Origin of the sequence: Brevundimonas sp. BAL450 (assembly GCF_015767455.1) — a bacterium.
In the GTDB taxonomy this organism is placed as follows: domain Bacteria; phylum Pseudomonadota; class Alphaproteobacteria; order Caulobacterales; family Caulobacteraceae; genus Brevundimonas; species Brevundimonas abyssalis.
In genome coordinates this window covers 53,768-98,619 of the sequence record NZ_JADWOW010000039.1, presented here as the reverse complement: position 1 = coordinate 98,619, position 44,852 = coordinate 53,768, and the positions used below count along the sequence as shown (strand labels likewise).

The 44,852-nt window shown below is 68.8% G+C and carries 41 protein-coding genes and 1 tRNA gene (1 of these 42 cut by a window edge); 27 read left to right on the top strand and 15 right to left on the bottom strand.

Going from position 1 to position 44,852, the window contains the following annotated elements; all coding sequences use genetic code 11:
• Positions 1–942: retroviral-like aspartic protease family protein (locus IWC96_RS03830; protein WP_231378835.1), on the top strand; the 942-nt coding region annotated here is incomplete at its 5' end.
• A gap of 7 nt (positions 943–949) precedes the next feature.
• On the top strand, positions 950–1,936 hold the full coding sequence (locus IWC96_RS03825; protein WP_196838369.1) for a retroviral-like aspartic protease family protein: 987 nt from the start codon (positions 950–952) through the stop codon (positions 1,934–1,936).
• On the opposite strand, the gene IWC96_RS03820 is transcribed toward IWC96_RS03825, so the two are convergent.
• From IWC96_RS03820 to IWC96_RS03805, 4 genes are read right to left on the bottom strand one after another with little or no spacing between them, the layout of a single operon-like run.
• Positions 1,914–3,041, bottom strand: coding sequence for an NAD(P)/FAD-dependent oxidoreductase (locus tag IWC96_RS03820; RefSeq protein ID WP_045318822.1), 1,128 nt, complete (start codon positions 3,039–3,041; stop codon positions 1,914–1,916). The genes IWC96_RS03825 and IWC96_RS03820 overlap by 23 nt on opposite strands.
• Positions 3,038–4,030 (bottom strand): SIS domain-containing protein, encoded by a 993-nt coding sequence (locus IWC96_RS03815; protein ID WP_045318823.1) that lies wholly within the window; start codon positions 4,028–4,030, stop codon positions 3,038–3,040. Before IWC96_RS03815 ends, IWC96_RS03820 begins: the two co-directional genes overlap by 4 nt.
• A gap of 28 nt (positions 4,031–4,058) precedes the next feature.
• The gene (locus IWC96_RS03810; protein WP_021696680.1) at positions 4,059–4,781 is read right to left on the bottom strand and encodes a 3-deoxy-manno-octulosonate cytidylyltransferase; all 723 of its coding nucleotides are present in this window, start codon (positions 4,779–4,781) and stop codon (positions 4,059–4,061) included.
• Between the two features lie 37 nt (positions 4,782–4,818).
• Positions 4,819–5,976: a serine hydrolase gene (locus IWC96_RS03805; protein ID WP_021696681.1), complete on the bottom strand. Its 1,158-nt coding sequence runs from the start codon at positions 5,974–5,976 to the stop codon at positions 4,819–4,821.
• 395 nt (positions 5,977–6,371) lie between these two features.
• On the opposite strand from IWC96_RS03805, the gene IWC96_RS03800 reads away from it, so the two are divergent.
• The 5 genes from IWC96_RS03800 to IWC96_RS03780 all read left to right on the top strand — a co-directional run bounded on the left by IWC96_RS03800 (position 6,372) and on the right by IWC96_RS03780 (position 12,416).
• A complete protein-coding gene (locus IWC96_RS03800; protein WP_021696683.1) occupies positions 6,372–6,692 on the top strand; it encodes a hypothetical protein in 321 nt (106 codons plus the stop codon).
• A gap of 63 nt (positions 6,693–6,755) precedes the next feature.
• Positions 6,756–8,834 (top strand): AsmA family protein, encoded by a 2,079-nt coding sequence (locus tag IWC96_RS03795; RefSeq protein WP_370541080.1) that lies wholly within the window; start codon positions 6,756–6,758, stop codon positions 8,832–8,834.
• A gap of 113 nt (positions 8,835–8,947) precedes the next feature.
• The gene (locus tag IWC96_RS03790) at positions 8,948–9,778 is read left to right on the top strand and encodes an alpha/beta hydrolase (protein ID WP_021696686.1); all 831 of its coding nucleotides are present in this window, start codon (positions 8,948–8,950) and stop codon (positions 9,776–9,778) included.
• A gap of 64 nt (positions 9,779–9,842) precedes the next feature.
• Positions 9,843–10,922, top strand: a complete 1,080-nt coding sequence (locus IWC96_RS03785) for a hypothetical protein (RefSeq protein ID WP_021696687.1) — start codon at positions 9,843–9,845, stop codon at positions 10,920–10,922.
• Positions 10,923–10,967: 45 nt separating this feature from the next.
• Positions 10,968–12,416: an AMP nucleosidase gene (locus IWC96_RS03780; protein WP_021696688.1), complete on the top strand. Its 1,449-nt coding sequence runs from the start codon at positions 10,968–10,970 to the stop codon at positions 12,414–12,416.
• 289 nt (positions 12,417–12,705) lie between these two features.
• Here the strand turns inward: IWC96_RS03780 and IWC96_RS03775 are convergent, their stop codons facing one another.
• The gene (locus IWC96_RS03775; protein WP_196838368.1) at positions 12,706–13,482 is read right to left on the bottom strand and encodes a cyclopropane-fatty-acyl-phospholipid synthase family protein; all 777 of its coding nucleotides are present in this window, start codon (positions 13,480–13,482) and stop codon (positions 12,706–12,708) included.
• A gap of 98 nt (positions 13,483–13,580) precedes the next feature.
• Between IWC96_RS03775 and IWC96_RS03770 the strand changes: the two genes are divergently transcribed.
• The 6 genes from IWC96_RS03770 (at position 13,581) to IWC96_RS03745 (ending at position 19,279) form a co-directional block, all read left to right on the top strand.
• On the top strand, positions 13,581–14,207 hold the full coding sequence (locus IWC96_RS03770) for a hypothetical protein (RefSeq protein ID WP_021696690.1): 627 nt from the start codon (positions 13,581–13,583) through the stop codon (positions 14,205–14,207).
• A gap of 3 nt (positions 14,208–14,210) precedes the next feature.
• Positions 14,211–14,513, top strand: a complete 303-nt coding sequence (locus tag IWC96_RS03765) for a transcriptional regulator (RefSeq protein WP_021696691.1) — start codon at positions 14,211–14,213, stop codon at positions 14,511–14,513.
• Positions 14,514–14,532: 19 nt separating this feature from the next.
• Positions 14,533–15,315 carry a tyrosine-protein phosphatase gene (locus tag IWC96_RS03760; RefSeq protein ID WP_021696692.1) on the top strand — a complete coding sequence of 261 codons (783 nt, stop codon included), beginning with the start codon at positions 14,533–14,535 and terminating at the stop codon, positions 15,313–15,315.
• A gap of 3 nt (positions 15,316–15,318) precedes the next feature.
• On the top strand, positions 15,319–16,674 hold the full coding sequence (locus IWC96_RS03755) for an anthranilate synthase component I family protein (protein ID WP_021696693.1): 1,356 nt from the start codon (positions 15,319–15,321) through the stop codon (positions 16,672–16,674).
• A gap of 31 nt (positions 16,675–16,705) precedes the next feature.
• Positions 16,706–17,092 (top strand): DUF6491 family protein, encoded by a 387-nt coding sequence (locus IWC96_RS03750; protein WP_052516733.1) that lies wholly within the window; start codon positions 16,706–16,708, stop codon positions 17,090–17,092.
• Between the two features lie 186 nt (positions 17,093–17,278).
• Positions 17,279–19,279: a PhoX family phosphatase gene (locus IWC96_RS03745; RefSeq protein ID WP_021696695.1), complete on the top strand. Its 2,001-nt coding sequence runs from the start codon at positions 17,279–17,281 to the stop codon at positions 19,277–19,279.
• Positions 19,280–19,497: 218 nt separating this feature from the next.
• Here the strand turns inward: IWC96_RS03745 and IWC96_RS03740 are convergent.
• Both IWC96_RS03740 and cpdR read right to left on the bottom strand, forming a co-directional pair.
• Positions 19,498–19,572 (bottom strand) — tRNA-Val (locus IWC96_RS03740).
• 183 nt (positions 19,573–19,755) lie between these two features.
• Entirely contained in the window at positions 19,756–20,112 is a 357-nt protein-coding gene (gene cpdR, locus IWC96_RS03735) for a cell cycle two-component system response regulator CpdR (RefSeq protein WP_021697511.1), read from the bottom strand.
• Positions 20,113–20,201: 89 nt separating this feature from the next.
• Here cpdR and IWC96_RS03730 point away from each other — a divergent pair, with 89 nt between their 5' ends.
• Entirely contained in the window at positions 20,202–21,095 is an 894-nt protein-coding gene (locus IWC96_RS03730) for an N-formylglutamate amidohydrolase (protein ID WP_196838367.1), read from the top strand.
• Positions 21,096–21,324: 229 nt separating this feature from the next.
• Here IWC96_RS03730 and IWC96_RS03725 read toward each other — a convergent pair whose 3' ends face one another.
• Positions 21,325–22,029, bottom strand: coding sequence for a DUF599 domain-containing protein (locus tag IWC96_RS03725; protein WP_021697514.1), 705 nt, complete (start codon positions 22,027–22,029; stop codon positions 21,325–21,327).
• 150 nt (positions 22,030–22,179) lie between these two features.
• Here IWC96_RS03725 and ppa point away from each other — a divergent pair, with 150 nt between their 5' ends.
• Both ppa and cobT read left to right on the top strand, forming a co-directional pair.
• Positions 22,180–22,719: an inorganic diphosphatase gene (gene ppa, locus IWC96_RS03720; protein WP_045319077.1), complete on the top strand. Its 540-nt coding sequence runs from the start codon at positions 22,180–22,182 to the stop codon at positions 22,717–22,719.
• A gap of 39 nt (positions 22,720–22,758) precedes the next feature.
• Positions 22,759–24,627, top strand: coding sequence for a cobaltochelatase subunit CobT (cobT, locus tag IWC96_RS03715; protein WP_196838366.1), 1,869 nt, complete (start codon positions 22,759–22,761; stop codon positions 24,625–24,627).
• A gap of 311 nt (positions 24,628–24,938) precedes the next feature.
• Here the strand turns inward: cobT and IWC96_RS03710 are convergent, their stop codons facing one another.
• Positions 24,939–26,735: a long-chain-acyl-CoA synthetase gene (locus IWC96_RS03710; protein ID WP_021697517.1), complete on the bottom strand. Its 1,797-nt coding sequence runs from the start codon at positions 26,733–26,735 to the stop codon at positions 24,939–24,941.
• 293 nt (positions 26,736–27,028) lie between these two features.
• On the opposite strand from IWC96_RS03710, the gene IWC96_RS03705 reads away from it, so the two are divergent.
• The 3 genes from IWC96_RS03705 (at position 27,029) to IWC96_RS03695 (ending at position 30,361) form a co-directional block, all read left to right on the top strand.
• The gene (locus IWC96_RS03705) at positions 27,029–27,613 is read left to right on the top strand and encodes a hypothetical protein (RefSeq protein ID WP_021697518.1); all 585 of its coding nucleotides are present in this window, start codon (positions 27,029–27,031) and stop codon (positions 27,611–27,613) included.
• Positions 27,614–27,755: 142 nt separating this feature from the next.
• Complete coding sequence (locus tag IWC96_RS03700; RefSeq protein ID WP_021697519.1) at positions 27,756–28,115, top strand: hypothetical protein; 360 nt, start codon at positions 27,756–27,758, stop codon at positions 28,113–28,115.
• 95 nt (positions 28,116–28,210) lie between these two features.
• Positions 28,211–30,361 carry a TonB-dependent receptor domain-containing protein gene (locus IWC96_RS03695; RefSeq protein ID WP_021697520.1) on the top strand — a complete coding sequence of 717 codons (2,151 nt, stop codon included), beginning with the start codon at positions 28,211–28,213 and terminating at the stop codon, positions 30,359–30,361.
• 16 nt (positions 30,362–30,377) lie between these two features.
• Here IWC96_RS03695 and IWC96_RS03690 read toward each other — a convergent pair whose 3' ends face one another.
• Positions 30,378–31,658, bottom strand: coding sequence for a dicarboxylate/amino acid:cation symporter (locus IWC96_RS03690; protein WP_021697521.1), 1,281 nt, complete (start codon positions 31,656–31,658; stop codon positions 30,378–30,380).
• Positions 31,659–31,755: 97 nt separating this feature from the next.
• Positions 31,756–32,481 (bottom strand): ribonuclease, encoded by a 726-nt coding sequence (locus IWC96_RS03685; protein WP_196838365.1) that lies wholly within the window; start codon positions 32,479–32,481, stop codon positions 31,756–31,758.
• A gap of 115 nt (positions 32,482–32,596) precedes the next feature.
• Between IWC96_RS03685 and IWC96_RS03680 the strand changes: the two genes are divergently transcribed.
• Positions 32,597–33,550: an ABC transporter ATP-binding protein gene (locus IWC96_RS03680; protein WP_196838364.1), complete on the top strand. Its 954-nt coding sequence runs from the start codon at positions 32,597–32,599 to the stop codon at positions 33,548–33,550.
• Positions 33,547–34,308, top strand: coding sequence for an ABC transporter permease (locus IWC96_RS03675; protein WP_196838363.1), 762 nt, complete (start codon positions 33,547–33,549; stop codon positions 34,306–34,308). The genes IWC96_RS03680 and IWC96_RS03675 overlap by 4 nt, the downstream gene beginning before the upstream one ends.
• A 3-nt stretch (positions 34,309–34,311) precedes the next feature.
• On the opposite strand, the gene IWC96_RS03670 is transcribed toward IWC96_RS03675, so the two are convergent.
• From IWC96_RS03670 to IWC96_RS03660, 3 genes are read right to left on the bottom strand one after another with little or no spacing between them, the layout of a single operon-like run.
• Entirely contained in the window at positions 34,312–34,860 is a 549-nt protein-coding gene (locus IWC96_RS03670) for a lipocalin family protein (protein ID WP_196838362.1), read from the bottom strand.
• Between the two features lie 46 nt (positions 34,861–34,906).
• Positions 34,907–36,433, bottom strand: coding sequence for a sodium/proline symporter PutP (gene putP / locus IWC96_RS03665; protein ID WP_370541078.1), 1,527 nt, complete (start codon positions 36,431–36,433; stop codon positions 34,907–34,909).
• 34 nt (positions 36,434–36,467) lie between these two features.
• Complete coding sequence (locus IWC96_RS03660) at positions 36,468–36,857, bottom strand: hypothetical protein (protein WP_196838361.1); 390 nt, start codon at positions 36,855–36,857, stop codon at positions 36,468–36,470.
• Between the two features lie 130 nt (positions 36,858–36,987).
• Between IWC96_RS03660 and IWC96_RS03655 the strand changes: the two genes are divergently transcribed.
• The 3 genes from IWC96_RS03655 to IWC96_RS03645 all read left to right on the top strand — a co-directional run bounded on the left by IWC96_RS03655 (position 36,988) and on the right by IWC96_RS03645 (position 40,581).
• Positions 36,988–37,479, top strand: a complete 492-nt coding sequence (locus IWC96_RS03655; RefSeq protein WP_196838360.1) for a MerR family DNA-binding transcriptional regulator — start codon at positions 36,988–36,990, stop codon at positions 37,477–37,479.
• Positions 37,480–37,482: 3 nt separating this feature from the next.
• Positions 37,483–39,261, top strand: a complete 1,779-nt coding sequence (locus tag IWC96_RS03650) for an acyl-CoA dehydrogenase C-terminal domain-containing protein (protein WP_196838359.1) — start codon at positions 37,483–37,485, stop codon at positions 39,259–39,261.
• Positions 39,262–39,417: 156 nt separating this feature from the next.
• Entirely contained in the window at positions 39,418–40,581 is a 1,164-nt protein-coding gene (locus tag IWC96_RS03645) for an acyl-CoA dehydrogenase family protein (RefSeq protein ID WP_196838358.1), read from the top strand.
• Here IWC96_RS03645 and IWC96_RS03640 read toward each other — a convergent pair.
• Complete coding sequence (locus tag IWC96_RS03640) at positions 40,550–41,104, bottom strand: DUF4334 domain-containing protein (RefSeq protein ID WP_196838357.1); 555 nt, start codon at positions 41,102–41,104, stop codon at positions 40,550–40,552. The two genes, IWC96_RS03645 and IWC96_RS03640, sit on opposite strands and share 32 nt — an antisense overlap.
• Before the next feature lie 52 nt (positions 41,105–41,156).
• Here IWC96_RS03640 and IWC96_RS03635 point away from each other — a divergent pair, with 52 nt between their 5' ends.
• From IWC96_RS03635 to IWC96_RS03625, 3 genes are all read left to right on the top strand, one after another.
• Positions 41,157–41,906, top strand: a complete 750-nt coding sequence (locus IWC96_RS03635) for a 16S rRNA (uracil(1498)-N(3))-methyltransferase (protein WP_196838356.1) — start codon at positions 41,157–41,159, stop codon at positions 41,904–41,906.
• Positions 41,907–41,971: 65 nt separating this feature from the next.
• A complete protein-coding gene (locus tag IWC96_RS03630) occupies positions 41,972–43,339 on the top strand; it encodes a glutamate--cysteine ligase (protein ID WP_196838355.1) in 1,368 nt (455 codons plus the stop codon).
• A gap of 63 nt (positions 43,340–43,402) precedes the next feature.
• Positions 43,403–44,852, top strand: the 5' portion of a protein-coding gene (locus tag IWC96_RS03625; protein ID WP_196838354.1) for an ATP-binding protein. It continues 164 nt past the right edge of the window; 1,450 of the gene's 1,614 nt are visible here — the first part of the coding sequence; it begins with the start codon at positions 43,403–43,405; its stop codon lies beyond the right edge, outside the window.

The following is a 44,852-nucleotide window of genomic DNA, read 5'->3' as shown; positions in this document are numbered from 1 at the left end:
GCCCTGGCGCCAGGGCCTGCCCTTGCGCGGGCTCAGGTGATTGAAGGGGCGGGTCCTGATGGGCCGCCGCCCATCGATCCGACTGCGCTCCAGACCCTGTCCAATCTGGTCACGCGCATGGCCGTGCCGGTGCAGATCGCCGGCCAGGGTCCGTTCCACTTCGTCATCGACACCGGCGCGACGCGCACCACCCTTTCACGGGAACTGGCCGAGAGTCTGAACCTGCCGCCGGGACCGGAGGTGGTGGTGCATGGGGTCGTCAACGCCGAGCGGGCGGCGACCGTCGTCGTGCCCCGGCTGGATTTCGCCAGCAGCCGGATGCCCGATCTTATCGCGCCGGTCTTCCCCCGCGCCCGGCTGGGTGTCGACGGCCTGCTGGGCGTGGATGTGCTGGGCGACTATCGGCTGGTTTTCGACATGGCGGGCGAACGGGTCTCGCTGCTGCGCTCGCCCCGGGTCGCCTATGTCCAGCGCATGGACGTGGACGTCAGCCGCCTGAACCGCGCCAACGAACTGCGCGGCCATCGGGAGTACGGACAGCTGACCGTGACTGACGTGGCCGCCGACGGGGTGACTGTGACCGCCTTCATCGACAGCGGCGCCCAGCATTCCATCGGCAACATGGCCCTGTTCAACTCTGTGGCCGTCCAGCGGCCGTCGCTTCACGATCAGGTGTGGGAGACGCCCATCATCGGGGTGACGGGCCAGACCACCACCGGTCGGCTGGCCTATCTGCGGTCGTTACGCCTGGGGTCGGCGCGCGTGCATGACCTTCCGGTGCTGTTCGCCGACCTGCACGCCTTCGACGTATGGCGTCTGACCGACACCCCGGCCCTGCTGATGGGGGCCGACATCCTGGGCATGTTCCGCAGCGTGACCATGGATTACGGCCAGATGCGCATGGTGTTCGGATCGAGACTCGCGCGGCGGGGGGATGGATAGCACCACCATGACTTTGACCAGACGAAAGGCGGCGGCGGGCCTGACGCTTCTCGGGGGCTTCACCGCTTTCGGGCGAACCGTCGCGGCGCAGGCCCCGCCTGTTGCCCAGGACGCCCCGGCCGAGCCCGCCCTGGTCCTGACGGTGGTTCCCAATCTGATCACCCGTATGGCCGTGCAGGTGATGATCGGCGATGCCGGTCCCTATCGGTTCGTGGTGGACACCGGAGCGGGCCGAACCTCCATATCCCGGGAGCTGGCCGCAGAGCTGGGCCTGGCCCCGGGTCCGCCCGTCATCGTGCACAGCATCCTGGACTCCGAGGTGACGTCGACGGCACGGGCGCCCAGCCTGTCGGTGGCCGACATCCGCGCGCGCGATCTGGTCATGCCCGTCTTCAGCCGCGCCCGTCTGGGCGTAGACGGACTGCTGGGCCTGGACGTGCTTGGCGGGCGGCGCCTGGTCTTCGATATCCTCGGCGAGGAGTTGCACATCACGCCCACCGGCTCCCGCCATCTACAGGCGCCGCGAAGCCGCCTGGGCGTGAGTGACGAGGCCGAGGTTCTGCGCGGACAACGGTGGTTCGGGGGGCTCACCATGGTCCAGGGCCGCGCCGATCGGGCGCCGGTTTCTGCGGTTCTGGACACCGGAGCCCAGTACTCCATCGGCAACCGGGCGCTCTACGATTCGATCGCGGTTCGCCGCCCGGCCACCATACAGCGCGCCATGCCGTTGACCCTGTACGGCGTGGCGGGTCAGCCCATGCAGGGGGATCTGGCCACGCTGAACGAGTTGCGGCTGGGCGGCGTCCGGATCACCAGCCTGCCGATCCTGTTCGCGGACCTGCACGTCTTTGACCTGTGGGAGGCTCAAGAGACGCCGACGTTGCTGATGGGTGCGGACATCATGGGGCTGTTCAGCCGGATCATCCTCGACTTCGGGAGCGACGAGGTGACCTTTCACACGGCCTCAAGGATCAGACCGCGGATTCCGCTGTAAGCGCGTCCGCCACCGCCTCGCCGATAGCCAGGGAGCTGGTCAGACCGGGGCTCTCGATGCCGAACAGGGCCATGAGGCCGGCGACCCCGTGCACCTGGGCGCCGTCCAGCCGGAAATCGCCCTGGGGCTCGCCCGGCCCGTGCAGCTTGGGCCGGATTCCGGCGTAGTCGGGCGACAGGGCGTTCTCGGGCAGGCCCGGCCAGAAACGCCGGATGACCGCCTCGAACGCCTCGGCCCGGGCGGGATCGACGGCGTAGTCCTCAGTCTCGACGAAGGCCAGATCGGGCCCGAACACGGCCTGTCCGCCCAGATCCTTTCGGTAGTGGGTGCCCAAGGCGCCGGGGATGGGCGGCGGATAGATCAGCCGGTCGAACGGCGCCTTGCCCATCAGGCGGAAATAGACCCCCTTGCCCAGATGCCGGGCGGGGATGGCGTCCGCTGGATAGCCCTCCACCCGCGCCGCCGCTTCCTGGGCGCCCAGTCCCGCCGACAGCACCAGCAGGCGCGTGGTCAGTTCGGCGCCGGCCTCGCCGCCTGCGCACACCCGAAAACCGCCGTCCGGCAGCGGTTCGGCGGCCTCGAAGGGAGTGGCGGCGACCACCGACCCGCCCGCGTCCTCGATCTCTCCCTTCAGGGCCAGCATGTAGCCGTGGCTGTCGAACACCCCGCTCTCGGGCGACAGCAGGGCGCCGTGGCACGCCAGTTCGGGCTCCAGCGCCCGGACCTGTTCGGCGGTCAGCCGCGCCATGCCCTCTACGTCATTGGAGCGGGCCTGCTCCAGAATGGCGTCCAGACGCTCGACTTCATCGGCCGCCGTGGCCACCACCAGCTTGCCGCACTTGCGGTGGTCGATCTTGCGGCTGTCCAGATAGGGCCACAAGGCCCGACGGCCTTGAACGCAGAACCGCGCCTTCAGGGAGCCGGTGGGATAGTAGAGCCCGCCGTGGACCACCTCGGAATTGCGCGAGGAGATTCCCTGGCCGATGTCGGGTTCGCGCTCCAGCACCAGCACGGTCTGGCCCCGCTTCGCCAGCGCCCGCCCGCAGGCCAGGCCGACGGCGCCCGCGCCCACCACCACCGCGTCGAAATCGAAGGGGGTGCTCAGCTGACGTATCCCGCCTGGATCAACTCGGCGATGTGGGCCACCGCCACGGGGCGGCGGTCGTCCACCACGAACAGGTTGGCGATCTTGTTGGCGGCCAGCAGATCGATGACCTCGCTCATGCGCGCGTCCGGCGTCACGGTGATGGGGTCACGACTCATGATGTCCGCGGCCTTCAGGCTGGTGATGTCGCGAAGGAAGGCCCGGCGCACGTCGCCGTCGGTGATCATGCCGATCAGGCGGCTGTCAGACTCCACGATGGCCACGCAGCCCTGACGCCCCTTGGTGATGGCCGAGACCACCTCGGCGAAGGCCGCGCCCTCGGGCAGGGTCACCGGCGGCTCGCGCTTGTCGCCCATCCACTCGCTGACCCGCTGCAGCCGCATGCCCAGCGATCCGCCGGGATGCCTCTGCCCGAAGTCCTCGGCGGTGAAGCCGCGCTGGTCCATCAGCACCATGGCCAGGGCGTCGCCCAGCGCCAGGGTCATCAGGGTCGAGGTGGTGGGCGCCAGATTGTTGGGGCAGGCCTCGGCCACCCTGGGCATCACCAGGGGCACGGTGGACATGCGGTGCAGGAAGCTGCCCTCGCGCTGGGTCACCCCGATCACCGGGATGCCATGGCGCTGGCAGAACAGCAGCGGATCGCGCAGCTCGCGGCTCTCTCCCGATGATGAGATGGCCAGCAGGGTGCAGTCGTCGCGCAGCATGCCCAGATCGCCGTGGCTCATCTCGGCCGGATGCACGAAGAAGGCGTTGGTGCCGGTGGACGCCAGGGTGGCGGCGATCTTGCCGCCGATGTGGCCCGACTTGCCCATGCCCGTGACCACCAGATAACCGGGGCGGCCCAGGATCACGCGGCAAGCCTCCACCAGCGGTTCGCCGAGGCTGTCGCTCAGGGCGGCCAGCGCCTCGATGTTCAGGGCCATCACCTCGCGGGCGCGAGCCAGCATGGCCTTGTCTTCCGCGTGGCCGTTTGGAGTGCTCGTGTTCATGAACCGGCCATAGCCTATCCGCCCCGGTTCAGGCCAGCTTTCGCGCCGCCTCCAGGTCCGCCGGATTGTCCACCGACAGGGGCGCTTCGTCGATCACGGCGGCCCAGAGGCTCAGCCCCATCTCCAGCGCCCGCAGCTGCTCCAGCTTCTCGCGGCGCTCCAGCGGCGAGGGCGGAGCGGCGCAGAAAGCCTCCAACGCGGCGCGCCGGTAGCCGTAGACCCCCACGTGCCGCCACACCGGCCCGTCGCCGTACAGGGTGGAGCGGGTGAAGTAGAGCGCCCGACCGCTGCGTCCGGTCCCGTCCAGCGCCAGCACCGCCTTGACTACGTCGGGATTGGCCCGGTCCTCCGGCCCCGCCTCGGGCGCCACCAGGGTGGCGATGTCGCACGACGGCTCGCGCGCCATCAGTTCGGCGCACAGGCGGCTGATGGAAGGGCCCGCGAAGGGCATGTCGCCCTGCAGGTTGATGACCACGTCGTGCGCCCCGTTGGGGTCGATGGCGTCCAGGGCCGCCCGGATGCGGTCCGAGCCCGACGGCAGGTCCGGATCGGTCAGAACCGCGCGGCCGCCCGCCGCCTCCACCGCCTGCACGATCTCGGGATCGCCTGCCGCCACCGCCACCGGCAGGCCCGAGGCGGCCGCGGCCTCCCAGGCGCGCACGATCATGGGCTTGCCGCCGATGTCGGCGAGCGGCTTGTTGGGCAGGCGGGTGGCCGCCATGCGGGCGGGGATCAGGACCAGCGGATTCATGCTCCGGCGCTAGCCCCGATCCGCTCCGCCTGCAAGATCACTCATCCAGCGCCGCCGCCACGCGCGCCAGGAAGGCGTTGCGGGCCGCCGAACGGGCATTGCCCGTCGCCACCGGCCAGGCCGACAGGATCACCACCACCGCGCGGCGCTCCGGATCGATGTGGATCATCTGCCCGAAGATGCCCCGCGCCGCGAAGGTCCCGTCATCGAAGGTCCACCACTGATAGCCATAGCCCATGCCGGGCACGCCGATATCGGCCTGCCTCGAGGTCGCCTCGTCAAACCACCCCTCCGGAAGGATGGACCGGCCGTCCACGACCCCGTCCTCCAGCACCAGTTGTCCGACCCGGCCCCAGTCGCTCAGGGACGCCATCAGACAGCAGCCGGCGGCTTCCTGCCCGGCCGCGTCCACCATCCAGGCCGCGTCCCGTTCCATGCCGTAGGACCGCCAGATTTTTTCCGACAGATAGTCCGCCAGGGTCCGCCCCGTGGCCCGGCTGACCAGCAGGCCGACCAGATTTGTCTCCCCCGAGCTGTAATGCCAGCGCGTCCCCGGCTCGGCGGCCCGCGCCAGCCCGCGCATGTAATACAGGGTCGGGTCCATGCCGCCGGTCTCGCGCGGCTCGAAGAAGCGCGCCACGTCGGAGTTGGCGTCCGTGTAGTCCTCGTTCCAGGCCGCGCCCGAAGTCATGGTCAGCAACTGGCGCACCGTGACCCCGTCATAGGCCCCGCCCGCCAGTTCCGGCAGATAGCGGGTGATGGGCGTTTCAAGGCTCTCGATGTGGCCGTCGGCGATGGCGGCGCCCACCAGGGTCGAGGTCAGGGACTTGGCCACTGAAAACGAGGTCCAGCGCCCCTCCGGCCCGAAATCCAGGCCATACCGCTCCAGCCGCACCCGGCCGTCCTGAAGCACGAGCAGGCCCGCGACCTTCTCGGCCTCCATGAAGGCGTCCACGTCCAGATCCAGCGGCGCCCCCGGCGGCAGGGCGCGGACATCCCCGCCCGCCGCCACCGTGCGGTGCGGCGCGATCCGCTCCATGGCGCGGAACCCGGCCTCGCGCTCGGTCTGACTCCAGAACAGCACCTCGGACGGCCGCTCCAGCCGGGGCAGCCCATCGGAATGCGGCTCCGGCTGGAGCGCGCAGGCCGACAGAGCAAAGACGGCCATGAGGCCGAGGATAGGACGACAGCGCATGGAAACCCCCTGTTGAGGGCCGATCTATAGGCCGGGCGACGGCGCGCTGGAAACCGCAGTGGCCGGCGTGGCGCCGGCGCGGGCGTCGGCCATGACGGGAACGGCGCCGGCGCAGCTGGCGACGATCAACATGAAAAGGACGGCGAGCGGCTTCATGCCTGCAAGAGGGCCTCGATCGCCGCGCCGGATGCGTGATGACCGCGAATTCACATACTGATCAACAAAATGGCTTTTTCCACAAGGGTGTGCTAAGTGAGTGACACCCCACGCGGTTCCCGTCGACCGCCCTCGCATCCCCGGCCCTTTTCGCCGCCTGCGCGCCTGAACCCTGAAGAGGGCGGCCGCGCGACGGTGTTTCTACCCTTGGACCGGCGTCAGACCCGAAAGGACAAACGATGGTCGAAGAAGGCTTCGTTCAACTCTACGTTCGCGATTTCGCCGCCATGGCCGCCCGCGCCGACGGCGGCCAGGACGTGGAGGAGGCGCTGACGCGTCGTGTCCGCGAACTGAAGTCTCACGCCGAACTGATGGACCGTCGCAAGACCCCCGGCCACCAGGCGGCGGTGGCCGAGCGCCTGATCTCTGAGTCCGAACGCACCCACGTGCGTCACGGCCGCATCGGCCCGGATGACGTGGAGGCGCTGGAGCGCCGCCGGGACTTCCTGCTGCGCGTCGCTGAAATGCTGCGCGAGGATCAGGCCGAACTGGCCGCCTGACCACTTTTCCCGCCACCAAATCAACGGTGAAGCGTTCCCGGTCGTCATACCCGGGAACACACCGTGAAATTTCCTGACTGGAACCGCCTCAGAGCCGACGCCGCTTCACGCGGTCGTCGGCTTTTGACGTCCGGGCGCTCGCGTTTCCACACGAGCCGCGCCTGGGTCTCCGCCAATGACCCCGTCTGGAAGGCCTGGCGCAGGCCCGGCAGGGCGGAGACGATTTCGGGCGCTGTGGCGGGCGTGCTGGTCCTGGCCGTGGTCCTGACCCTGGCCCTGTTCGACTGGAACCATCTGCGCGGGCCCATCGGCCGCTGGGCCTCGGACAAATACGAGCGCGACATCAGCATCGACGGCGATCTGGACGTGACCCTGTTCGGCTGGACGCCATCCGTAGCGGTCGAAGATCTGCGCATCGGCGGACCGGACTGGGCCGATGAAGACGATACGCTGCGGGTGGGCCGCTTCGAAGGCTCGGCGCGCTTGCAACGGCTGCTGGCCGGACAGCTCGAACTGACCCGCGCCGTGGTGATCGAGCCGGAAATCGTGCTCATCGTCCACGAGGACGGCCGCCGCAGCTGGGTCATGGACGACACCGGCCCGGACGAACCCACCCGCTTGCCCCTGATCGAGCGCCTGTTGATCCGCGACGGCCGGGTGCGGGTGGATGAGCGGGGACGCGGTCTGACCCTGGATGCGGCCATCGACGCCCGCGAACTGGCCGAGGGTGTCGGCGACGAGGATGAACGCTCCGGCTTCCGTCTGGAAGGCGAGGGCGCCCTGAACGGCCAGCCGCTGACCCTGCGCGTTCTGGGCGAGCCCTTCGTCCAGTTGCGCCGGGACCGGCCCTGGCGCTTCCGTGCCGAACTGACCGGCGCGGGCAGCGAACTGGAGGCCCGCGGCCAGATCACCCGCCCCTTCGACCTCAGCCATTTCACCGCCGACCTGTCCCTGTCCGGCCCCGACCTGGCGAACCTGTATCTGATCACCGGCGTGGTGACGCCCAACACGCCGCCCTACAGCCTCGAAGGCGACCTGGCCCGCGACGACAGCCTGTGGACCTTCAATGAGGTGACCGGCCGGGTGGGCGACAGCGATCTGTCGGGCGATGTCAGCGTCGACCGGGTCGACGACCGTCTGCGGGTGGAGGCGGATCTGCGCAGTCGGTCGCTGGATCTTGACGACCTGTTCGCCGTTCTGGGCGCGCCGCCGGACCCGACCGAAACCGCCTCGCCCGAGCAGCGCGCTCGCGCCGGGGCCATGCGCGCCCAGGCGCGCCTGCTGCCCGACGCGCCCCTACGCACCGAGCGGCTGCGCACCATGGACGGCCGACTGGATTTTCGCGCCGACGAGGTGAAGCACAACGACCTGGCCGTCACGGCGGTCAGCCTGGGCGCCGCGCTGGAGGACGGCATCCTGGGCCTGGACCCCATCGCCTTCGCCTTTGCACAAGGGGAGCTGAACGGCACGGCCCGCATCGACGCCACGGGCGACGTTCCCCAATCCACCGTCGACCTCCGGCTGGCGGGCTATCCGCTGGAGGCCGTCATCCCCGCCCGCGACGGCCAGCCGACGGTCACGGGCCGAGCCCTGGGACGGGTCCGGCTGCAGGGGCCGGGCGCCTCCATCGCCGACTTCGCGGCCCGCTCCCGGGGGACCATCACGGTGGTGGTCCCGCAAGGCCAGATGCGCGAGGCCTTTGCCGAGCTGCTGGGAATCAATGTCGGGCGCGGTCTGCGCCTGCTCCTGTCCGACGACCAGCGCACCACGCCGATCCGCTGCGCCGTGGCCAGTTTCGATGTTCGGGACGGCATCGGCACGGCCTCGACCTTCATCATCGACACCGATGTGGTGCTGGCCCAGGGGGAAGGGACCCTGAACCTGCGAAACGAACGGCTGGACATCCGCATCGACGGCGAAAGCAAGAAGCCGCGCCTGCTGCGCGTCTGGTCGCCCATCACCGTCTCGGGCCCGATCCGGTCCCCTTCGGTGGGCGTTGACGAGGCCGCCATCGCCGGCCAGGTGGGCCTGATCGCCGCCATCGGGGCGCTGGTGGCGCCGGTCGCGGGGGTGCTGGGGCTGATCGAGCCGGGGCTGGCTGAGGACGCCAACTGCGGCGCCCTGATCAGTCAGGCCCGTTGATCCGGCGTCGTTGTCCTGACGTCCGACCCGGACCGTCGCAACCCGCGCCGGATGACGCGCGTATCTGACCTGAAGCTTTGACACGGACGCCCATGACTCGACGTGGATTCCTCATGCCCGCCCTTGCCGGCCTCATGGCCGGCTGCTCCCCGCTGGGCGCCCTCAACGCCCTGGGTCCCCGGGACAGCGGCGCGGGCCGGGTGGCCCGGGGCCTGGCCTACGGGTCCGAAGACCGCCAGCGCTTCGACCTGTTCGCCCCCGCCGACGGGGCGGACCTGCCCGTGGTGGTGTTCTTCTACGGCGGCGGCTGGGATTCCGGATCGAGGGACGTCTACGGCTGGGCGGCGCAGGCCCTGGCCGCGCGCGGTTTTCTGGTGGCCCTGCCGGACTATCGCCTGTCGCCGGACGTCCATTTCCCGGCGTTCATCGAGGACGCGGCCCTGGCCACGGCGGCGGCGGCGGATGTGGCGGCGCGGCACGGCGGCGACCCGGCGCGGCTGGCGGTCAGCGGCCATTCGGCGGGCGCGCACCTGGCCATGATGATCACCCTGGACCCGCGCTACATGGCGGGTGTGGAGCGGCCGGACCTGATCAGGGCCGCAGCGGGTCTGGCCGGGCCCTACGACTTCCTGCCCTTCGACGTGGCCGCCAGCCGCAACGCCTTCGGCCGCACCCCGGACCCGACCCTGACCCAGCCGGTCACTTTCGCCCGCGCTGACGCCCCGCCCGTCTGGCTGGCCCACGGGACCGAGGACAGCACGGTGCACGCCGAGGACTCCGAGATCCTGCACGCCCGCCTGTCGGAGCTGGGCGCGCCCTCGACATTGCGCCTCTATGAGGGGCTGAACCACGCCGATCTGATCGCGACCTTCTCGCCCCTGTTCCGCCGCAAGGCCCCGGTGCTGGATGACATGGCGGCGTTCCTGAGCGGGGTCCTGACCTGATCGTCAGCTTGCGTCAGCGGCCTTTTCGTCGCGGAATGGCCAGGATGGGATCGGGAGGCCGGGCATGAGGGCATGGATTGCGGGACTGGCGGGGGCGGCCGCGCTGGCGCTGGGGATCGGCGCGGCCGCCGCCCAACCGGCGCCGTCGGACCTGGAGGCCGCCTTCGAAGCGGCACGAACCGCCAGCGCGGTCCCGCTGTCTCTGGACCGCGAGCAGGCGGACTGGCGCGAGTACGGCGATCGGAGCCCCGACGGCCTGGCGGCCCGGATAGATGAGCTGACCGAGCGAGCCGCGCGCGACCGCGCCGCCTGGGCCCTGCGGACAACGCCCGCCTTGATGGCTGATGGCTGTGTGCCCATAGCCCTGAGCGACTGCCACACCGTGTCAGGGGGCTATGTGGCCCGGCGCGACGGCCCGACCCTGTACTGGCAGCTCCAGCGCGGTTTCACTGAGGCGGATGGCGTCGGGGGCGGTTTCGTCCTGCTTCAGCTTGAGACGGACGGGATCACCCTGCGGCCCGTCGCCTGGGACTACGCCGGCTACATTTATGGCCAGCCCGAATGGGCGGGGGATGAGGGCGAGGGCGTCGTGCACGTGGCGGTCCCCGGCGTGCACGGCGGCACCGGCGCGCACAACGCCGACGTGATTTTCCGCCTGACGGATGATGCCGACAGGCCCTTGCGTCAGATCGACAACTTCACCTGGCGGGAGGGTCTGGGCGCCCGGCTGCCGCAAGGGCTGGAGGTGTGGAAAGGGGTCAATTTCGCCTACGAGGCCCTGATGGCCGACACGGCGCTCTGGCGCACCAGCGACGCCAACTGCTGCCCCACCGGCGGCGAGGCCTATCTGGATTTCGAGATTCGCGATGACCGCCTGACCCTGACCGGCGTTCAGGTGAATGACGCGCTCACGAGCCTCGCCCAACAGGTTCCGGCCGGCGTCTTCGCCTGGGTCCAGCGGCGCATGGCCTGCGACCACTGGGGCGGGGAGGAGCCGTATGACGCCGAGCGCGCGGCCCAGATCGAGGCGGCGCTGTCCGAGGCCCGTTGCGACGCCCTGGAGACGGATGGTCAGACCCTGCGCCGCACCCACGCCGACGATGACGCCGTGCTCGCCATCCTCGCCCGCGCCGAGGCGATGTAGCGCGCCGCGTCTCGCCATCGTCACGCTTGCCCGCTAGACTGGGTCATGACCGAGACCATGACCATCGAGGCGGTGCTGGACCGCCTGCAAGACCTTTATTCCAGCTCCGTCGGCAATCTGCGTGAAGCCGTCAAACAGTTCCTCGACAGCGGCGCCCTGCCCGACCCCGACGCTCGCGCCCAGGGCCTGTTCGCCTATCCCGAGCTGAGGGTCAGCTGGCGCGGCGAGCGCCCCGGCGATCTGGAGCCCCGCGCCTTCGCCCGCCTGTCGCGGCCCGGCGACTATGCCGCCACCATCACCCGGCCGGACTTGTTCCGCTCCTACATCCGCGAGCAGCTGGAGCTGCTTGAAGCCGACTACGGCGCGACCTTCGCGGTGGTCGCTTCACGTCAGGAGATCCCGTTCCCCTATGTGATGGACGGCTCGGGGGTGACGCTGGACCGCACCATGACCTCGGCCATCGCCCGCTACTTCCCCACCACCGAGCTGGCCCATATCGGCGACGAGATCGCCGACGGCCTGTTCGATCCGGCCGCGGGCGCCTTCCCCCTGTCGCACTTCGACGGGCTGCGGACCGACTTCTCCCTGGCGCGGTTGAAGCACTACACGGGCGCCCCGGTGGACGACATTCAGTCCTTCATCCTGTTCACCAACTACCACCGCTATGTGGACGAGTTCGTGCGCTGGGCCTGTGCACAGCTGGCCGACCCGGACAGCCCCTACGAAACCCTCTCCTGTGCCGGGGGGGTGGTGGTGACCCGGGATGATCCGGACGCCGACGCGGCCCTGTCGGACGGCGCATGGCGCCGCCACCAGATGCCGGCCTGGCACCTGACCGCGCCCGGCTGGCGCGGCGTGACCCTGGTGAACATCGGCGTGGGGCCCTCCAACGCCAAGACCATCACCGACCACCTGGCTGTGACCCGGCCCCACGCCTGGCTGATGATCGGCCACTGCGGCGGCCTGCGCGCCAGCCAGTCCATCGGCGACTATGTGCTGGCCCACGCCTATCTGCGCGACGACCATGTGCTGGACGCGGTGCTGCCGCCGGACATCCCGATCCCCTCCATCGCCGAGGTCCAGCGCGCCCTGTACGACGCCACCAAGTCCGTTTCGGGCATGCCGGGCGAACAGGTGAAGCGGCGCTTGCGCACGGGCACGGTGGTCACCACCGACGATCGCAATTGGGAGCTGCGCTATTCCCGCTCGGCCCTGCGCTTCAACCAGAGCCGGGCCGTGGCCATCGACATGGAGAGCGCCACCATCGCCGCCCAGGGCTACCGCTTCCGCGTGCCCTACGGCACCCTGCTGTGCGTGTCCGACAAGCCCTTGCACGGCGAGATCAAGCTGCCCGGCCAGGCCAACCGCTTCTACGAGGGCTCCATCTCCGAGCACCTGCAGATCGGCATCGAGGCGGTAGCCCTGCTGCGTCAGGAAGGCCTCGGCCTGCACTCCCGCAAGCTCCGCGCCTTCGACGAGCCGCCTTTCAGGTAAAGAGCCCTAACGCTCGCCGCGCGGCGGCTCGCTGCTTGAGGGCGGTTTGGGCCCTGCCGTTCGCAGCGCAGGGCCTCGCTGTTCAAGGGCTCAACATTAAATTTGCGCCCACCGCTTTCGCCCCGGTCTATGATGGGGCTTGCGACCAGGGAGGGCCATTTCAGACAATTCAGACTATTCGCACCCTGTTTTTTTGAGTCCGGAGTCCGAAATTCCGGCGCCGCTCTGAAGCCCGCGCGCTCAAGCAGCGAGCCGCCGCGCGGCGAGCGATAGTGCGTCAAGGATGCGCTCAAGCAGCGAGCCGCCGCGCGGCGAGCGGTAGCGCTCTAAAGAGATACAAACCGAAGCCGAAGACGCGGAAACCTTCGGTCTCGAACATCGCCTTCTGCATATCCGCGCGGGCGATCAGGCGCGGCGCCTCCGGCGCCTCGGGGTGGGCGGCGGCCCAGGCGCGGACGGCGGCGTCCATGGTGTCGATGTAGGTGCGCCATTCCTCATCGGTGCTGTGCCGGACATGGACGACGCGCCATCCGGCCTGTTCGGCGGCCGTACGCCAACCCGCGTCGGTCTGGTAGCTGTTGGTCATCTCGACGATCTGGCGAAGCGGCGCGCTGGGCTCGGCCTTCCAGAACGGTTCGCCCCAGAGCAGGCGCCCGCCGGGCGCCACCGCGTTCTTCAGCCGCGCGAAGACGGCGACCGGATCGCGCAGGCCCGGCGCTGCGGCGTCCGTGGCGCCCAGCACCGTGATCAGGTCCGGCAGGGGCGCATGGTCCAGAACCTCGCTGGAATCCCGGACCAGCAGCTCGACCCGCTCCCCCTGTCCGGAGGCGGCGATGCGTCGGGAGGCAAGAGCGGCCATGACGGGATCGCGCTCCACCGCCCGAACCTTCAGGCCGAAGTCGCGCGCCAGGCCGATGGCGACAGTGGCGTTGCCGGCGCCCAGATCCAGCGCCAACGCGCCGGGTTTCAGCCCCGCCGCAGCGACGGCCTCGCGCACCGCGTCCCAGGACACGGCGTTGCAGACCTCCAGCGCCTCATAGGCGATATGGTTGAAGTTCACGGCCATGAGGCGGGCTTGCACCGGGTACCGGAGAGACACCACGAGAAAGCACTTTACATCTTAAAGCAAATTGATAAGGTCAGCCCATCCAAGGGAGAGGCTCCATGACCGACGACCACAGCAAGTCCATACACGACGACATCGCCTATATGCGCGGCTTGGCCGATGAAGGGCGTCACGCGCCCCTGCTCAGCGGGCCCGTGATGGTCGCGGCGGGCGTGATCTTCGGCTTGGCCAGCCTCGGCCAATGGGCCATCGTGACCGAGGTGCTGGTCGTCGACCCCATGGCCCAACTCTGGCTGTGGCTCGCCGCCGGCGGCGCCTTCGCCGTAGCTCTCACCCTTCTGATCCGGCGCCAGCAGGCCAAGCCCGGCTTCTATTCTCCCGGCAACAAGGCGGTGGGGGCCGCCTGGACGGCGGTGGGTTTCGGCATCTTCGCCATGTGGGTCGCCTTCATGGCCGTCGGATTCAGTTCCGGCGACTGGACGCTCATGCGCGCCATGCCGATCGTGGTCTTCGCCGCCTACGGCTCGGCCTGGATGGTGGCGGGCGCGATGTCGGACGCCGGCTGGATGAAGGGCGTGGCTCTGCTCGCCTATGGTGGCGCGGTTCTGCTGGGCGTGTTCGCCGACAGTACGTGGGGGTATCTGGTGTTTGCGGGCCTGATGGTCTTCGTCGCCCTGCTCCCCGGCCTGGCCCTGATGCGCCAAGAACCCTCGGACGTGGTCTGACCCATGGCCGACGATTTCCAGATCGCCGACATCGACGAGGTCATTCACGGGCGGGTGCGCCTGGGGATCATGGCCTATCTGTCCGGCGCGGACATGGCCGACTTCAACGAGCTGAAGACGCGGCTGCAGGTCACCGACGGCAATCTGTCGGTGCATCTGAGAAAGCTCGAGGACGCCGGCTTCGTGGAGGTGCTCAAGAGCTTCCAGGGCCGCCGCCCCCTGACCCGCGCCCGCCTGACCGATACGGGGCGCAAGGCCTTCGTCGACTATCTGGACGCCATGGCCCGTCTGGTGGAGCAGCGATAGGGCGCCTATAGACAGGGGCATGACCTCCTCACGCCTTCATCGCTTCGACGCCGTCGAGAATTTCCGCGACTACGGCGACTACGCCACCGCTGCGGGGCGGCGGGTGCGCGGCGGCGTCCTGTTTCGGTCGGGACACCATGCCCGGGCGTCCGATGCAGACGTGGCGCGGCTGGATGCCCTGGGTGTCGCCACGGTTGTGGACCTGCGACGGGCTTCGGAACGCCGGGCCCAACCGTCAAAGCGGCCTGCCGGATTTTCGGGACAGGTGATCGAGTGGGAGCAGGTCGATGACGGCGAGGCCCCGCACATAACCTTCCTGAAGACCTCACCCCTGACCGAGGACGCCGGACGGGCCTTCATGATGCGGACCTATCGCCGCCTGCCGTTCGAAGACGCGCACCTGGACCTGTTCCGCCGCTATTTCCACGCCTTGGGCGACAGCGACGGGCCGGTGTTGATCCACTGCGCCGCGGGCAAGGACCGCACAGGCCTTCTGGCCGCCCTGACCCATCACCTGCTGGGCGTCGGCCACGACGAGATGATGGAGGACTATCTGCTGACCAACCATGCGGTGGATCTGGAAGGCCGCGCCCCGGCTGTGGCGAAACAGCTTGAAACCTGGACCGGACGCCCGGCCTCCCACGCGGCGGTGGTCGCGTTCCTGGGCGTCGAGCCTGACTATCTGGACGCCGCCATTGAAGCGATGGTCCAGACCCACGGCTCCATCGACGGCTATCTGGAGCAGGCCCTGGGCCTGGACGCGGCCTTGCGCGACCGCATCGGCGAGCGGTTGTCGGCCTGAGCCATGGCGGGTCTGTCGCTGGCCCTGATCGAACGGGACTGGATTGACCCGCTGCACGTGGCGGCGGGGCTGGACGACGTCGAAGGTCGCCTGATCCTGCTGTCAGATGGCGGGCCGAACGCCCGCTGGTCCTATGTGGCCGCCGAGCCGACGCGGGTGGAACGAGTCCCAAGGGCGGCCCCGGGTCCCTTCGATCGCATCGGCGCGCTGCTCGGCGAGCGGGCGGTGACACCCCCGGGTGCGCCGCCCTTCACCGGCGGGGTCGTCGGACTGGCCAGCTACGATCTGGACGCGCCCGAGGCGACGCTGGGCGGCGACGATCAGGACTGGCCCGGCCTGACTCTGGCCCGTCATGACGCGGTGCTCGCCTTCGATCATCACCACCGACGCGTGATCGCCGCAGGGCGGGGCGAGGACCCCGAACGCGCCGCCCATGCCGCAGACCGCGCCCTGCGTTGGCTGGCCGGCGCCCGCACGCCCGCGCCGGCGCCCGCCCCCCTGGCCGACGCTTTCACCTCTGAAAGACCCGCACAGGCCTACCGCGACGCTGTGGCCGATGTGGTCCGGCGCATCGCGGCGGGCGAGATCTTTCAGGCCAACATCGCCCGCGCCTGGACCGGAATGCTGGCCGAAAGCGCAGAGCCGTTCGATCTGTTCGTGCGGCTGGCCGGCGCCAGCCCGGCGCCCTACGCGGCCTTCTGGGAGCTGGGCGACCATGTGCTGGCGTCCAACTCGCCCGAATCCTTCCTCAGCGTGCGCGACGGCCGGATCACCGCCCGGCCCATCAAGGGCACACGCCCGCGCGGCTCGACCCCGCAAGAAGACGCGGCGCTGAAGGCTGAACTTCTGGCCAGCGCCAAGGACCGGGCCGAGAACCTGATGATCGTGGATCTGATGCGCAACGACCTGTCGCGGGTCTGCACGCCCGGAAGCGTCACGGCTCCGGACCTGTTCCGGCTCGAGACCTTCGCCAATGTCCACCATCTGGTGTCCACGGTTCAGGGCCGACTGGCCCCGGACATGGGCTCCGCAGAGGTGATGTCCGCGACCTTCCCGCCCGGCTCCATCACCGGCGCGCCCAAACACCAGGCGATGCAGGTCATCGCCTGCCACGAGGCAGCGCGTGGGCCGTGGTGCGGCAGCCTGTTCCTGGCCGGGTTTGATGGGTCGCTGGAGGCCTCGGTCCTGATCCGGACCGTGGCGCTGCGCCGCGCGGCCGACGGCTGGCGCTTCCGCACGCTCGCGGGGGCGGGAATCGTGGCGGACAGCGACCCGGACGCCGAACTGGCCGAGACGGACGCCAAGATCGCCAGCATACGCCACGCCCTCATGGACCATCCCGCGCCTTGGACGCTATGATAAGTACGGGGGCCTGATCAGGAGTTCGGATATGCGCACCATTACTCTGTCCATCGCGCTGACCACGGCGGCTCTCGCCGGATGCGCGCCCATGCCGCCGTCCGCCACGGGCCCCGATGGGCAGGTCGAAACCCGGCGGTGCTTCTTCGTCAACCAGGTCCGCAATTTCAGCGCTGCTGAAGACGGCAAGATCGTTGTCCACGCCTCGCATCGTTCCGCCTTCGAACTGACGGCCGTCGGCTATTGCCGCGACATCGACTGGGCCAATCAGGTGGCCATCCAGCCCCTCGCCGGTGAATCCAGGCTGTGCGTGGACAACCTGGCGGATCTGGTGGTTCGTCCTCTGGGCGGCAGCGCTGATCGCTGCCGCATTCGTGTGACACGCAGCCTGACCGAGGCCGAGATCGAAGCGCTCTGATTCTGAGGTGGTGTGCAGGCCGACGTGGATGAGCAGGACGTTCTGCGCGCGGCATTGACCGACATGGTCATGCCGCTGTGACAGAACGTACCTAATCTGCTGGTCCGTCACCGTTCCTGCCGATCCAACACTGCGAGCCCGGAAATCAAAGACTTCGAACGCGACTACCCCGACCACACCCAGGCGATGGGGCATGAGCACGGCGACGAGCCCCCGTGCAACGCCTCGCCCAACCGCAACTTCTATGAGGTGATGGAGGCGCGTGTCGCCCGTCGCGGGTTCCTGATGGGGGGGCTGGGCGCCCTCACCACGGGCTTCATCGGCGCTTCGCTCTCGGGCAAGCCTGCCTTGGCGCAGGGCCTGTCCAGCCTGATCGGCTTCTCGGCGGTCCCCGTCAGCTTTGAGGACACGGTGGTCGTGCCGGAAGGGTACAGCATCCAGGTGCTGGGCCCGATGGGCATGCCGATTTCCGGGAAGCTGCCGGCCTATCGGCCCGGCGCCAACACCGGCGCCGAGCAGGAGCACCAGATCGGCCAGCATCACGACGGCATCCACTTCTTCCCGATCGACGGCTCGTCCGAGGACGGCCTCATCGCGGTGAACCACGAGTACATCGAGCCGCGTTTCCTGCATGCCGAAAAGCCGGCCTACAAGGGCAAGCCTTTCAACAACCACGGCGTGGCCCTCGACGCCGACGGCAGGCGTGACGACGACGAGGTGCGCATGGAGATCGCCGCTCATGGCGTCTCGGTCTACCGCACCACCAGACAGGCTGACGGACTGTGGGCGGTCGTCCCGGATCCCCGCAACCGCCGTATCACCGCCGGCACGCCCGTGGAGATCGGCGGCCCGGTGCGCGGCACGGCCCATGTGCGCACCCGGTTCAGCCCGGACGGAACGAGGGCGCGCGGCACCTTGAACAACTGCGCCCACGGCGCAACGCCCTGGAACACCTATCTGGCGGCCGAAGAGAACTGGGCGAGCTACTTTGCGAACACCGACGCGGAGGTGCCGCGCGAGCACGCCCGGTATGGGGTTCCCGGCGACCCCAGGGGCGCCCGTTACGGCTGGCACCTGGCGAAATCCGGCGCGGACGAGCACGTGCGTTTCGACGCCTCCGCCAGGGGCGCCTCGGCGGCCGAAGACTACCGCAACGAGCCCAACACCTGTGGATGGATGGTGGAGGTCGACCCGTTCGATCCCGATGCGGCGCCGATCAAGCGCACCCATCTGGGCCGGTTCGCCCATGAGGGCGTGGTGTTCGCTCCTGCCGTGGAGGGAGCACCGGTGGTCTGCTACTCGGGCGACGACTCGCGGTTCGAGTACATCTACAAATTCGTCTCCGACGGGCTCTGGATTCCGGGCCGGACCGACGGCTCGATCCTGGACAGCGGCACACTGTACGTGGCCCGCTTCAACGATGACGGCAGCGGGGAATGGCTGGCGCTGGCGCCCGGCCAGAACGGTCTGACGCCCGCCAACGGCTTCGCCGACCTGGCCGACATCCTCGTCAACACCCGCCTCGCCGCCGACCGTGCGGGCGCCACCAAGATGGACCGGCCGGAGTGGGGCACGGTCGATCCGAACACCGGGACGACCTATTTCTCTCTCACCAACAATACCCGGCGCACCCAGGCCCAGGTAGACGCGGTCAATCCGCGGGCCGTCAATAATTTCGGCCAGATCGTGCGCTGGAACTATCAAGACGGCGACCACGCCCGCGCCCACTTCAACTGGGACCTGTTCGTGATCGCCGGCGACGCCAGGACCTCGTCCGTGGCCCCGGGCGATGCGCTGGACGTCGACAGCATCTTCGCCTGCCCGGACGGGCTATGGTGCGACCGCCAGTCCAGGCTGTGGATTCAGACCGACATGGGCGACATGGGGCCGGACTATGAGGGTCCGCTGAAGCCGTTCGGCATGAACATGCTGCTGGCGGCCGACCCGGCCACGGGCGAGATCAAGCGTTTCATGACCGGCCCGTGGGGGCAGGAGTGCACCGGCGTGGTCACCACCCCGGACGGCAAGACCATGTTCGTGAACTTCCAGCACCCCGGCGCCCACGCCACGGCCGAGCAGTTCGCCGCCGGAGACTATGGCTCGGGGTTCCCTGACTACACCGGGGCCGTGCCGCGCTCGGCCACGGTGGTGATCACCAGGAACGACGGCGGCGTCATCGGGTCGTGACCCAGGGGCAGGGCAGTCCGATGAGAGAGCGCGCATGTACCGGGTCTTCACGATCTCGGAAGGCTGCGAGGTGCGCGTGGACCCTATCAGACCGACGACCCGAGCCGCTGGACCGCCACGCCTGCAGCTTCTCGGTCTCTGATCGCCAGTATTCGGGATTCTGGCCAGTTTCCAGCGAGTCCCCGAAGGGCTGTATCGGGTTAGATTGTCGGAAGTAATGGTGGACGCGACAGGGATTGAACCTGTGACCCCCTCGATGTCAACGAGGTGCTCTCCCGCTGAGCTACGCGTCCGCCGTGACGGCCCCGGAACGCGACCGGGGACGGGAAGGCGTGGTCTATAGCCCGGTCGCCTTCGCCCCTGCAAGGGGGTTATCGCCTTCCAGGACCTGAACAGGCAGCCCCCGCATCGGCGAAGGATCAGGGGAGCGTCATGCCCTCAAGCCGCGAGCGACCGCGTCGCAACATGGTTCAAGGTCAAGCCGCGACCATGCGCTCCACCTCGGCGACCAGGTCGCGCAGGTGGACGGGCTTGGACAGCACCTTGGCCTGGGGCGTTGACTGGGCGGCGGTCAGGGCGACAGCGGCGAAGCCGGTGATGAACATGATCCGCAGACCCGGCTGGCGGTTGGCGGCGATGCGCGCCACCTCGATGCCGTCGGCGCCGGGCATGACGATGTCGGTGAGCAGCAGGTCCCAGGGCCCGTCCTCCAACGCGTCCACGGCGTCGTCGCCGTTCTCGCACGCCGTGACCTCGTGCCCCGCCCGCTCAAGGGCGCGGGTCAGGAACCCGCGCAGGGAGCCGTCGTCTTCCGCAAGAAGGATTCGCGCCATGGATGCCGCCCCGTTGTTCTTGAGCGAAACCTAGAACGGGGACGGTAAACCGCCGATGAAGGCGGGCGGATCATCCACAGGCTCGTGAAATGGGCTATGGCTTGGCGATGGCGACGCCCGTGTTCATCCTCGACCCCCATGACGCCCTGGACGCGGCGCGGCCGGTGGTGTCGCCGCTGGTGTTCGCCTCGCCCCATTCCGGCGATGTGTATCCGGACGATCTGGGGGCGCGTCCCGATCTTGCGGACCTGTCGCTGCGCAGCGCCGAAGACGCCCTGGTGAACCGCCTGGTGGAGCCGCATCCGGACCTGGGCGTGCCCCTGATCGCCGCGCAGCTGGGTCGGGCCTATGTGGACCTGAACCGCGACCCCGATGAGCTGGACCCACAAGTGGTCGAGGGCGGCGGTGTGGCGTCCCCCCGCGTGGCGGCCGGGTTCGGCGTCATTCCACGCCTGACCGGCGACGGCCAGACGATCCGCGACCACGCCCTGACCCATGATGACGCCCTGGCCCGGCTGGCGGCGGCGCACCGGCCCTATCACGAGGCGCTGGAGCGCCTGATGCACAGGGCGCGGGACCGGTTCGGATACGCCGTTCTGGTGGACTGGCACTCCATGCCCTCAAGGGCAGTGGGACGCGCGGCCGGGGTGCGGGGGCCGGACGTGGTTCTGGGCGACCGGCACGGCTCGTCCTGTTCAGCCGAGGTGACGCGGCTGCTGCGCGCGCAGTTCGAGCGGGCCGGGTGGCGCGTGGCGCTGAACCGGCCCTATGCGGGGGGTTGGTCCACTCAGTTATGGGGGCGACCCGACGACGGCTTTCACGCCGTACAGGTGGAGCTGAACCGGGGGCTGTATCTGAATGAGGATGTCCTCACCCCCGGACCGCACTTCACCATGGCGCAGAAGGTCATCCGTCGGGTAACGGCGGCGATGGCGGCCCACGACTGGTCGAGGCTGCGACCCCACGCCCAGGCGGCGGAATAGGATTGGGCACTACGCTTCAGGCAAAAAAAACCGCGCCCGGGGGCGCGGTTTGAAAGTCTATAGGGAGGAAACGCCCAGGAAGGGCAAGACGCTCGAAAGCGTCGAAAATCAAGCTACGTTGCGATGCACAATCCGTCAAGGGTCCATTTCGCAGTTGCAATCACATGCCGTAACAGAGACCGCTTCCAGAAAATGGTGATCAAGCGTCACCTATTTCGCGGGTGCGAAATCAACGATCTTCCTCAAGCATGAGGCTGGCCTTCCGGATCGCGCGGGCGGCGGGCGATCCCTTCTGGCGCCACAGCAGCAGGCTGAAGGCGGCCGCGACCCCCAGCGCAAGCCACAGGGGACCGAACAGCCACGCCGTGGCGGCGAGGGCGAAGTAGTAGGCCCGCACCCCGCTGTTGAAGGCGACCATGGCGGGATTCAACAGCGATCCGGCCGCCTTGGCGTAGGCGGTGCGGTCCATCGCGGTCTCGCCCTCCGGCGTCGCCCCGATCAGGGCGAGGGTGTAGTTCATCTGGCGGATCGACCAGATGAAATCCAGCAGGCCCCGCGCCAGGCACAGGGTGATCAGGCCCAGCTTGCCTTCGAGCAACTCCAGCGAGGCCGCTTCCGCCCCGCCGATGTCGGAGCCGACGGCCGCCACGCCCCTCAGCGCCGTCTCGCCGCCGAACAGCACCCCCGCCACCGCCGCGATCAGCAGCAGATTGGCCGAGGCGAAGAAGGAGGCGGAGTTGATGGAGTGGCCCATTAGCTGGCTGTCCACCAGGCGCAGCTCGCGCACCGCCATCTGGTTCATCCAGGCCTGGCGCACCGACAGCATGTCGTCATTCAGCACATGACCCTTGCCGGCCAGCAGGCGCAGCAGCAGGCCATAGCCCAGCCAGCAGACGAAGAAGAGCGCGAGGGCGCCCCAGTCCCAGGGTGTCATGGCCGGATCCTCTTCACGCGGCGAGCCCTATGCTGCGATGCAACGTCCTTATTGCGCAAGTGCATGATCGTGACGCTTGCGGCGCGGACGGCCGGAGCCTATCACGCCGCCCTCCCCGAGTTTCGCCTGAAGCACACGAAAGAGACCGCCATGAAGCTGGACGCCGTTCCCGTCGGACCCAACCCGCCCTGGGATATCAACGTCGTCATCGAGATCCCGCAGGGCGGCCTGCCGGTGAAATATGAGATGGACAAGGCCTCCGGCGCCCTGTTCGTCGACCGCTTCCTGCACACCGCCATGTACTATCCCGGCAACTACGGCTTCGTGCCCCACACCCTGTCGGACGACGGCGATCCCTGCGACGTGCTGGTGATCAACCCGACCCCCGTGGTGCCCGGCTGCGTCATCCGCGCCCGGCCCATCGGCGCCCTGATGATGACCGACGAGGCGGGCGGGGACGAGAAGATCCTGGCCGTGCCGGTGGACAAGCTGAACCCGTTCTATTCGGACGTGGCCAGCTATCGCCAGCTGCCGGCCATCCTGATCGAGCAGATCGAGCACTTCTTCACCCGCTACAAGGATCTGGAGAAGGGCAAGACGGTCAAGGTTCACCGCTGGGCCGACGCGTCCGAGGCGGCCGAGCTGATCCGTCAGGGCATGGACGCGCACAAGGCGAAGCAGGAGGGCTAAGCCCCTTCCCCCGTCCGCCCATTGCTCTATGTGTCGGGCATGGCCGTTTCCGACAGTCCGACCGAGATCTTCAAGCGCGCGCTGGCGCATGCCGCGCGCGCGCTGGCGGAGCAGCCGGATCTGGAGGTGGCCTTCGGCTCGGACGGCCCGAAGCTGGCCGGCCATCAGCTGACCCTGCCCACGCCGCCGCGCGATCCGTCTGGGCCCGAAGCCCAGGCGCTGCGCGGCCAGGCGGACCGCATGGCGCTGCGGCTGGCCAACCATGACGAGGGACTGAACGCCCGCCTGCGCCCGGCCGACGCCTCGGCCGCCGAGGTGTTCGACGCGGTGGAGCAGACCCGCATCGAGGCGGTGGGCGCCATGTCTCTGAAGGGCGTACGCGAGAACATGAACGCAGCCCTGGTGTCGCGCCTGCACCGCATGGGGGCGGCCGCGGCGACCGAGGCCCAGCGGGTGCCCGTGGCCGAGGCCGTGGGCCTGCTGGTGCGCGAGCGCCTGACCGGCGAGCCCGCGCCGGACGGGCTGAAGGCCATGGTGGATCTGGTGCGCGCGGACCTTGAGGCGCGCGCGGGCGATCAGCTGGACGCCTTGACGGGGCTGGCCGATGATCAGGCGGCGTTCGGGACGGCCCTGAAGGACGTGCTGCGGGCGCTGGATCTGGACCCGGGCGACGGGCGCGGCGAGGACGCCTCGGACGACCCCGGCGAGGAGGCGCCCGATCCGCAGGAGCCGGACGCCGCCGACGATCAGGACGAGGACGAAGCCGGCGGCGAGGGCGGCCAATCCATGGAGGGCTCGGCCGACGACGCGGGGGCCGAGGACGAGCGCGAGAACCGGCCCGAGGGCGGACGCCCGGACGGCGAGGCCGAGCCCGGCGACGGCGATCCCGAGCTGTCCGAGGGCGACCAGCCCCAACGCCGGGCCAACGCCGACGACGGCCGGCCCACCGACGGCTACCGCGCCTTCACCACCGCCTTCGACGAGACCATCGGGGCCGAAGAGCTGTGCGATCCCAATGAGTTGGCGCGGCTGCGATCGCTGCTGGACCAGCAGCTGGTGCAGCTGTCCAGCATCGTGGCGCGGCTGGCCAACCGGCTGCAGCGCCGCCTGCTGGCCCAGCAGAACCGGTCGTGGATGTTCGACCTGGAGGAAGGCGTGCTGGACACCGCCCGCCTGACCCGGGTGATCACCGACCCCACCGCCCCGCTCAGTTTCAAGCAGGAGAGCGAGAGCCCCTTCCGCGACACGGTGGTGACCCTGCTTCTGGACAACTCGGGCTCCATGCGCGGGCGGCCGATCATGGTGGCGGCGGTGTGCGCCGACATCCTGGCGCGCACGCTGGAGCGTTGCGGCGTCAAGGTGGAGGTGCTGGGCTTCACCACCCGCGCCTGGAAGGGCGGCCAGTCGCGCGAGGCGTGGATCAGCGCGGGCAAGCCGCCCGAGCCGGGCCGCCTGAACGACCTGCGCCACATCATCTACAAGGCCGCCGACGCGCCCTGGCGCCGGTCCAAGAAGAACCTGGGCCTGATGATGCGCGAGGGCCTGCTGAAGGAGAACATCGACGGCGAGGCCCTGCTGTGGGCCCACGACCGCCTGCTGGCGCGCCCCGAGGCGCGGCGCATCCTGATGGTCATCTCCGACGGCAGCCCGGTGGACGACTCCACCCAGTCGGCCAACGCCTCCCTGTATCTGGACAAGCACCTGCGCGGGGTGATCGGCTGGATCGAGGAGCGCTCCTCGGTGGAGCTGCTGGCCATCGGCATCGGCCACGACGTGACCCGCTGGTACCGCAAGGCCCTGACCATCACCGACGTGGAGCAGCTGGGCGGGGCCATGACCGAGAAGCTGGCCGAGCTGTTCGAGGCCGAGGCCAGACCGGCCCCCCAGCGCCGCCGTCGCGCCGCCTGATTTCAGACTCTGCGACCGGAAAAAAGACAGTCTGAATTGTCCGAATAGTCTGAAACCGGCGCGACCCGACCGCGTCAGGCCGTTGTTTTGTCTGTGGTTTCCCTCCGAGCGAAAAACGTCCGTGAATTCAGACTGTCTGAATTCCGCCGGGGCGGCGGCCGTCACGCCGCCAGACCCGGACCGGCCATTATGCGGCGCCCGGAAGCAGGGGGATGAAAAGGCCGGATGAAAACGCCATGCCCCTGTAAACACACAGGAGCGCCGCCGAAATCAGGGGGAACAAGGCGCACCCTGCCCCGATCCGGGCGACGTCAGAGACGCGCCTCGCCCTTCATGATGACGGCGTAGGTCTCGGGCTTGAGGCGGGTGTAGGCGCCCTTGTCGTCGCGCACATGCACGTCGTCGTCCATGGCCGGGTCGAAGCCGTCCTTCACCAGATCCACCTTGCGGTATTTGAAGGTGCCGGTGGTCTCCAGTTCGCGGGCCACCCGCACGAACACGGGCCGGGCGAAGGGCGGCAGCTCCTCGTTGACGAAGGCGGCGAATTTCTTGACGCCGAACCGGCCGTCCGGAACCACGGTGATCATGCCCGCGCGGCCATCGTGGCCGGGCACCTGGACGCCATAGGCGATGACTTCCTTGACGCCCGGCGCCTCGGCCAGGCGCTGCTCGACCTCGGAGGTGGAGACGTTCTCGCCCTTCCAGCGGTAGGTGTCGCCGATGCGGTCGATGAAGTAGAAATAGCCATCGGAGTCCTGCTTCATCAGGTCGCCGGTGCGGAACCAGGCGTCGCCCGTCGCGAACACGTCGTGCAGGATCTTCTTTTTCGAGGCGGCCTTGTCGGCATAGCCCGAAAAGTCATGGCGGATGTCGGCCTTGATCTGGCCGATGGCCTCGCCGATCTCGCCGGGCTTGCACTCGATGCAGCGGCCGTTGGGCCCGCGGGCGGGTTCATCCGCCTCCACGTCATACTGAATCAGGCGGATGTTGAGCTGGCTGCGCAGATAGCCCGGCACCCGGCCGATGGCGCCGGGCCGTCCGTCGAAATTGAACAGCGAGACATTGCCTTCGGTGGAGCCGTAGAACTCCAGGATCTGGGGGATGGCGAAGCGGTCCTTGAACTCGGGCCACACATCGGGGCGCAGGCCGTTGCCGAAGGCGAGCCGGAGCGTGTGCGCCTGCTCCATCTCGTTGGGCGGGCAGTTGACCAGATAGCGGCACAGCTCGCCGATATAGACGAAGGTGGTGGCGCCGCTTTCGACCACGTCGGGCCAGAAGCCGGTGGCCGAGAACTTCCGGCGCAGGATCACCGAACCGCCGTTCAGCAGCACCGATCCGACGCCCACCAGGCCGCCGGTGGAATGATAGAGCGGCAACACGCAGTACAGCCGGTCCTTGTCCGTGGAGGCCGTGGCGCCGGCGAAGGCGCGCATATAGGTGCGGGCCCGCGAATGGGGGATGCGCGCGGCCTTGGGCAGGCCGGTGGTGCCGGAGGTGTAGATGTAGAGCGCGGTGTCGCGGTTGGTCAGGCCCGCGCGCAGGGACCGGTCGGGCCGCACGCCCGAGGTTCCGCGCACCCCCGCGTCCAGACCGCGGCGCTCGCTGGCCTCGTCCTCGGCGTTCAGCCCCAGCACCCACAGCATGATGGTCTTTTCAGCATACGGCCGGGCGGTCTCGACCTGGGGCCAGGTCTCCTCGTCGGCGAGGACCTGGGAGGCGCCGACGATGTTCAGGCAGTGGGCCAGGGGCTGGCCGCTCAGGTTGGTGTTGATCAGGGCGGCGGCGACGCCGACCTTGGAGAGTCCCATCCAGGCGGCGATGTAGTCGGCCCGATTCATCATCATCAGGGCCACGGCGTCGCCGCGCCTGAGATTGCGGCCCCGGGCCCAGTGGGCGTAGCGGTTGGCCAGGGCGTCCAGCTCACGATAGGTGAAGGCGCGCCGTTCGTCGGTGATGGCGACGTTGTCGGGGAAGCGGTCGACCACCTCCTCCCAGTCGTCACAGACCAGGTCGGGGCTGTCGAGCTGGATCGGCTTGATGCGCTTGAGCAGGCGGCGCAAGCCGCCGATGAAGCGCAGATCGCGGCGGATACTCGCCATCAAACCCATCGTTCCCAACGCCTCCAGTGATTCCGTTCCGACCTGTCCATGGTGATGAACAAGGCTGAACGCCCGGTCAACCGATGGGCGAATTCCGGCGCCAGATCGCGGTCGGGCGTGACTTTCTCATCAAGGCCCCGACCGCCCGTTTTCGGCCCGAAAGCGTGACCATTCGGGCGGTTTCTTGGCGGCTTCCGGTGCGATTGCGGCCGCAACGGTGTTTCTTCGGGGCTTTCCCGCCGCTCACGGAACCGTGAGGTCGAGGGCCGGTTCATCCCGCTCAACCGTGCAGGAGAACACCGATGTCTCTCATCTACCCCGACACCATCCGCCCCGAGCCCCAGCCCACCGTGCCGGAGATGATGGCCCGCGAGGCCGAGGCCGCCACCCCCGTCTATGCGCGCGGTCCCGTGCGCCGGGGCAAGGTGCGGTCCTGGATGATCCTGGCCCCCGTGGGCGCCCTGACCGTGGCCGCCATCGGCGCCTGGGCCCTGATGAACCCCGGCGAGGACGCCGCCGCACCGGCCGAGCCCGCGGCCCTGATCAGCGCGCCCGTCGCCTCCGCCGAGAGCGCTCCGCTGGAGGGCGAAGCGCTTGAAACCGGCCTGGCTTCTGAGGCTCTGGCCCGCGAGAATCCGGCCGCCGACGCGGTGACGACCGCACCGCCCGCATCTGCGCCGGCCCCGACACCCGCCCCGGCCGCGCGCCCGACCCCGGCCACGTCTGCGCCGGCCCGTCAGGCTGAACCGGCGGCTCCTGTCGAAGCCGCCGCCCCGGCCGGACCGCAGTCCTACGAGTCGGTGGTGGCCGCCGAAGGCGAAGGCGGAGCCGTGACCGCCCCCGCCGCGGAGACGCCCGCGCCGCTGATCGTGGTCGAGCCGAACTGATCCGGACGACCCGGCCTCAAGACCCCCGGCGGTTGACCGCCGGGGGTTTTTCGCATCCCCCCGGGCGATCATGGTTCCCACCCCGGCCGCCTTGTGGTTCAGTCCGCGCCGTCATTCATCGACATGCGTGTGGAGAGCGGTCTTGGCGGGTCTGGGCGCTGTACTGGTTCTTGGGGCGGCCCTGACGGGCGGCGCCGTTGATGACTCCGGGTTGACGCGGCTGGAGCCGGCCTTCCGCCACACGTTGCAGATCACAGGCAGCGACGGCCGGGTCTCGCGCATGTGGCTGGACCGCGACGGCCGTTATCGTGGCCATGGCACCCGCGCCTCCAGCGGGGTCTGGCGCATTCGGGACGACGAGCTCTGCTTCACCCAGCGCCGCCCCATTCCGATACCCATTCCCTTCTGCACGCCTCTGGTCGAAGGCGACGTGGGCACCCGGTGGAACGCCCGTTCGGCCACGGGAGACCGCATCGTCATCGAGATCGTGCGCGGACGCTGATCCGGGCGGCCCGGCAAGCGGGGAGTGCCGCTTCGGGCTTGCAAAGTGATACACTATAACATAGCAGTGCGGTCACCAGCCTCGAGGACCACCGCATGCACTGCAAGACCGCCCTTCTGACCGCCACCGCCCTGTCGGTGCTCGTCGCCACGCCCGCCTTTGCGGTCGAAGCCGCCGCCGCGCCCCCGGTGACGGAGCTGGACGGCGTCGTGGTCCGGGCCCTGCCGCTGGATCAGCGCGGCGACGAGGTCATCAGCAATATTGCGGTCCTGACGGGCGATGAACTGGTGCGCCGGCGTCAGGCGACCCTGGGCGAGACGCTGCAGGGCATTCCCGGCGTCAACTCGGACACCTTCGGCGCGGGCGCCAGCCGCCCGGTGATCCGCGGCCAGACCTCGCCCCGGGTCAAGGTGCTGACGGACGGGTCCGAGCTGATGGACGCCTCGGCGGTGTCCCCGGACCATGCGGTGGCGGGCGAGCCCCTGCTGCTGGACGGCATCGAGATCCTGCGCGGCCCCAGCGCCCTGCTGTACGGCGGCGGCGCCATCGGCGGGGCGGTCAATCTGCTGGACCGCAAGATTCCCACCGAGATCCCGGCGGGCGGCGTGGACGGGGCCATCGAGTTCCGCGGCGGCACCGCTGACGGCGAGCGCACCGGGGTGGTGGGCCTGACCGCCGGGGCCGGAAACTTCGCCATCCGGCTGGAGGCGGTGGACCGCACCAGCGACGATTACGACATCCCCTCCTATCTGCGTCCCCATGAGGATCATGACGATCACGAGGACGAGGATCATGACGACGATCACGATGATGATCACGACGACGACCACGACGATCATGAGGACGAGGGCCCCGTCACCCGCGTCGACGGCACCTTCAACGACACTCGCACCCTGACCGTGGGGGCCTCATGGATCGGGTCGCGCGGTTATCTGGGTGTGGCCGTGACCGAGCAGAACAGCCGCTACGGTCTGCCGGGCCACGCGCACGAGTTCGAGGACTGTCATCCGCACGGGACGTCCCTGCACTGCGGCGGCCACGACGAGGACGAGGACGACCACGATCATGACGAAGAGCACGACCACGAGGACGAGGCCGCGCCCTGGGTCGATCTGCAGAACCGCCGCGTCGACGTGCGCGGCGAGCTGAACGATCCCTTCGCCGGGATCGAGCGCATCCGCTTCCGCGGCGGCCTGACCGACTACGAGCACGAAGAGATCGAGGGCGGCGAAGTGGGCACCCGCTTCACCAACGAGGGCCACGACGCCCGGGTCGAGGTCGAACACGCCCCCATCGCCGGCCTGCGCGGCGTGGTGGGCTTCCAGACCGCCCGCAGCGATTTCGCGGCCGTGGGCGACGAAGGCTTCGTGCCCGAGAGCATCACCCGCACCAACGCCCTGTTCGTGCTGGAGCAGTACCAGTGGAACGACTGGCGCTTCGAGGGCGCGGTGCGTCAGGAGTGGCAGGAGACCGAGGCCGTGGGCCGTCCGGACCGCGACCATGATCCGCTGTCCCTGTCGGGCTCGGCCGCCTGGGCGCCCATGCCGGGCTGGTCGGTGGCCCTGACCGCCTCGCGCTCGCAGCGGGCCCCCAATGTGCAGGAGCTCTACGCCCGGGGTGTGCACGTGGCCACCAGCACCTATGAACTGGGCAACGCCGATCTGGACGTGGAGACGGCCAACACCCTGGAGCTGACCTTCCGCAAGACCACCGGCCCGACCACCTTCAGCATCAGCGCCTTCCGGCACGATTTCGACGACTACATCTACGCCCGGACCCTGGACCAGGTCGAAGACTTCCGCCTGATCGAGTACACCCAGGCCGACGCCGAGTTCACCGGGATCGACGGCGAGGTGCGCCACCGGTTCAGCCCGAATTTCTCGGCCACGGTGTTCGGCGACTATGTGCGGGCCGAGGTGGACGGGGCCGGCAACCTGCCGCGCATCCCGGCCGCCCGCCTGGGCGCGCGCCTCGACGGCGGCTGGAACCAGCTCAGCGGCAATCTGGAATACTATCGGGTGTTCGAGCAGGACCGCGTCGCCGACTTCGAGACCGAGACGCCGGGCTACGACATGCTGAACGCGACCCTGGCCTATGACCTGCGCGCGGGCGGCGACGGGGTGCAGGTCTATGTGCGCGGGACGAACCTGCTGGACGAGCTGGCCCTGAACCACACGTCGTTCATCAAGGACGCGGCGCCCCTGCGCGGCCGCAACCTGGTGTTCGGGGTGCGGATGGCCTTCTGATCCCGGCCGGGGCGGGTCAGGCCGCCCCGGTCGCCGCCTCTTCCGGCTCGCTGTCGTCCAGCACCACGGTGACGGCCATGTCGGCGCTGACGTTGCCGAGGGTGCGGAAGATGTCGGGGATCACCTCCACAGCCAGCAGCAGGGGCAGCAGCTCCAACGGCACGCCCAGCGCCAGGCAGATGGGCGCCATGGAGGTGAAGAAGGAGACCTGACCGGGCAGGCCGACGGTGCCGATGCTCACCGCCAGGGCCACCAGGCCCGCCGCCGCCATCTGGCCGAAGCTGGGCTCCAGCCCGAACACATGGGCGATGAACAGGGCCACGGACAGATTGGCCACCGGGCTGGTGATGCGGAAGATGGCCACCGCCAGCGGCAGGACCAGACCCGCCACGCGCTCGGGGATGCCCAGGAAGTCCTGGGCCCGCTCGACCATCACCGGCAGGGTGCCCAGGGACGACTGGGTCGAGAAGGCCACCGCCTGAACCGGCACCAGGGCGCGGGCGAAGCGGGCGAGCGAGACCCGGCCGCTCAAAACGGCCAGGGGATAGCTGGCCAGCACGGTGACGATGCAGGCGCCGGACACCAGAACGATGTAATGGATCAGGGCCGGAGCCGAGCCGAAGCCGCTGCGCAGGCCCAGCACCAGGGCCAGGGCGAAGACGCCGATGGGCGCAGCCAGCAGCACCCAGCGCACGATGATGATCATGATCTGGGCCACGGCCTCGAACACATTGACGATCAGGGCGCGCTGGTCGGCCGGCAGGCGGGTGGCGGCGAAGCCGAAGAAGGCGGCGAACAACACCAGCGGCAGCACCGCGTTCTCGGCTGCGGCGCGCACGGGATTGGCGGGCGCGAGGGACTTCAGCCACTGGGCGAAGCCGCCGCCCTCGGCCGCCGCCGCCAGCCCCTCCGTCGAGGCGCCGCCGGCCCCGGTGATCAGGGCCTGGGCCGCCTGGGGCGCCACCGGCCACAGGGCCAGCACCAGCGGAATGACCAGCAGGGTCAGGGCTGCGGCCGCCGCCACCAGTCCGACGAACAGGGCCACCGCCCGCGCCGCGAGCCGGCCCGTGGCCGCCGCGTCCGAGGCCGCCGCGATGCCGACCACCACCAGCGAGAAGACCAGCGGAATGACGGTCATCTGCAGGGTGTTCAGCCACAGCCCGCCGACCGCCTCGATCCCGGACACCACGCCGGGGCTGATGACCATGTCCGAACCCTGAACGACGGCGCCGATGCCGAGGCCGATGAGCAGGGCGATCAGGACGCGGGCGCTGAGGGAACGTAGGACGGCGGTCATGGGCGGCTCCGCATGATGAGGGCCGCGAGCCTTAGCTGATTTTCGCTCCGCGTCGAATCCAGCGGCGCTGTCAGCCGCTGGGAGAGGGGCTGCAGGCTCAGCGGGGCTGGACGGTCAGGGCGGCGTGGTCCGGCGCGCCGAGGCCCCGCGGACAGGCGCTCGGTGCATAGTCCAGGTCATAGCACAGGCGGACCTCGCGCAACCGGCCGTCGTCGGTCGTGGCCAGATAGACGCCGTCGCGGCGCAGATGGGGATTGGCCTGGACCCAGGCGTCACGGAGCGCTCCGGCCGTCGTGCGCGTCGGCGGCGCGGGCAGGGTCAGGGCGTTCCATAGTTCGGCCGACTGGTCGAAATAGGCGTCCGGGTCGTCCCAGCCGCAGGTCCCGTGGGCGGCCCATTCGTGCTGGAGCAGGGCCTCCGACGGCATCATGCAGAAATGCTCGCGCACCTCGACCTCGGTCATGGCGCGGGCGGGGGTGACGGAACAGTAGCGCGGATGATCGCCCTCGGCCGCGTTGGGCCACAGGCCGTGCAGGAAATATCCCACGTCCCGGTCCTGGGGCGTCAGGGCGTAGCCGCGCCCGTCGCGATTGCCCTCCCGCCAGTAGGGGCCCCAGGCCACAGCCAGCATGTAGTAGGAGACCTCGGCGTCCGCGACGATCTCGTCCGGGTCGGGCGTTTCGGGCCCCGCGGGACGGAGACGGTCCGGAACGGCGCAGGCCTGGGCGGCGGGGGTCAGGGCGGCGGGCGGCGGCGCCTCGGGCTGGGACCGGCAGGCGGCGGCGAGAAGAAGCAGCGGAATCAGGACGAGGGCGCGAGTCATGCGGCGCCTTCTAGCGGCTGTGTGTGACGGCTGCGACAAATTGTGCGCGCCGCGCCTTGTGATCGGGCAATCGAAGGCCATCTTGTCGGGACTGCACAGCTGAGGGGCCCGATCCATGTCCGCCGTATCCGTATCCGGCCTCACCAAGACCTACGCCGGCGGCCATCAGGCCCTGAAGCGCGTGGATCTGGAGATCGCCAGGGGCGAGATCTTCGCCCTGCTGGGCCCCAACGGGGCGGGCAAGACCACGCTGATCAGCATCATCTGCGGCATCGTCAACCCGACGACGGGCACGGTGCGCGCGGGCGGCTTCGACATCGGCAAGGACTATCGCAAGGCCCGGTCCATGATCGGCCTGGTGCCGCAGGAGCTGCACACCGACGCCTTCGAGACGGTGCTGGCCACGGTGACCTTCAGCCGGGGCCTGTTCGGCAAGGCGCCGAACCCGGCGATGATCGAGCAGATCCTTCGCGACCTGAGCTTGTGGGACAAGAAGGACGCCAAGATCATGACCCTGTCCGGCGGCATGAAGCGCCGGGTGATGATCGCCAAGGCCCTGAGCCATGAGCCCGAAATCCTGTTCCTGGACGAGCCCACCGCGGGCGTGGACGTGGAGCTGCGCCGCGACATGTGGAACCTGGTGCGGGGCCTGCGGGAGAAGGGTGTGACCATCATCCTGACCACCCACTACATCGAGGAGGCCGAGGAGATGGCAGACCGGGTGGGGGTCATCTCCAACGGCGAGCTGATCCTGGTCGAGGAGAAGACGGCCCTGATGAAGAAATTGGGCAAGAAGCAGCTGACCCTGAACCTGCAGGAGCCGATGACGACCCTTCCGCCGGAGCTGTCGGACTGGGCGCTGGCGTTGAAGGCGGACGGCGCCGAGCTGGAGTACGTCTTCGACGCCAACGCCGAGCGCACCGGGGTGCCAAGCCTGCTGAGGAAGCTCAGCGACATGGGCATCGGCTTCAAGGATCTGAACACCCGCCAGAGCTCGCTGGAGGACATCTTCGTGGGTCTGGTGCACGACAACACTCGCGATGCGCCCAGACAGGAGGCCGCGCGATGAACGGTTATGGAATCTGGGCAATCTACCGCTTCGAGATGGCGCGCGCCCTGCGCACCGTGTGGCAGAGCATCGTCACCCCGGTAATCACCACCTCGCTGTATTTCGTGGTGTTCGGCGCCGCCATCGGCTCGGCCATGACCGAGGTGAACGGCGTGCCCTACGGCGCCTTCATCGTGCCCGGGCTGGTGATGCTGAGCCTGTTCACCCAGTCGATCTTCAATGCCTCGTTCGGCATCTATTTCCCGAAATTCACCGGCACCATCTACGAGATCCTGTCGGCGCCGGTCAGCTATATCGAGATCGTCATCGCCTATGTGGGGGCCGCGGCCACCAAATCGATCATCCTGGGCGTCATCATCCTGGCCACCGCGCGGCTGTTCGTGCCGCTGGAGGTGCTGCACCCCCTGACCATGATCACCTTCCTGGTGCTGACGGCGGTGACCTTCAGCCTGTTCGGCTTCATCATCGGCATCTGGGCCCAGGGCTTCGAGCAGCTGCAGTTCATCCCCATGCTGGTGATCACGCCGCTGACCTTTCTGGGCGGGTCGTTCTATTCCATCGACATGCTGCCGGGCGTGTGGCGCACCATCAGCCTGTTCAACCCGGTGGTCTATCTGATCTCCGGGTTCCGCTGGAGCTTCTTCGGGACCTCGGACGTGAACATCGGCGTCAGCCTGGCGGCGACCCTGGCCTTCTTCGCCATCTGCCTCGCCATCGTGGCCTGGATCTTCAAGACTGGATACCGGCTGAAGAGCTGACGATCAGTCCCGCAGCGGCTCGGGAAACTCCAGCCGCGCGGTGTCGTAGCCCAGTTCAGCGGCGCGCCGGACCAGGGCGTCCAGTTCGGCCTGGGTCGGGACCTCGCGGGTGTAGATGAACAGCTTCTCGAACGACGGGTCCGACGAGATGAACCAGCTGTAGTCGTCAGCAATGTCCAGCACCCAGTACTCCCAGACGACCAGCCAGAGGTAGCGGACGCGCAGCTTGGCGTTGGTTCCCGGGTCGACGAAGGTTCCGACGCCGGAAATGGCGCGCTCGCGGCCCTGGGGCGTGTCCATCCGGCAGGTGTCGCGCACGTCGACCTTGCCGTCGTCGCGCAGTCCATAGGTGGTGGCGGCGGCCACACAGCCCTCGGTGATGTCCATAGGCAGGCGGCCCACCTCCAGCCAGCGGCCGGAATAGAAGCGCTCGGCGTCGATGGACTTCAGGGGTTGGGGCGCGCCGGGGCCGGAGCCCCCGCCGCTCAGGCTGGCGCATCCGGCCAGGGTCAGGATCAGGGCGGCTGCGGCGATCAGGCGAAAGACGGGCATGGGCGGGCTCCGTAGCTGGGGTCGCCCTCAGCTACGGAGCCGGACCTCAGTCGGATGAGCGGGCGGCCTGAAGTTCGGCCCTGGCCTGATCGAAGGTGGCGACGACGCTTTCGGGCGGACGGCCCATCAGGCTGACGATCACGGTGGCCAGGGTCGCCAGGATGAAGCCGGGCACGATTTCGTAGATCACCGTGGTCAGGGCCTCGCCGCCCGGCAGGACCGGGACGAAGACCCAGAACAGCACCGTCGCCGCGCCGACGATCATGCCGGCCAGGGCGCCGTTGCGGGTGACGCGGCGCCACATCAGGCTGAGGATCACCAGCGGCCCGAAGGCGGCGCCGAAGCCGGCCCAGGCGTTGGACACCAGGGTCAGGACATTGCTGGTGGGGTCATAGGCCAGATAGATGGCCACCAGCGACACCAGCACCACCGCCAGACGGCCGACGGTCACCAGCTCTCTCTGGCTGGCGTTGCGACGGAAGAAGACGCCGTAGAAGTCCTCGGTCAGGGAGCTGGACGAGACCAGCAGCTGGGACGAGATGGTGCTCATGATCGCCGCCAGGATGGCCGCCAGCAGGAAGCCGGTCACCAGCGGGTGGAACAGCACGTCCGACAGGATGATGAAGATGGTCTCGGGGTCGGAGACCTCGATGCCGTTGTTGGTGACGTAGGCCAGGCCCGTCAGGCCGGTGGCCAGGGCGCCGACGATGGTCACGGCCATCCAGGTCATGCCGATGTTGCGGGCCGCCGGGATGTCCTTGACCGAGCGGATGGCCATGAAGCGCACGATGATGTGCGGCTGGCCGAAATAGCCCAGCCCCCAGGACAGGGCGGATATGATTCCGATCAGACTGGTCCCGGTCAGAAGCCCGAGCAGGGCCGGATCGACGCCGCGCACGGTCTCGGTCAGGCCGCCCACCCCGCCCACGTCGGTCAGGGCCACGACGGGCACCACGATCAGGGCCACGAACATGATGCAGCCCTGGACGAAGTCGGTCATGCTGACGGCCATGAAGCCGCCGAACAGGGTGTAGGCCACCACCACGCCGGCGGTGACCCACAAGCCCCAGGCGTAGTCGACCCCGAAGGCGCTGTCGAAGAGCTTGCCGCCCGCCACGAGGCCGGACGAGGTGTAGAGGGTGAAGAAGATCACGATCACCACCGAGGAGATCACCCGGAGCAGGCGCGACCGGTCCTCGAACCGCTTCTCGAAATAGTCGGGGATGGTGATCGCGTCCCTGGCCAGCTCTGTGTAGATGCGCAGGCGCGGCGCCACGAGCAGGTAGTTGGCGAAGGCGCCGATGAACAGACCCAGCGCGATCCAGGACGCGGACAGGCCTGAAACGAACATGGCGCCCGGCAGGCCCAGCAGCATCCAGCCGGACATGTCCGAGGCGCCCGCGGACAGGGACGTCACCGCCGGACCCAGCTTCCTGCCGCCCAGCATGTAGCCGGATACATCGCTGGTTGAGCGCTTGAAGGCGTAAAGCCCGATGCCCAGCATGAGGATGAAATACAGGGCGAGGGTGATCAGGGTGCCGGTTTCCATGGTCAGGAGGGGTAGCAGCCCCACGGCCATGCTTCAAACCGTCAGGGTCGCGGCGCCCTCAGCCCTGGGGCGCGGGCGGCGCCAGATAGCCGCGCTCGACCATGCGCCGCATGCCTTCGTAGACCTCGCTGAGCTCCTCGAACACCTTGCGCATCTCGCCCAGCCGCGCCGCCTGTTCGGCGCTGACGGCATGGCCCGAGGCGGTCAGGCGGAGCGCTTCCGCCACCCACGAGCCGCGCGCGGTCGCGGCCGCCACGGCCAGACGCTGGAAGGCGGCCATGTCGGTCTGGCCGAGGGTGCGCCCGATCACCTCGCGGTTGGAGATGAAGGCCGCGTAGTCGATCTGCTCCAGCTGGCCGCGCAGGCGGCGCTGCTCTTCAGGACTGATGTCCTGCGGCTCGAAGTGGTCGCGGCTGCGCCGATAGCTGGAAGTCATCGTGGACGCCATGACGTCCCTCCCGTGAACACGGCCCGATGGCCGCCACGCGCAGGATCGCGCGTGTCGGTTAAGGCTTGGACAACGCGCGCGACGACGGAAAAAGCTTCCCTTTACGCACACGTCAAGTTATTGAAGGGGCATGGCGTCCGCAGACGATCACCGCACCTATTCGATCCGCCAGCTCTGCCGCGAGTTCGGAGCCACGGCGCGCGCCCTGCGCTTCTACGAGGACAAGGGCATGCTGTCTCCGGCCCGCCGGGGCCAGACGCGGGTCTATGACGCCAAGGACCGGGCGCGGCTGAAGCTGATCCTGCGCGGCCGCCGCATCGGTTTCACCCTGGCCGAGATCCAGGAGATGATCGACCTGTACGACCGCAAGGACCACAACGTCCATCAGATGGCGGTCGCCCTGCCCCGCCACCGGGCCCAGGTCGAGGCGCTGAAGCGTCAGCGCGAAGATCTGGACGAGGCCATCAAGGTGGCCGAATCGGCCTGCGAGGCCATGGAGAAGCGGCTGTCGGAACACCGGCCCGATCTTCTGCCCGGCGCCGAGGACTATGAGTCCGCCCTGCGCGCGCGGCTGAACCATCACCACGACGACGATCAAGAATTCTTCAAAGCGAGAGCCTGACCCATGGCCTACAAGGCGCCTGTCCGCGATTTCCAATTCATCCTCAACGAGGTGCTGGAGATCGACCGCTACGAAAACAAGCCCGGCTTCGAGGACGTGTCCTCCGATCTGGTGGGCCAGATCCTGGAGGAAGGCGCCAAATTCGCCGAGGAGGTGATCGCCCCGATCAACCGCGCCGGCGACCAGCACGGCTGTGAGTGGAAGGACGGCGTCGTCACCGGCCCGCCCGGCTGGAAGGAAGCCTACAAGCAGATGGTCGAGGCCGGCTGGCCCGCCCTGCACGCCCACACAGAGTACGGCGGCCAGGGCATGCCGGCGGTGGTGGCCATGGCCGTGGGCCAGATGACGGCGGCGGCGAGCCCCGCGTTCAGCATGTACCCGGGCCTGACGGCGGGCGCCTATGCGGGGCTGCACGCCAACGGCTCGGACGTCCTCAAGGACCGCTATCTCCCGAAGCTGGCCACCGGCGAGTGGGGCGGCACCATGAACCTGACCGAGCCCCAGTGCGGCACGGATCTGGGCCTGATCCGCACCAAGGCGGTCCCCAACGGCGACGGCAGCTATTCCATCACCGGCCAGAAGATCTGGATCTCGTCCGGCGAGCACGACTTCACCGACAACATCATCCACCTGGTGCTGGCCCGCATCGAGGGCGCCCCCGCCGGGATCAAGGGCATCAGCCTGTTCGTGGTGCCCAAGGTGTTCGTCAATGACGACGGCTCGCTGGGCGGGCGCAACGAGGGCGTCCAGTGCGCCGGCCTCGAGCACAAGATGGGCATCCACGGCAACGCCACCTGCGTGATGGCGTACGAGAACGCCAGGGGCTGGCTGGTGGGCGAAGAGAACCGCGGCATGCCGGCCATGTTCGTGATGATGAACGAGGCGCGGCTGGGCACGGGCCTTCAGGGCCAGGCCATCGGCGACGCCGCCATGCAGGCCGCCGTGGAGTTCGCCAACGACCGCCTGCAGGGCCGCAGCCTGACCGGTCCCAAGAACCCGGACGGCCCGGCCGACCCGATCATCGTGCACCCCGACGTGCGGCGCATGCTGCTGGAGTCCAAGGCCTATATCGAGGGCGGCCGCGCCTTCATCCTGTGGACCGCGCTGCAGGCCGATCTGCAGAAGTCCGAGGACGAGGCCGTCGCGACCAAGGCGAGGGACTACATGGGCCTGATCACCCCGGTGGTGAAGGCGTTCCTGACCGACCGCGGCTTCCATGTGGCCAGCCTGGCCATGCAGGTGCACGGCGGCTCGGGCTACACCGAGCACTTCACCGCATCCCAGTCCCTGCGCGATGCGCGGATCACCATGATCTATGAGGGCACGAACGGGGTTCAGGCGCTGGATCTGGTGGGCCGCAAGCTGCCGGCCAACGGCGGGCGCGCGGTCATGAGCTGGTTCGCCGACATCGACGCCTTCGTGGGCGCCAACGGCGGGGACGAGGCCACAAAGCCCTTCATCGACGGCTTGGCCGACGCGAAGAAGAACCTGCAGGAAGCCACCATGTGGCTGATGCAGAACGGCATGCAGAACCCGGACAACGCGGGTGCGGCCTCCACCGACTATCTGCACATCTTCGGCCTGACGGCGATGGCCTATGTCTGGGCCCAGATGGCCGTGGCCGCGCAGAAGAAGGCGGGCGACAGCGATCCGTTCTACGCCAACAAGCTGGCCGTGGGCCGCTACTTCGTCGAGCGCATCCTGCCCGACGCCGAGGCGCACCTGAAGAAGCTCAAGACCGGCTCGGACGTGCTGATGGCGCTTCCGGCGGAGGCGTTCTGAGCCCCTTGAAACCGTCATCCTCGGGCTTGTCCCGAGGACCCATTGCTCAGTCGCACGACAGGCTGCCGATGGTCGCGATCGATCACCTCACCCCGACCGCACGTGCAGCGGACCCGTGGGTCCTCGGGACAAGCCCGAGGATGACGGATTAGCTGAATGAACATCCTCAACATCCCCGCCCCCGATTTCATGGCCGAGGAGGAGATCACCCTCTTCTCCGACAGCGTCGGCAAGTGGATCGACGAGCACGCCGGGCCCGAGAAGATGGCCGAGTGGATCGCCGCCTCGTCGGTGCCGCGCGAGCTGTGGACCAGGGCCGGGGAAGCGGGCCTGCTGAACCTGTCCATGCCCGAGGAATGGGGCGGCATGGGCGGCGACTATCGCCACGAGGTGGTGCTGATGGAGCAGCTGGGCTGGAAGGGCGCGGACCATTTCGGCATCTCGCTGCACAACGCCATCGTCGCCCCCTATGTGGCGCATTACGGCTCCGACGAGCAGAAGGGGCGCTGGCTGCCGAAACTGGCCTCGGGCGAGCTGGTGGGCGCCATCGCCATGACCGAACCGGGCGCGGGCTCGGACCTGCAGGGCGTGAAGACGACGGCCATCAGGAAGGGCGACCACTACGTCCTGAACGGCTCCAAGACCTTCATCACCAACGGCCAGCTGGCCAATTTCATCATCGTGGTGGCCAAGACCGATCCGGCCGAGGGCGCCAAGGGCATCAGCCTGGTGGTGGTGGAGACCGACGGGCTTGAGGGCTTCGAGCGCGGCCGCAACCTGCACAAGATCGGCATGGAGGCCAACGACACCTCCGAGCTGTTCTTCAACGACGTGAAGGTGCCGGTGGAGAACATCATCGGCGAGGCCGAAGGGCGCGGCTTCTATCACCTGATGGAGCAGCTGCCCCAGGAGCGCCTGAACATCGCGGTGCAGGGCGTCGCGGCGGCCGAGCGCGGGCTCAAGGAGACCCTGGCCTACGTCAAGGAGCGCAAGGCGTTCGGCAAGCGGGTCATCGACTTCCAGAACACCCAGTTCAAGCTGGCCGAGGTCAAGACCAAGCTGACCGTGGCGCGGGTGTTCGTGAACCACTGCATCGGCCTGCACCTGAAGGGCCAGCTGGACGCGGCCACCGCCTCCATGGCCAAGTACTGGGTCACCGACATCCAGGGCGAGACCATCGACGAGATGCTGCAGCTGCACGGCGGCTACGGCTACATGACCGAATATCCCATCGCCCAGCTGTACAAGGACGCCCGCGTCCAGCGCATCTACGGCGGGACCAACGAGATCATGAAGCTGCTGATCGCCCGGACGCTGTAGTCCGGGTCAGCAGGAAGAAGAACGGCTCCGGGGTCAGCCGCAGGTCCATAAGGCCCAGCAGCCGGTCCTCGTCCACCCGGCGGAAGTGGTCGATGATGGGCTGGTCGTCATAGATCATGGCCGCCGAGATCAGGCCCCGGTGCTCCATGGACCGCAGGCGCGCGCCAGGCCGGTCGGTGACCAGCACCGGCAGCAGCAGGCGAAAGAGGCCCTGGGCCGCGCTCGTGCGCGCGATGCGCGGCAAGGCCAGGGCCAGGCCGAGGGGCAGCCGGGCCGGGTTCACCGCCCGGACGGCGCCCGCATCCCTGAACAGCAGGGGATCGACCCGGTCTTGGTCGGTGAACCGCTTGCCGCACCAGCCATAGGCCGCCAGCAGCCCGTCCAGCGGGTGGCCGCTGGGCAATTCGGTCCCGCGCCACTCGCCGGTCATGTCCTCGGGACGGATGGCGGCGAGGCTGTCGAAGAAGGCTAGGCCCGCCTCGGCGGTCCAGCCCTGTTCGGCCCATTGCTGCAATCGGGGCATGGCGGTCTCCGCGACGGTGGAATGATCCCCTCATAACGATCTAGAACACCGCATGATCCGTCTTCATGTCCGCTCAGACCTGTCCCCCGGCGCCGCCGTCGCGCTCACCCTCGAACAGGCGCGCTACCTGACCCAGGTGATGCGGCTGAAGGCCGGCGACGACCTGCTGGTCTTCAACGGCCGCGACGGCGAATGGCGGGCGACGGTGGCCGAGGTGCTCAAGCGCGGCTGCGTGCTGAAGGCGGAGGAACAGGTGCGGCCGCAAACCTTCGGCCCGGACCTGGACCTGATCTTGGCGGTGGTGAAGAAGGCCCGTGTGGAGACCGTCGTTGAGAAGGCCGCCGAGCTGGGTGCGCGGCGCGTGCGCCTGACCCTGACCCGCTACACCAACGCCGAGCGACTGCGCATGGACCGGCTGGACACCATCGCCGAGGAAGCCGCCGAACAGACCGGCCGTCTGGACGTGCCCGAAATCCATGACCCGAAGAAGCTGGACGCCCTGCTGCACGGCTGGCCCGAGGGGCGCCGGCTGATGTTCTGCGACGAACGGGGCGGCCCGCCCGCCCTTGAGGCATTGGCGGAGGCCCCGGAGGGACCCTGGTCCATCCTGATCGGGCCCGAGGGCGGGTTCTCCCCGGAAGAGCGGGAGCGCCTGCTGTCCCTGCCCTTCGCCACGCCCGTTTCGCTGGGGCCCCGTGTCCTGCGCGCCGACACCGCCGCCATATCGGCCATGACCCTGTGGCAGGCCGCGCGGGGCGACTGGAAGGGCGCACACACGACCACATGGACACAAGGGACTTGAGGATTGGCCTCAGCCCGCCCATCTAGCCGCGACAGGCCGCGCACGCGGCGAAGGGGCGACCGACCATGGCCGACGACGCGAACGAGCCGCTGACGCTTGAGACCATGGCGGGTTTTCTGGCCGAAGGCGTGAAGCCCAAGGACCAGTGGCGCATCGGGGCCGAGCACGAGAAGTTCGGCTTCCTGAAGGACGGCTTCGCCCGTCCGGACTATGAGGGCCCGTCGGGCATCCGCGCCATGCTCATGGGCCTGACCCGTTTCGGCTGGGCGCCCGTGGAAGAGGGCGGCCATGTCATCGCCCTGGAGAAGAAGAACACCGAGGGCTATTCCGCCTCGGTCAGCCTGGAGCCGGGCGGCCAGTTCGAGCTGTCGGGCGCGCCGCTGAAGGACATCCACGACATCTGTTCGGAGACCGGCCAGCATCTGGTCGAGGTCAAGATGGTGGCCGACGAGCTGGGTCTGGGCTTCCTTGGCCTGGGTTTCGACCCCCTGTGGACCCGCGCCGACATCCCGGTCATGCCCAAGGGCCGCTACGACATCATGCGCGCCTACATGCCCAGGGTGGGAAGCCTGGGCCTGGACATGATGCTGCGCACCTGCACCATCCAGGCGAACATGGACTTCGAGTCCGAAGCCGACATGGTGATGAAGTTCCGCACGTCTCTGGCGCTGCAGCCCATCGCGACGGCCCTGTTCGCCAACAGTCCGTTCACCGAGGGCAAGCCCAACGGCTTCCTGTCCGCCCGCGCCAACGTCTGGACCGACACCGATCCGGACCGCACCGGCATGCTGGATTTCGTGTTCGCCGACGGCTTCGGCTTCGAGACCTATGCGGAGTACGCGCTGGACACCCCCATGTATTTCGTCAAGCGCGACGGCAAATATGTGGACGCCTCGGGCCAGTCGTTCCGGGCCTTCATGAAGGGCGACCTGCCCGCCCTGCCGGGCGAAACCCCGGTCCTCAAGGACTGGACCGACCACCTGACCACCCTGTTCCCCGAGGTACGGCTGAAACAGTATCTGGAGATGCGCGGCGCCGACGGCGGGCCGTGGAGCCGCATCTGCGCCCTGCCGGCCCTGTGGGGGGGCGTATTGTACGACGCGCCGTCGCTGGCGGCCGCCTGGGACCTCTGCAAGGACTGGGACATCACCGATCACGAGCGCCTGCGCCGCGACGTCACCCGTCTGGGGCTGAAGGCCGAGGTGGCGGGGCGCTCGGTCCAGGACGTGGCGAAGGACATGGTCGCCATCGCGCGTCAGGGCCTGAAGAACCGAGCACGCTTCTCCGGCGGCATGGTGGACGAGCGCGGCTATCTGGCGGAGCTGGAGGACATCGCCGAAAGCGGCGTCACACCCGCAGAGCGTCTGCTGGAGGCGTATCACGGCCGCTGGAACGGCGATGTGCGTCAGGTTTATGCGGAGCAAGCGTACTGAGGGCGAAACCCGACCTTAACGGGTGATGGTCAAGCTGGCGGCAGTTCGCCAGAGAGTCCTCCCATGACCTGTCAGCCGCTCGAAGCCTCTGCCCGTCCCGACGGCGCGGGCGAGGCGTGGTCCGAGGTCGACCTCGGCACCTTCTTCGACGTGTCGCTGGACCTGCTGGTGGTGCGCGAGCTGGACGGGACAGTGGTCAAGGCCAGTGCGTCCTGGGCCACCCTGCTGGGCTATCGCCCCGACGAGATCGAGGGCCGGGGCCTGCTGCGCCTGATCCATCCCGAGGATGTGGCCGCCACACGGCACAGCATCGTGGAGGTCGAGACCCGGCGGCCCGGCGACCCGGTGCTGGGCCAGGTCAACCGCTACCGGCACAAGCAGGGTCACTACATCACCCTGGAGTGGCGCGCCCAAAGGCATGGCGACCGCATCTACGCGGTGGCGCGAGACGTGACCGACAAGGTGGCCGCCGAGCGCGACCTGATCGAGGCCAAGGCCGCCGCCGAGGCAGCCAGCCACGCCAAGTCGGACTTCCTGGCCAATATGAGCCACGAGATCCGCACCCCCCTGAACGGGGTGATCGGCATCGTCGACGCCCTGTCGCGCACGCCCCTGTCGCCGGACCAGTCCGAGATGGTCGCCCTGATCGCCTCGTCCGGGGTCACCCTGGAGCGGCTGGTGTCCGATATCCTGGACGTGTCCAAGATCGAGGCCGGGCAGCTGGACCTGGAGGCGCGCCCGTTCGATCTGGACGAGGCCCTGGCCGCCCCGCTGGACGTCATGCGCCTGCGGGCCGAGGACAAGGGGCTGGATTTCGTCGTGCGGCGCGCGCCGGATGCGCGCGGGATGTTCATGGGCGACAGCACCCGCATCCGGCAGGTGCTGGGCAACCTGTTGTCCAACGCCGTCAAATTCACCCATGAGGGCGCGATCACCGTCAGCATCGCCGTGGCGGAGCCGCAAGGCGGCGACGCCCGGGTGATGTTCACGGTCGAGGACACCGGCGTGGGCTTTGATTCCGATCACGCCGCGCGGCTTTTCGACCGCTTCAACCAGGCCGACGCCACCATCACGCGCCGGTTCGGCGGCACCGGACTGGGCCTGTCCATCTGCCGCTCGCTGGTGGAGATGATGGGCGGGCGGATCGCGGCGTCCTCCACGCCGGGCGCGGGCAGCCGGTTCGAGGTGGATATCCCGCTGAGCCGGGCCGCCTCCCTGGCCGACTATGACGCCCGTGAACGCACGACCACCCTGGCCGGCGGCGGGCTGGACCGGCCCCTGCGCGTTTTGCTGGCCGAGGACCATCCCACCAACCAGCGGGTGGTGCAGCTGATCCTGGGCGCCCACGCCGCCGAGGTGGTCATCGCCGAGGACGGCGCCCAGGCCGTGGCCGCCTTCGCCGAAGACCGTTTCGACGTGGTGCTGATGGACATGCAGATGCCCGGCATGGACGGCCTGACCGCCACCCGCGAGATCCGGCGGCTGGAAGCCGTACGGGGTTCAGCCCCCACCC

Excerpts from the sequence above, each read along its gene's own strand:
- cpdR (WP_021697511.1), bottom strand. The coding sequence starts at position 20,112 with ATGGCGCGAATCCTTCTTGCGGAAGACGACGGCTCCCTGCGCGGGTTC.
- IWC96_RS03630 (WP_196838355.1), top strand. The coding sequence starts at position 41,972 with ATGGCCGACGACGCGAACGAGCCGCTGACGCTTGAGACCATGGCGGGT.
- IWC96_RS03825 (WP_196838369.1), top strand. The coding sequence starts at position 950 with ATGACTTTGACCAGACGAAAGGCGGCGGCGGGCCTGACGCTTCTCGGG.
- IWC96_RS03805 (WP_021696681.1), bottom strand. The coding sequence starts at position 5,976 with ATGCGCTGTCGTCCTATCCTCGGCCTCATGGCCGTCTTTGCTCTGTCG.
- IWC96_RS03685 (WP_196838365.1), bottom strand. The coding sequence starts at position 32,481 with ATGACTCGCGCCCTCGTCCTGATTCCGCTGCTTCTTCTCGCCGCCGCC.
- IWC96_RS03725 (WP_021697514.1), bottom strand. The coding sequence starts at position 22,029 with ATGACACCCTGGGACTGGGGCGCCCTCGCGCTCTTCTTCGTCTGCTGG.
- IWC96_RS03660 (WP_196838361.1), bottom strand. The coding sequence starts at position 36,857 with ATGGCGTCCACGATGACTTCCAGCTATCGGCGCAGCCGCGACCACTTC.
- IWC96_RS03800 (WP_021696683.1), top strand. The coding sequence starts at position 6,372 with ATGGTCGAAGAAGGCTTCGTTCAACTCTACGTTCGCGATTTCGCCGCC.
- IWC96_RS03640 (WP_196838357.1), bottom strand. The coding sequence starts at position 41,104 with ATGCCCCGATTGCAGCAATGGGCCGAACAGGGCTGGACCGCCGAGGCG.
- IWC96_RS03770 (WP_021696690.1), top strand. The coding sequence starts at position 13,581 with ATGACCGACGACCACAGCAAGTCCATACACGACGACATCGCCTATATG.
- IWC96_RS03815 (WP_045318823.1), bottom strand. The coding sequence starts at position 4,030 with ATGAACACGAGCACTCCAAACGGCCACGCGGAAGACAAGGCCATGCTG.
- IWC96_RS03645 (WP_196838358.1), top strand. The coding sequence starts at position 39,418 with ATGAACATCCTCAACATCCCCGCCCCCGATTTCATGGCCGAGGAGGAG.
- IWC96_RS03655 (WP_196838360.1), top strand. The coding sequence starts at position 36,988 with ATGGCGTCCGCAGACGATCACCGCACCTATTCGATCCGCCAGCTCTGC.
- IWC96_RS03785 (WP_021696687.1), top strand. The coding sequence starts at position 9,843 with ATGAGGGCATGGATTGCGGGACTGGCGGGGGCGGCCGCGCTGGCGCTG.
- cobT (WP_196838366.1), top strand. The coding sequence starts at position 22,759 with ATGGCCGTTTCCGACAGTCCGACCGAGATCTTCAAGCGCGCGCTGGCG.
- IWC96_RS03755 (WP_021696693.1), top strand. The coding sequence starts at position 15,319 with ATGGCGGGTCTGTCGCTGGCCCTGATCGAACGGGACTGGATTGACCCG.
- IWC96_RS03750 (WP_052516733.1), top strand. The coding sequence starts at position 16,706 with ATGCGCACCATTACTCTGTCCATCGCGCTGACCACGGCGGCTCTCGCC.
- IWC96_RS03680 (WP_196838364.1), top strand. The coding sequence starts at position 32,597 with ATGTCCGCCGTATCCGTATCCGGCCTCACCAAGACCTACGCCGGCGGC.
- IWC96_RS03650 (WP_196838359.1), top strand. The coding sequence starts at position 37,483 with ATGGCCTACAAGGCGCCTGTCCGCGATTTCCAATTCATCCTCAACGAG.
- IWC96_RS03790 (WP_021696686.1), top strand. The coding sequence starts at position 8,948 with ATGCCCGCCCTTGCCGGCCTCATGGCCGGCTGCTCCCCGCTGGGCGCC.
- IWC96_RS03635 (WP_196838356.1), top strand. The coding sequence starts at position 41,157 with ATGATCCGTCTTCATGTCCGCTCAGACCTGTCCCCCGGCGCCGCCGTC.
- IWC96_RS03670 (WP_196838362.1), bottom strand. The coding sequence starts at position 34,860 with ATGCCCGTCTTTCGCCTGATCGCCGCAGCCGCCCTGATCCTGACCCTG.
- IWC96_RS03705 (WP_021697518.1), top strand. The coding sequence starts at position 27,029 with ATGTCTCTCATCTACCCCGACACCATCCGCCCCGAGCCCCAGCCCACC.
- IWC96_RS03710 (WP_021697517.1), bottom strand. The coding sequence starts at position 26,735 with ATGGGTTTGATGGCGAGTATCCGCCGCGATCTGCGCTTCATCGGCGGC.
- IWC96_RS03675 (WP_196838363.1), top strand. The coding sequence starts at position 33,547 with ATGAACGGTTATGGAATCTGGGCAATCTACCGCTTCGAGATGGCGCGC.
- ppa (WP_045319077.1), top strand. The coding sequence starts at position 22,180 with ATGAAGCTGGACGCCGTTCCCGTCGGACCCAACCCGCCCTGGGATATC.
- IWC96_RS03760 (WP_021696692.1), top strand. The coding sequence starts at position 14,533 with ATGACCTCCTCACGCCTTCATCGCTTCGACGCCGTCGAGAATTTCCGC.
- IWC96_RS03810 (WP_021696680.1), bottom strand. The coding sequence starts at position 4,781 with ATGAATCCGCTGGTCCTGATCCCCGCCCGCATGGCGGCCACCCGCCTG.
- IWC96_RS03780 (WP_021696688.1), top strand. The coding sequence starts at position 10,968 with ATGACCGAGACCATGACCATCGAGGCGGTGCTGGACCGCCTGCAAGAC.
- IWC96_RS03730 (WP_196838367.1), top strand. The coding sequence starts at position 20,202 with ATGGGCTATGGCTTGGCGATGGCGACGCCCGTGTTCATCCTCGACCCC.
- IWC96_RS03765 (WP_021696691.1), top strand. The coding sequence starts at position 14,211 with ATGGCCGACGATTTCCAGATCGCCGACATCGACGAGGTCATTCACGGG.
- IWC96_RS03695 (WP_021697520.1), top strand. The coding sequence starts at position 28,211 with ATGCACTGCAAGACCGCCCTTCTGACCGCCACCGCCCTGTCGGTGCTC.
- IWC96_RS03745 (WP_021696695.1), top strand. The coding sequence starts at position 17,279 with ATGGGGCATGAGCACGGCGACGAGCCCCCGTGCAACGCCTCGCCCAAC.
- IWC96_RS03690 (WP_021697521.1), bottom strand. The coding sequence starts at position 31,658 with ATGACCGCCGTCCTACGTTCCCTCAGCGCCCGCGTCCTGATCGCCCTG.
- IWC96_RS03775 (WP_196838368.1), bottom strand. The coding sequence starts at position 13,482 with ATGGCCGTGAACTTCAACCATATCGCCTATGAGGCGCTGGAGGTCTGC.